The sequence below is a fragment of the Amorphus suaedae genome, from assembly GCF_053629675.1.
The window spans coordinates 1-57,671 of sequence record NZ_JBRJIT010000001.1 but is presented as its reverse complement, the minus strand read 5'-3'; the positions used below and the strand labels follow the sequence as shown (position 1 = coordinate 57,671).

44 protein-coding genes (1 of these 44 running past the window's edge) are annotated in these 57,671 nt (G+C 66.5%); 28 read left to right on the top strand and 16 right to left on the bottom strand.

Annotated features, from left to right (window positions below; translation table 11 throughout):
- The 3 genes from AB7M35_RS00220 to AB7M35_RS00210 form a co-directional block, all read right to left on the bottom strand.
- On the bottom strand, positions 1 to 1,216 hold the 5' portion of the coding sequence (locus AB7M35_RS00220) for an SPOR domain-containing protein (RefSeq protein ID WP_453956243.1). It extends 2,429 nt beyond the left edge of the window; 1,216 of the gene's 3,645 nt are visible here — the first part of the coding sequence; the start codon lies at positions 1,214 to 1,216; the stop codon falls past the left edge of the window.
- Positions 1,217 to 1,282: 66 nt separating this feature from the next.
- Positions 1,283 to 3,043: an arginine--tRNA ligase gene (gene argS, locus AB7M35_RS00215; RefSeq protein WP_453956240.1), complete on the bottom strand. Its 1,761-nt coding sequence runs from the start codon at positions 3,041 to 3,043 to the stop codon at positions 1,283 to 1,285.
- A 141-nt stretch (positions 3,044 to 3,184) separates the two neighbouring features.
- Positions 3,185 to 4,399 (bottom strand): deoxyguanosinetriphosphate triphosphohydrolase, encoded by a 1,215-nt coding sequence (locus AB7M35_RS00210; RefSeq protein ID WP_453956239.1) that lies wholly within the window; start codon positions 4,397 to 4,399, stop codon positions 3,185 to 3,187.
- A 156-nt stretch (positions 4,400 to 4,555) separates the two neighbouring features.
- On the opposite strand from AB7M35_RS00210, the gene erpA reads away from it, so the two are divergent.
- Positions 4,556 to 4,900 carry an iron-sulfur cluster insertion protein ErpA gene (gene erpA / locus AB7M35_RS00205; protein WP_453956236.1) on the top strand — a complete coding sequence of 115 codons (345 nt, stop codon included), beginning with the start codon at positions 4,556 to 4,558 and terminating at the stop codon, positions 4,898 to 4,900.
- A 262-nt stretch (positions 4,901 to 5,162) separates the two neighbouring features.
- Positions 5,163 to 6,134, top strand: coding sequence for a glycosyltransferase family 2 protein (locus AB7M35_RS00200; RefSeq protein WP_453956234.1), 972 nt, complete (start codon positions 5,163 to 5,165; stop codon positions 6,132 to 6,134).
- Positions 6,135 to 6,219: 85 nt separating this feature from the next.
- Here the strand turns inward: AB7M35_RS00200 and AB7M35_RS00195 are convergent, their stop codons facing one another.
- Together AB7M35_RS00195 and AB7M35_RS00190 are read right to left on the bottom strand one after the other, a co-directional pair.
- Positions 6,220 to 6,660, bottom strand: coding sequence for a GtrA family protein (locus tag AB7M35_RS00195; RefSeq protein WP_453956231.1), 441 nt, complete (start codon positions 6,658 to 6,660; stop codon positions 6,220 to 6,222).
- Positions 6,661 to 6,861: 201 nt separating this feature from the next.
- A complete protein-coding gene (locus AB7M35_RS00190; protein WP_453956230.1) occupies positions 6,862 to 8,475 on the bottom strand; it encodes a hypothetical protein in 1,614 nt (537 codons plus the stop codon).
- A 289-nt stretch (positions 8,476 to 8,764) separates the two neighbouring features.
- On the opposite strand from AB7M35_RS00190, the gene rfbF reads away from it, so the two are divergent.
- The 9 genes from rfbF to AB7M35_RS00145 all read left to right on the top strand — a co-directional run bounded on the left by rfbF (position 8,765) and on the right by AB7M35_RS00145 (position 20,694).
- Entirely contained in the window at positions 8,765 to 9,535 is a 771-nt protein-coding gene (gene rfbF / locus AB7M35_RS00185; RefSeq protein WP_453956227.1) for a glucose-1-phosphate cytidylyltransferase, read from the top strand.
- Positions 9,499 to 10,638, top strand: coding sequence for a CDP-glucose 4,6-dehydratase (gene rfbG / locus AB7M35_RS00180; protein ID WP_453956225.1), 1,140 nt, complete (start codon positions 9,499 to 9,501; stop codon positions 10,636 to 10,638). Before rfbF ends, rfbG begins: the two co-directional genes overlap by 37 nt.
- 75 nt (positions 10,639 to 10,713) lie before the next feature.
- Positions 10,714 to 11,946, top strand: a complete 1,233-nt coding sequence (locus tag AB7M35_RS00175) for a class I SAM-dependent methyltransferase (RefSeq protein ID WP_453956222.1) — start codon at positions 10,714 to 10,716, stop codon at positions 11,944 to 11,946.
- A 5-nt stretch (positions 11,947 to 11,951) separates the two neighbouring features.
- Positions 11,952 to 12,878, top strand: coding sequence for a Gfo/Idh/MocA family oxidoreductase (locus tag AB7M35_RS00170; protein ID WP_453956219.1), 927 nt, complete (start codon positions 11,952 to 11,954; stop codon positions 12,876 to 12,878).
- A gap of 52 nt (positions 12,879 to 12,930) precedes the next feature.
- Positions 12,931 to 13,959 (top strand): glycosyltransferase family 2 protein, encoded by a 1,029-nt coding sequence (locus tag AB7M35_RS00165; protein WP_453956216.1) that lies wholly within the window; start codon positions 12,931 to 12,933, stop codon positions 13,957 to 13,959.
- 4 nt (positions 13,960 to 13,963) lie between these two features.
- Complete coding sequence (locus AB7M35_RS00160; protein ID WP_453956213.1) at positions 13,964 to 14,413, top strand: GtrA family protein; 450 nt, start codon at positions 13,964 to 13,966, stop codon at positions 14,411 to 14,413.
- Between the two features lie 197 nt (positions 14,414 to 14,610).
- The gene (locus AB7M35_RS00155; protein WP_453956210.1) at positions 14,611 to 16,719 is read left to right on the top strand and encodes a DUF6311 domain-containing protein; all 2,109 of its coding nucleotides are present in this window, start codon (positions 14,611 to 14,613) and stop codon (positions 16,717 to 16,719) included.
- A 71-nt stretch (positions 16,720 to 16,790) separates the two neighbouring features.
- Entirely contained in the window at positions 16,791 to 18,398 is a 1,608-nt protein-coding gene (locus AB7M35_RS00150) for a hypothetical protein (protein ID WP_453956208.1), read from the top strand.
- A gap of 289 nt (positions 18,399 to 18,687) precedes the next feature.
- Positions 18,688 to 20,694 carry a hypothetical protein gene (locus tag AB7M35_RS00145; protein ID WP_453956205.1) on the top strand — a complete coding sequence of 669 codons (2,007 nt, stop codon included), beginning with the start codon at positions 18,688 to 18,690 and terminating at the stop codon, positions 20,692 to 20,694.
- A 275-nt stretch (positions 20,695 to 20,969) separates the two neighbouring features.
- On the opposite strand, the gene AB7M35_RS00140 is transcribed toward AB7M35_RS00145, so the two are convergent.
- From AB7M35_RS00140 to AB7M35_RS00115, 6 genes are read right to left on the bottom strand one after another with little or no spacing between them, the layout of a single operon-like run.
- A complete protein-coding gene (locus AB7M35_RS00140) occupies positions 20,970 to 22,052 on the bottom strand; it encodes a DegT/DnrJ/EryC1/StrS family aminotransferase (RefSeq protein WP_453956202.1) in 1,083 nt (360 codons plus the stop codon).
- A 54-nt stretch (positions 22,053 to 22,106) separates the two neighbouring features.
- Positions 22,107 to 23,411 carry a glycosyltransferase gene (locus AB7M35_RS00135; protein WP_453956200.1) on the bottom strand — a complete coding sequence of 435 codons (1,305 nt, stop codon included), beginning with the start codon at positions 23,409 to 23,411 and terminating at the stop codon, positions 22,107 to 22,109.
- Positions 23,408 to 24,442 (bottom strand): glycosyltransferase family 4 protein, encoded by a 1,035-nt coding sequence (locus AB7M35_RS00130; protein WP_453956197.1) that lies wholly within the window; start codon positions 24,440 to 24,442, stop codon positions 23,408 to 23,410. Before AB7M35_RS00130 ends, AB7M35_RS00135 begins: the two co-directional genes overlap by 4 nt.
- A complete protein-coding gene (locus tag AB7M35_RS00125) occupies positions 24,439 to 25,476 on the bottom strand; it encodes a glycosyltransferase family 4 protein (RefSeq protein WP_453956194.1) in 1,038 nt (345 codons plus the stop codon). The genes AB7M35_RS00130 and AB7M35_RS00125 overlap by 4 nt, the downstream gene beginning before the upstream one ends.
- A complete protein-coding gene (locus AB7M35_RS00120) occupies positions 25,473 to 26,126 on the bottom strand; it encodes a NeuD/PglB/VioB family sugar acetyltransferase (protein ID WP_453956192.1) in 654 nt (217 codons plus the stop codon). Before AB7M35_RS00120 ends, AB7M35_RS00125 begins: the two co-directional genes overlap by 4 nt.
- Before the next feature lie 4 nt (positions 26,127 to 26,130).
- The gene (locus AB7M35_RS00115; RefSeq protein ID WP_453956190.1) at positions 26,131 to 27,423 is read right to left on the bottom strand and encodes an FkbM family methyltransferase; all 1,293 of its coding nucleotides are present in this window, start codon (positions 27,421 to 27,423) and stop codon (positions 26,131 to 26,133) included.
- Positions 27,424 to 27,890: 467 nt separating this feature from the next.
- Here AB7M35_RS00115 and AB7M35_RS00110 point away from each other — a divergent pair, with 467 nt between their 5' ends.
- A complete protein-coding gene (locus tag AB7M35_RS00110) occupies positions 27,891 to 29,291 on the top strand; it encodes a mannose-1-phosphate guanylyltransferase/mannose-6-phosphate isomerase (protein ID WP_453956187.1) in 1,401 nt (466 codons plus the stop codon).
- On the top strand, positions 29,288 to 30,559 hold the full coding sequence (locus AB7M35_RS00105) for a glycosyltransferase (RefSeq protein ID WP_453956185.1): 1,272 nt from the start codon (positions 29,288 to 29,290) through the stop codon (positions 30,557 to 30,559). Before AB7M35_RS00110 ends, AB7M35_RS00105 begins: the two co-directional genes overlap by 4 nt.
- 43 nt (positions 30,560 to 30,602) lie before the next feature.
- Here the strand turns inward: AB7M35_RS00105 and AB7M35_RS00100 are convergent, their stop codons facing one another.
- Positions 30,603 to 32,399, bottom strand: a complete 1,797-nt coding sequence (locus AB7M35_RS00100; RefSeq protein ID WP_453956182.1) for an ABC transporter ATP-binding protein — start codon at positions 32,397 to 32,399, stop codon at positions 30,603 to 30,605.
- A 499-nt stretch (positions 32,400 to 32,898) separates the two neighbouring features.
- Between AB7M35_RS00100 and gmd the strand changes: the two genes are divergently transcribed.
- The 3 genes from gmd to AB7M35_RS00085 all read left to right on the top strand — a co-directional run bounded on the left by gmd (position 32,899) and on the right by AB7M35_RS00085 (position 38,019).
- Positions 32,899 to 33,933: a GDP-mannose 4,6-dehydratase gene (gene gmd / locus AB7M35_RS00095; RefSeq protein WP_453956179.1), complete on the top strand. Its 1,035-nt coding sequence runs from the start codon at positions 32,899 to 32,901 to the stop codon at positions 33,931 to 33,933.
- Between the two features lie 154 nt (positions 33,934 to 34,087).
- Positions 34,088 to 34,378, top strand: coding sequence for a hypothetical protein (locus tag AB7M35_RS00090; protein WP_453956177.1), 291 nt, complete (start codon positions 34,088 to 34,090; stop codon positions 34,376 to 34,378).
- A complete protein-coding gene (locus AB7M35_RS00085) occupies positions 34,378 to 38,019 on the top strand; it encodes a glycosyltransferase (protein ID WP_453956174.1) in 3,642 nt (1,213 codons plus the stop codon). Before AB7M35_RS00090 ends, AB7M35_RS00085 begins: the two co-directional genes overlap by 1 nt.
- A 19-nt stretch (positions 38,020 to 38,038) precedes the next feature.
- Here AB7M35_RS00085 and AB7M35_RS00080 read toward each other — a convergent pair whose 3' ends face one another.
- On the bottom strand, positions 38,039 to 39,106 hold the full coding sequence (locus AB7M35_RS00080; protein WP_453956171.1) for a hypothetical protein: 1,068 nt from the start codon (positions 39,104 to 39,106) through the stop codon (positions 38,039 to 38,041).
- A 62-nt stretch (positions 39,107 to 39,168) separates the two neighbouring features.
- On the bottom strand, positions 39,169 to 39,858 hold the full coding sequence (locus tag AB7M35_RS00075) for a fused DSP-PTPase phosphatase/NAD kinase-like protein (RefSeq protein ID WP_453956170.1): 690 nt from the start codon (positions 39,856 to 39,858) through the stop codon (positions 39,169 to 39,171).
- Between the two features lie 212 nt (positions 39,859 to 40,070).
- Here AB7M35_RS00075 and AB7M35_RS00070 point away from each other — a divergent pair, with 212 nt between their 5' ends.
- The 6 genes from AB7M35_RS00070 (at position 40,071) to AB7M35_RS00045 (ending at position 48,358) form a co-directional block, all read left to right on the top strand.
- Positions 40,071 to 40,583: a GNAT family N-acetyltransferase gene (locus AB7M35_RS00070; protein WP_453956167.1), complete on the top strand. Its 513-nt coding sequence runs from the start codon at positions 40,071 to 40,073 to the stop codon at positions 40,581 to 40,583.
- Positions 40,584 to 40,728: 145 nt separating this feature from the next.
- Positions 40,729 to 42,204 (top strand): RimK family protein, encoded by a 1,476-nt coding sequence (locus AB7M35_RS00065; protein ID WP_453956164.1) that lies wholly within the window; start codon positions 40,729 to 40,731, stop codon positions 42,202 to 42,204.
- An 830-nt stretch (positions 42,205 to 43,034) separates the two neighbouring features.
- A complete protein-coding gene (gene metK / locus AB7M35_RS00060; RefSeq protein WP_453956162.1) occupies positions 43,035 to 44,213 on the top strand; it encodes a methionine adenosyltransferase in 1,179 nt (392 codons plus the stop codon).
- 467 nt (positions 44,214 to 44,680) lie between these two features.
- Positions 44,681 to 46,375, top strand: a complete 1,695-nt coding sequence (locus AB7M35_RS00055; protein WP_453956160.1) for a glycine/sarcosine N-methyltransferase — start codon at positions 44,681 to 44,683, stop codon at positions 46,373 to 46,375.
- Between the two features lie 215 nt (positions 46,376 to 46,590).
- Positions 46,591 to 47,550: an ABC transporter substrate-binding protein gene (locus tag AB7M35_RS00050; protein WP_453956157.1), complete on the top strand. Its 960-nt coding sequence runs from the start codon at positions 46,591 to 46,593 to the stop codon at positions 47,548 to 47,550.
- Positions 47,551 to 47,686: 136 nt separating this feature from the next.
- Positions 47,687 to 48,358, top strand: a complete 672-nt coding sequence (locus AB7M35_RS00045) for a L,D-transpeptidase (protein ID WP_453956155.1) — start codon at positions 47,687 to 47,689, stop codon at positions 48,356 to 48,358.
- 133 nt (positions 48,359 to 48,491) lie between these two features.
- Here AB7M35_RS00045 and AB7M35_RS00040 read toward each other — a convergent pair whose 3' ends face one another.
- Positions 48,492 to 48,956: a MaoC family dehydratase gene (locus AB7M35_RS00040; protein WP_453956153.1), complete on the bottom strand. Its 465-nt coding sequence runs from the start codon at positions 48,954 to 48,956 to the stop codon at positions 48,492 to 48,494.
- Positions 48,957 to 49,253: 297 nt separating this feature from the next.
- Here AB7M35_RS00040 and AB7M35_RS00035 point away from each other — a divergent pair, with 297 nt between their 5' ends.
- The 4 genes from AB7M35_RS00035 (at position 49,254) to AB7M35_RS00020 (ending at position 54,591) form a co-directional block, all read left to right on the top strand.
- On the top strand, positions 49,254 to 51,155 hold the full coding sequence (locus AB7M35_RS00035; RefSeq protein WP_453956151.1) for a hypothetical protein: 1,902 nt from the start codon (positions 49,254 to 49,256) through the stop codon (positions 51,153 to 51,155).
- A 223-nt stretch (positions 51,156 to 51,378) separates the two neighbouring features.
- On the top strand, positions 51,379 to 52,248 hold the full coding sequence (locus AB7M35_RS00030) for a 3-keto-5-aminohexanoate cleavage protein (protein ID WP_453956148.1): 870 nt from the start codon (positions 51,379 to 51,381) through the stop codon (positions 52,246 to 52,248).
- Positions 52,249 to 52,256: 8 nt separating this feature from the next.
- Positions 52,257 to 52,859, top strand: coding sequence for a glutathione S-transferase family protein (locus AB7M35_RS00025; protein ID WP_453956146.1), 603 nt, complete (start codon positions 52,257 to 52,259; stop codon positions 52,857 to 52,859).
- Between the two features lie 61 nt (positions 52,860 to 52,920).
- A complete protein-coding gene (locus AB7M35_RS00020) occupies positions 52,921 to 54,591 on the top strand; it encodes a sulfatase-like hydrolase/transferase (RefSeq protein ID WP_453956143.1) in 1,671 nt (556 codons plus the stop codon).
- Between the two features lie 16 nt (positions 54,592 to 54,607).
- Here AB7M35_RS00020 and AB7M35_RS00015 read toward each other — a convergent pair whose 3' ends face one another.
- Complete coding sequence (locus AB7M35_RS00015; protein ID WP_453956141.1) at positions 54,608 to 55,225, bottom strand: nuclear transport factor 2 family protein; 618 nt, start codon at positions 55,223 to 55,225, stop codon at positions 54,608 to 54,610.
- A 190-nt stretch (positions 55,226 to 55,415) separates the two neighbouring features.
- Between AB7M35_RS00015 and AB7M35_RS00010 the strand changes: the two genes are divergently transcribed.
- The gene (locus tag AB7M35_RS00010) at positions 55,416 to 57,041 is read left to right on the top strand and encodes a bifunctional 3-(3-hydroxy-phenyl)propionate/3-hydroxycinnamic acid hydroxylase (RefSeq protein WP_453956140.1); all 1,626 of its coding nucleotides are present in this window, start codon (positions 55,416 to 55,418) and stop codon (positions 57,039 to 57,041) included.
- Positions 57,042 to 57,177: 136 nt separating this feature from the next.
- On the top strand, positions 57,178 to 57,671 hold a 494-nt coding region (locus AB7M35_RS00005), incomplete at its 3' end, for an acyl-CoA dehydrogenase family protein (RefSeq protein WP_453956137.1).

Genomic DNA, 57,671 nt, shown 5'->3' with positions numbered 1-57,671 from the left:
CATCGAAGCGATCGTCGGGGATCCCGGCTTCGGCGGCCGGCACGGGGCGGGGCGACCATGCAGTACCCTGCCCGGTCGATCCAGGCGCCGGCTGCGCGCGCACGAAACTCGGCCGCTCCTGTGTCTCCTTCGCGAACGGAGCCGCATCCGGCTCTGCCGGCTGCGACCCGTCGTCTGCCTCGTCGCCGACGGGGCCCGAAGGCAGCGGTGGCGGCGTCCAGCTGGTCACCGGGCGGACGGGAGCAGGCTTCGAGGCCTCACCGACCTCTACCTTCGGCGTCTGGGGCGTACCCGTCTGCGGTCCGCGCGCCAGGCGCGACCTCAGCTGCTCGAGGGCACCGTCGGCCTCCGAGCTGATCGCCGCGTGATCGCGCGCATGCTGCAGGCGGTCGGCATCGAGCCGGTCGAGCGGCTTGGGAACGGTGGCCTGCACCGGCGGCGGCGCAACCGGCGTGGCGCGCGATCGAACCGTGGGTGACGCGGGCGACGCGGGTCGCCATGCCGGAGAAGGCGTGGGAGCCGGCTTGGCCGGCTCCTCGGAGGACGCGGCCGGTCCGGGTTCACCCGCCGTATCATCAGCTTTCGGACCATCTTCGGCGCTCGCCACGGGCGTGCGGGGACCGGGAAATGCAAAGGAGGGCCGCACGCGCGGTGCAGGCGGCGTCTCTTGCGCGGGCGCGCTGTCGGATTCCAGCTCCTGCATCAGGGCCTGCATGAAGGGATCGTCGGCCTCGGCCTCCCCCTCGCCCGCGTCCTCCGGCTCGTCATCCTCGGCGGAGAACATGGCTTCGGAGAAGTCGGTGTCCTGGGACGTCCCGGCGCGCTCGTCCTCCTCCGGATCCGCCTGGTCGTCATCGTCGCGCGTGGCGTCGTATTCGGGCTCGCCGAATTCCTGAGCCGGCGCATCGTCTTCACCCGCGGACGCATCTTCCTCGTCGAGGGCCTCGCCGGCCGCATCTTCTTCGAAGGTCGGAAGGTCGTCGAACGCAGGATGGCGCCGCACCGGCGGCCGGGCGGGCGTCTCACCGGCATCGTCGGACAGCGGGTCGCCTCCACGCGCGGGCGCGGCACGACGCGACGGCCACGACGCCTGGTCGGCATCGCGGTCCATGAAGCGCGTCAGTTCCGCCAACGGATCGGTGCCGGCGGGATGTTCGCCCTCACCGGTCCTGCGCGGGCCGATCGAGCGGCGGACGTTGTTCTTGGAATCCGTCATATATCGAACCGCCGTACACCTTGTGTCACGTCAAGCGTCTCGGTTCGGCGCTGCGTTCGGTTTCCGTCAGCGCATCTCGTCCGGAGCCGACACTCCCAGGACACCCAGTCCCGCCTTCAGAGTCGTCTGCGTTGCCACGACCAGTGCGATCCGAGCCTGAGTGGAACGTGGATCGTCAGAATTAATAAAGCGTAAGTGTGGCAACTCCTTTCCGCGATTCCAGTGTCCGTGCAACGCGCTTGCCAGTTCGTGCAAGTAGAACGCCACCCGGTGCGGCTCGCGGGCCTCTGCAGCAGCTTCGGCGATTCTCGGCCATTCGGCGATCTTCGCGATCAGCGCGGTCTCGCCGGTGTCTTCCAGCACCTCGAACGGCGCCGCCGCCAGCGCCGACGGTTCGATCGACATGTCCGGCAGCTCTTCGCCGAGCTGCCTCAGCACCGACGCGCAGCGCGCATGGGCATACTGAACATAGAAAACCGGGTTATCGCGGCTCTGTTCCGTCACGACCTTGAAATCGAAGTCCAGCGGTGCGTCCGCCTTGCGGAACAACATCATGAAACGGACCGCATCCGGGCCCACCTCGTCGACCACATCGCGCAGCGTCACGAACTCGCCCGCCCGCTTCGACATCGTCACCGGCTTGCCGCCGCGGAACAGCTTCACCAGCTGGGTGAGCTCGATGGTGAGCGAGCCCCGGTTGTCCGTCAGCGCCGCCACCGACGCCTTCATCCGCTTGACGTAGCCGCCATGGTCGGCGCCGAACACGTCGATCATGTCCAGAAAGCCGCGCACGATCTTGTCGTAGTGGTAGGCGATGTCGGAGGCGAAATAGGTGTAGCTGCCGTCCGATTTCAACAGCGCCCGGTCGATGTCGTCGCCGAACTGGGACGAGCGGAACAGCGTCTGCTCGCGATCCTCCCAGTCCTCCACCGCCTGGCCCTTCGGCGGCGGCAGCGTGCCTTCGTAGATCAGGCCCCGCGCCTCCAGCGCCGCGATCGCCTCGGCGACCCGGTCATGGCCCGCGGACGTGAGCGAACGCTCAGAGAAGAACACGTCGTGGCAGATGGACAGGACGGCCAGGTCCTCGCGGATCCGCTCCATCATCCGCGCAACCGCGAATACCCGCACCAGCGGCAGCCACTCCGCCTCGTCCATGTCGAGCAGCGTGCGGCCGTGCTCCGCGACCAGCGCCGCTCCCACCGGCTTCAGGTAATCGCCGGGATAAAGCCCTTCCGGCACCTCGCCGACATTTTCGCCAAGCGCTTCGCGGTAGCGCAGGAAGGTGGACCGGGCGAGCACGTCCACCTGTGCGCCGGCGTCGTTGACGTAGTACTCGCGGGTCACGTCGTATCCGCAGAAATCGAGCAGGTTGGCCATCACGTCGCCGACCACGGCTCCCCGGCAATGGCCCACGTGCAGCGGCCCGGTCGGGTTCGCCGAAACGTACTCGACGTTGATGGCGCGCCCCGTCCCTCGGTCGCTGCGGCCGTAGCGGGCACCGTCTTCCAGCACCCCGCCAAGCACCTTCGACCACACCGACCGCGCCAGCCGGATGTTGACGAAGCCGGGACCGGCGACCTCGGCCGCGTCGACATCCGGATCCTCCGCAAGATGTGCGGCGATCTCGACTGCGAGCTCGCGCGGCTTGCGGCCGACCTGCTTGGACAGCACCAGCGCGGCGTTGGTGGCAAGGTCGCCGTGGCTCGGATCGCGCGGCGGCTCGATGACGATCTTTGAGCTGTCGATGGGCTGGCCATCGGAGCCGGCCACGCCCATGCGGCCGAGGACAGCCGCCACGCGGCCGGCGAAGTCGGTAAAGAGGTTCATGGATTGTCCGGTCAAGCGATCTTGCATCCGCCGCGTGCGCCACGGACCGCGTGGCGCGGCCGAAGTCCCGCGGCTACGTCATAAAATATTGATATTCAACGACTTTTCGCGAAAATTCGACCTGTGAGGTCGGCGCGTGATCTAGCGCAATTCAGGGGTGGCGTCAAACAGGCGGCGGTGTTCGTGAAAGGCGAAGCGGTCGGTCATGCCTGCCATGTAGTCGCACACGCGCCGCCGCAGCTGCTCTGCGTTCCCCGGATCGAGATCGCGCCGCCATTCGTCCGGCATCGCCTCGGGCCGTTCCACGAACACCGTGAAGAGGTCGCTGACCACCCGCCCTGCCCGCTCGCGCACCGCTAGCACCGACGGCGCGCGATAGACCCGCGCCATGAGGAACGCCTTCACCGCCTTCTCCGCTTCCGCCATCGGCGCGGAGAAACCCACCAGCGTGTCGGCGCAGGCGCGGACATCCTCCGGGCTCGCAATGGCATGGGCGGCGATCCGGCGACGGGTCTCGTCGATCACGTCCTCGATCATCCGCGTCAGCACCCGCCGGCCGATCTCGTGGACGACCCGCGAGCGCTCCAGGCCCGGATAGCGCGCGTCGATCTCGGCCAGGAAATCACCAACCATCGGCAGCGGCCTCAGGTCCTCCACGTCGATCAGCCCGGCGCGCAGGCCGTCGTCGATATCGTGGGCGTCGTAGGCGATGTCGTCGGCAATCGCCGCGACCTGGGCCTCCAGCCCCGGCTGGGTCCACGGCTCCAGCGACAGGAAGCCGGGATCGGTGCGGAAGGCATGCGGCAGCGGCCGGCCCTCGTAGCGTCCGATTCCGGCACCGGAGCGATCAGCCAGCGGACCGTTGTGCTTGACCAGCCCCTCCAGCGTCTCCCACGTGAGGTTGAGGCCGTCGAAGGTCGCGTAGCGCCGTTCCAGGCGTGTGACGATTCGGTAGCTCTGGGCGTTGTGGTCGAAGCCGCCGAAGCCCTCCATCATCCGGTCCAGCACGTCCTCGCCCTCGTGGCCGAACGGCGTGTGGCCGAAATCGTGGGCGAGCGCCACCGATTCCGCCAGGTCCTCGTCGAGCCCGAGCACCCGCGAGATAGAACGCGCGATCTGCGCGACCTCCAGCGAATGGGTCAGCCGCGTGCGGTAGTGGTCGCCCTCGAGCGACACGAACACCTGGGTCTTGTGGGTCAGCCGACGAAACGCCGTGGAATGGACGATCCGGTCCCGGTCGCGCTGGAAATCGGAGCGCGTGCGGCTGCCGGGTTCCGCGATCCTGCGGCCGCGCGACCGCTCTGGATCGGCCGCGTAGGCTGCCCGTGGCCGCTCGAAGGCGCTGTCGTCGCTCACCCGGATCCCTCTCCCGGCGCAGCCGGGGGTTTGAAGATGGTCGGGGAAGTCTTAACTATGGGGCAAGCAGACTGACAAGGCAGGGTCCCCTCCAATCGACGCGAAAGCGGGATGGCGGGATCCTTGAGCACCCCCGGGCCTGGAGAGTGAGTGGCGATGGACGCCGACGTTCAAGCCGATGTGCTGGTCACCGATCGCGCCATGCGGCGCATCGCGAAGATCCTGAGCAACGAAGCCGCCAACACCGCCCTTCGGGTCGGCGTGTCAGGCGGCGGCTGTTCGGGCTTCCAGTACACCTACGACCTCGTGCAGGAGCGCGAGCCCGACGACATCGTCATCGAGCGGGAAGGCGGCACCGTGCTGATCGACCCGGTCTCCCTGCAATATCTGTCCGGCTCCCAGATCGACTTCGTCGACGACCTGATCGGCCAGTCCTTCCAGATCAGCAACCCCAACGCCACGGCGTCGTGCGGGTGCGGCACCAGCTTCTCGCTGTTCTAGGCGGAAGGACCGCCGCTTCCGTCCGGGATCTACCCGCGCGAGGATGAACCGGGCACGCCGTGCCGGCACGCTGGTCGGCGTCCGCTTGAGGTATGGCGGCCGGCCCGGCGATCCGCGCTTCGGCTGCCTTGAACCGGTCGCGCGCGAAGGGTAAAGCGAAGGCGGCGGTGCGCTCGGCGGCGTCGACATGCCTGCCGTTCGATCCGTGCCGCCGGTGTCCGTCGGACCTGCCCCTCGCATCCCTCCCAGCGCGTGTTGCTCAATGCCCCAGATCTGCATCGTCATTCCCGCGTACAACGAAGAGCACGCGATCGCCGACACGATCGAGGATTACGCGGAGCACTTCCCCGACGCGGTGATGGTGGTCGTCGACAACAACTCGAAGGACCGCACGGCGGCGATCGTCGAGGAGCATTTTCGCGGCACGCGCCACCTGCTGATGCGGGAAACCGCCCAGGGCAAGGGACGCGCCGTCAAGAAGGCCCTCTCCCGCCTGGTTGCCGACGTCTACATCATGGTCGATGCCGACCACACCTATCCGGCGGTGGACGCCCGGCGCCTGTGCGACGAGCTCCTGCGCGAACGCCTCGACATGGTGGTCGGCGACCGCGTCAGCCACGGCGCCTACGACAAGCAGAACACCCGCTCGTTCCACGGCTTCGGCAACCGCGTCCTCACCCAGCTCATCTCGTTCCTGTCCAACAAGCGCTACAGCGACGTGCTGTCGGGCATGCGGATCATGTCGCGCCCCTTCGTCGACCTCCTCGACGTGCAGAGCCACGGCTTCCAGCTCGAGACAGAGCTCAACGTGATTGCCGCCTATGCGAAGGCGGACGTGCGCGAGATCCCGATCGACTATCGGGCGCGCAAGGAAGATTCCGAATCGAAGCTCGACACCTTCCGCGACGGCGCCCGGATCGTCTGGTTCGCCGTGCTGAACGCCATGGTCTTCTATCCGTTCGTGATCTTCGGCTCGATCGGCGGCCTGTGCCTGTTGATCTCGCTGATCTGGGGCCTGTTCGTCATCTCGACCTTCCTGGAATTCGGCCAGGTGCCCTACATCGCGTCTACGGTCGCCACCGCCACCTTCGGCTTGGTCGGCCTGCAGTCGCTGTCGATCGGGCTGATCCTCGGCATTCTCGGCGGTGACCGCCGCCGCGCCACCATCGCCGAGTTCCTGAAGGGCCGCCGCGCGTGGAACGCCCGGCTGGACGCCCTCGCCCACGACGCCTGAGAGTTGCACGAGGCACGCGAAGGGCAACCGCAGCGCTGAGCAAGGCCTTTCCGACCGGATCGAGCAGGTCTGACCGGGGCCGGCGCTAGCGGCCGTAAAGGCGCGCGTTCATCAGGGCAAACGTCAGGAACGCCGCCGCGCCCGAGCCGAAGAACAGCGCCACCACGGGCGGCAGCGCCACCCCGCCGATGCCCGTCACCAACACCACGTAGATCCCCGAGTTGACCAGGAAGCCGGCCACCTGGAGGCCGACGTAGCCGGCGAGCTCCTTGCTGAGCCGCGGCCGCTCCCGGTCGCCGAACGACCACGAGCGGTTCAGCAGCCAGGTCACCAGCAGCGCGGCGGGAAACGAGATGCAGCGCGCCCCGATCGGCCCGATCGAGGTCACCGCGAGCACGAGGCTCAGCACGCCCGCGTCGACCAGGAATCCCATCCCACCCGTCACCAGGAAGCGGAAGATCCGCCGGAGCCCGCTGATCGATCCGTCGGCCGGACGCTCGGCGGCATCGGGTGGGGAAACGGTCATGCGGGCGAACTCCAGAAACGGGCTTTGCGAATCGAACCCCGCCCGGTCCGGTGCGCGAGAGATCGGATGCCTACCAATGCCGCCAAATCCGTCAAGTCGAGGGCGACGGTTCAGACGGGATACGCGCGCGGGCGCCGCGCGGACCTGCCGACACGGCGCTTTCCCGCATCCGCCGTGCGCCGGCCGGGTGCCTCCACCCGCTCAGCGCCAGTGGCTGGCGAACGGAAGGTCCAGCACGAAGCGTGCCGACACCGGATGCACGCTCGCCGCGTCCAGCGGCGCGGCGTGGGTCATCGCCACCCCGAACGTCACGCTGACGGTCTTCGGATCGACGGGCCGGATGAACAGCAGCCGGATGCCGTCCTTGCGCGGAAACATCCGGAACTCGGCGTAATTCTCCAGCGGCGCGCCGCCATCGACCCGCACCACCGCGCGGTTCTCGAAATAGACGTCCGTCCAGTCCGCCGGCGTGCCGTCGAAATCGATGTACTCCAGCGGCGGACCGTCGGCAAAGGTGAGCACCACGCCCCCCTCGCCCGTCGCCTCGATGGACGCGGCCGGCCGCGGCACCGGGTCGATGTTGACGCTGAACAGGAGCAGCGTCAGGACGATCCCCGTCGCCAGCCCGACCCGCGCCTGCAGCCGCGCCGTGCCGGTATCGGCCACCGCGCGGACGGCGAAATAGACCGCGAACGCCACGATCCACGGCAGCATCCACTTGAAATAGTGGATGTTGTTGTAGCGGAACGTGCCGGTGGGCAGCGCGTCGCCGTAGGAGAAGTAGAGGACGATCTGGAACATCGCCGCGATCGCCGTCAGGCGGAACACCAGCGGCCGGGCGAACAGCGCCGCGGCCGGCAGGAAGCCGAGGCAGAGCGCGTTGATGGGCAATTCCGTCAGCCAGTCGGCGCCGCGCTCGACATAGAGCGGGTGCGATGCGACCACCAGCGAGAACAGCTTCTCGAAGAAGTCGCCGAAATAGAAGCCGCGCGACACCGACAGCGCGAAATAGCCGCCGAGCAGGTCGCCGAAGACGAGCAGGTTGAAGCCGAACATGATGACGGCGCCGGGCACCAGCCCGAGGATGCCGGCCACCGCCGCAAGGGCCGCGTGGCGGCGGCGCAGCGGGTCGCGCGCGAAGAGGTCGATCGCCACCAGCACGCCGTAGCCGAGCGCCACCGGCGCCATCAGCACGATGTCGCCGGGCCGGAGCGGAAGCTGCAGGCCGCAGACGAGGCCGAACAGATAGGCGTTGAGGATGTGGGCGCGGACGCCCCAGCGCCCTTCGCGCCGGGCGCGGTCGTAGCGGTCGAGCAGCAGCAGCGACGCCCCGACGATCACCGCCGAAACGGTGCTCGTCCACGGGATCACCCACTGCAGGCGGACGACGTTGAACACCACCAGGAAGGTGAAGCCCACCACAGCCGCCGGCCAGAAGCCGATGTAGCGGCGCGTGGTGAACACGAACAGCAGGAAGAAGCCCATCGTCGCGGCGAGGTCGACGAAATAGTAGGCGTGGTAGGGAAAGACGGGGACGAAGGCGGCGCCGATCAGCGGGTAGAGCGGCGGATAGTAGTATTCCGATGGCGCGAGGTTCCACTCCAGGATGGCCTTCGCCGAGCGCAGATAGTTGCCCTGGTCGAACCAGCCCCACCAGCCGAGTGGATACTCGGGATTGTTGCCCGGCACCGGCTTCCACGAGATGTAGGTCGTCTGCCACAGCACGAAGATCGCCAGCAGGAAGACGCACAGCACGATCCACTCGGTGGACGTCGTGCCGGAGCGCGGGTCGTGCAGGGCGGGCGTTGAACGCATGAGACAAACCGATGGCTATGCCGGGCCAAGGTACTGTTATGAGCAGCCGGACGGGATGAAAGACCGTACCGGAGCAATTTCTCAGGTAAGGTCCCGGTATCGCGACGATGCGAGTTGTCGCTCGCGTGCGCGAGCAGCTTTATCAAGGCTCGCGCGCAAAGCGAAAGGCTTGGGATTGCATCGCTCGGCAACAAGATGGGATTAGGCACGGCCACCGCCCGTCGGGCTTGACCTTGCAGCCTGATTGCCACACACCCTCGCCGGCGATCAATGGCGCAGAAGGTATCTCATGAAGGTGGTCATTCTGGCCGGCGGCCTAGGTACGCGGCTTGCCGAGGAAACAAGTGTCAGGCCCAAGCCGATGGTCGAAATCGGCGGACGGCCGATCCTCTGGCACGTCATGAAGATCTACAGCAGCTACGGCTTCAATGATTTTGTCGTGTGCCTCGGATACAAGGGCTATGCGATAAAGGAATATTTCGCGAATTACTTCCTGCATATGTCCGATGTCACCTTCCACATGGCCGAAAACCGGATGGAAGTACATCGGGAGTCTGCGGAGCCGTGGAGGGTCACCCTTATCGACACGGGTGACACGACGATGACCGGCGGGCGGGTGAAGCGGATTCTTCCCTACGTCGCCGATGATCCCTTCTTCGCCCTCACCTACGGCGACGGCGTCGGCGACATCGACATCGGCAAGGAAGTGGAGTTTCACAAGGCGCATGGTCGCAAGGCGACCGTGGCCGTGGTTCGTCCGGCCAAGCGATTCGGAGCCGTCTCGATCGAGGGGGACAGGGTCACCAGCTTTCAGGAAAAGCCCGAGGACGACGGCGGCTGGATCAACGGCGGCTTCTTCCTTCTTTCCCCATCGGTCGGCGATCTGATCCAGGGCGACGAAACCATCTGGGAGCGGGAGCCGATGGAGACGCTCGCCCGTGAAGATCAGATGCGCGCTTACGTGCACGACGGCTTCTGGCACCCCATGGACACGCTGCGCGACCGCCAGTTTCTCGAGGAAGAATGGACGTCGGGTCGGGCGAAGTGGAAGCAATGGTGATCGACCCGTCCTTCTGGCGCGGCCGGCGTGTCCTGCTCACCGGACATACCGGCTTCAAGGGCTCGTGGACATCGTTGCTGCTGTCCGAAATGGGCGCCGAAACGTACGGCCTGGCTCTCCCGCCGGACGGAACCGATAGCCTATTCGAGGTGACGGGCGCGGCGGACGGCATGTCGCACTCCGTCGGGGATATCCGTGACCTCGACGTCGTCCGCACCGCAATGGAACGCGCACGCCCGGAAATCGTCCTGCACATGGCTGCCCAGGCGCTCGTGCGACCGTCCTACGAGGATCCGGTCGGCACCTACGCGACCAACGTCATGGGGACCGTGCACGTCCTGGAAGCTGCCCGGCAAGCCCCGGACCTGCAGGCCGTCGTGGTCGTGACCAGCGACAAGTGCTACGAGAATGTCGGCTCGCTGTGGGGATATCGCGAGCCTGACATGATGGGTGGGCACGACCCTTACAGCAACAGCAAGGGTTGCGCCGAGCTGGTCACATCGGCCTACCGCCGCAGCTTTTTCCAGCGGCCGAACACCGCGCACATCGCCAGCGGTCGCGCCGGCAACGTCATCGGCGGAGGAGACTGGTCGACGGACAGGCTGGTGCCCGATGCGATGCGGGCCTTCATAGCCGACACGCCGCTGCGCATCCGCAATCCGGCAGCCGTTCGGCCCTGGCAGCACGTTCTCGATCCCGTGCTCGGCTACCTTCGTCTCGCAGAACATCTCGCAACCGCGGGTGACGCCTTCGCAGAGGGCTGGAATTTCGGACCCGCTGCCGAGAGCGAAGTGCCCGTCCGACATATCGTGGACAATCTTGCGCGCAAGTGGGGTGGTACAGCCAGGTGGGAACAGGACGGAGGCGAACACCCTCACGAGGCCGCCTACCTGAAGCTCGACTGCACCAAGGCCGCCGCCCGGCTCGGATGGCGGCCCCTGCTATCGCTGGAGGACGCGCTGGACATGACCGTTTCCTGGTACGCCGCGTGCAACACGGGCGCTGACATGCGGCGGTTCACGATTGACCAGATCAATGACGTCCTGCGTCAGGCCAACGCGCCCGCTGCACCGACCTCCAGCACCGCCTCACCGTCCGGCTAGACGCCTCACGCCGAGGCCACTATTACCGATGCCTTGCATCGTGCCGCCACCGCCTGCGATTGATCGCTTTGAGGGATGAACGGAATGAACAGCCGACTTCACGAAATCACGCATTGCGAGGTGTGCGGCAGCCAGGAATTGGAACCGGTCCTTGACCTTGGCAAGCACCCGATGTGCGACGACCTGGTTCGCGTCGGCGAAGATCGGACGTGTCGCGAGTACCCGATCGAGATTCATTTCTGCAGCAAGTGCATCACGGCCCATCAGCACTTCCAGGTGCCGAAGCATGAGCTGTTTCCCTCCACCTACCATTATCGCTCCCGCCACACCGCGGACGTGCTGAACGGCATGCGCACGCTGGTCGAGGCCTGCGGCGCGGAACTCGGTTCGCTGCAGGGAAAGAAGGTCCTGGACGTCGGTTGCAACGACGGGAGCCTGCTTTCGATCTTTCGCGAGCATGGCGCGGAAACCTACGGCATCGAGCCGACCGGTGCCGCCGAGGATGCGCGCGCGGCGGGCCATGAGGTCATGAACGAATTCCTGACCGAAGAGGTGGCGGCCGCCTTCGTCGAACGCCACGGCAAGCCGGACATCATCACCTTCACCAACGTCTTCGCCCACATCGAAGATCTGCCGGCCGTCATCCGCTCACTGCTGGCGCTTTCGCACGACGAGACGGCGATCGTGGTGGAGAACCACTATCTGGGCGCGGTGATCGAGCGAAATCAGTTCGACACTTTCTATCATGAGCACCCGCGCACCTACAGCTACACCTCATTCGCCTTCATGGCGGAGTCGCTGAAGCGCAGGATCGCCAAGGTCGAATTCCCGAGCCGCTACGGCGGCAACATCCGCGTCATGATGCGTCCGGGAACCGGACAGCACGACCGCTGGGATGAAGTTCATCCGCGCGAGCAGGGCTTCGGAAACGCCCTGAAGAAGATGGAGAACGACATCCAGGTCTGGAAGGCCGCCAAGCGCAAGCAGATCGAGGCTGCCGTCGCCGAACACGGGCCCATCGCCGCAAAGGCGTTCCCGGGGCGCTCGGCAATTCCGATCAAGCTGCTGGAACTCGACGAGACAATGATCTCGGCGGTCTACGAGAAGCCCGCTTCCGGCAAGATCGGGCACTTCGTCCCCGGCACCCGGATCCCGATCCTGTCCGACGACGATTTCGATGCCGCAACCGCCGAAGGGCCGGTCATCAACATGGCCTGGCACATTGCCGGTGAGATCGAGAGCTACATGCGCGGGCGCGGCTACAGGGGCGAACTCATCGACATCATCTCGAGCGCGGACTTCGCCTGAAGCCAATGAAGGTCGGCATCCTCGGATCGGGCTTCGGCCTCTACGGCTATCTGCCTGCCGTCGCCGGGCTGGCGGACACCGTCGTGCTGCCTCGCCGCTATCAGGCGACCCTCGAGGCTCGGGAGGACGTCGGCCGCTTCGCGAAGGATGTCGACTGGGCGCGGGACGACGAGGAGGTCCTCGGCAGATGTGACGCGCTGATCGTCGGCCGGCGTCCGGCCGATCAGGTCGAGCTCGTCCGACGCGCGTTGTCGACCTATCCGGCCATTGACCGGTTCCTGCTGGAAAAGCCCCTGGCACCCGACCCCCGGCAGGCAAGACAGCTGCTTGTCGACCTGCGGGAGGCCGGAAAGCACACGCGGGTCGGTTTCACCTTCCGCTACACCCCCTGGGCTGAGCGGGTACGGGGCTGGCTCTCAGCCGCGGACCCGGCGAAACCGCTCTCGATAGACTGGCGCTTCAACGCGCACCACTATCGGACCCAGCTGGAGACGTGGAAGCGGCGACCCAGCCAGGGCGGCGGCGTCGTCCGCTTCTACGCCATCCATCTCATCGCCCTGCTTGCCGAACTCGGCTATCGTGACGTCGAGTGGAGCACCATCCGATCGTCCGAAGAGGACGACGACGAACGCTGGCAGGCACGATTGCGCGGTCCCGGCCTCCCCCCCTGCGGCCTGACGGTGGACAGCAAGGCGGCGGAAACCCGCTTTAGCGTCATGGCGGAAAGCAAGCCGGGTTCAGCCGCCTTCGCGGTCTCGCTCGGCGATCCATTCGACGAAGCGCCGGCATCGGCGCTGGACCGGCGTGTCGACGTTCTCACCGGCCTTTGCCGCGAATTCGCCCAAGCCGCCCCACCCAAGCTGCCGGACTGGTATACCCGCTCCGTCGACCTCTGGGCCGCCATTGAAGCCACGACCGTCCGCAACTCATGATCGCCAGGTTTGCGGTCACACTGCACCCGGACAGCATTCAGGATAACTCGCGATGTCGCCGTCGGCCCCCATCTCCTCCTCCGAAGCGAGCTCCCGAAGCATCGGAGGCGCCCCTCCGATCGGTGACGCTGCCGCCCCCAAGAAAACAATCAGCATCATCACTCCGTTCTACAACGAAGAAGACAGCATCGTCGAATGCATCGAAACTGTTCGAAAGATATTCTCTGAACAACTTACTGACTATACATTCGAGCACATATTCTGCGACAACTGCTCGACCGATCGTACCCTCGAAATCCTCAAGGAGTATGCGCGTGACGATCGCCGGATAAAGGTCATCGTCAATTCCCGAAACTTCGGCATTCTGCGCAATACCTACAACGGCGTGCTCGCGGCGAGCGGCGACGCCGTGCTCCTGTTCCTGCCCGTCGACCTGCAGGATCCCCCCGAACTGATCCCGGAGTTCGTCCGGCATTGGGAAGATGGATACGAGATCGTCTACGGGATGCGGGCGGAACGCGAGGAAGGCGTCGTCATCAAGACCGCCCGGCGCATGTACTACCGGCTACTGAGCCGACTGACCTATGTCGACTACCCTCCGGACGCGGGCGACTTCCAGCTGGTCGACCGCAAGGTCCATGAAGCGATGAAGCGCGTCGAGGATGCGCAGCCGTTCATGCGCCTCATGACGTTCGACGTCGGCTTCCGCTCCAAGGGGATCAAGTACACCTGGCGGGCCCGCAAGCACGGCAAATCCCGCAACCGCCTGTCGCACATGTTCGGTCAGGGCCTGAACGGCATCGTCAGCTTCTCCGGAGCCCCGGTGCGCATCGCCCTCCTGTGTGGCTTCGTCATCTCCGTACTGAGCGTGATCTATGCGTTTCTCGTCATGTTCCTGACGCTGTTCGGCTTCGTCGAAGCGATAAGCGGCGTGCCGACCATCATTGCCGCTTTGTTCTTCTTTGGGGGTGTCCAGCTTTTCTTCATCGGCGTGATTGGTGAATACATCATCGCGATCTTCAATCAGGTCCGCCGCAAGCCGATCGTTGTCGAGCGCGAGCGCATCAATTTCGACGACTAGCACCATGAAACAAGCGCAAGGCGTTGCTGCGAGGTGCCATCAGACCGTCCGCGCCCTCATCATCCGGCACCAGCGCCTGGTGCGCTTCCTTTTGGTCGGTGTCGTCAACACGATATTCGGCTATTCCGTCTTCGCTCTCCTTTATTTGCTGACGCACCACCACAATTTTTCGGTCATCGCGGCCACCATCATCGGCATAATCTTCAACTTCTTCACCACTGGACGAATCGTCTTCGGCAACAAGAGCTTGCGCGCACTGCTTCCGTTCATCATGGCGTATGGCGTGGCACTCGCCTTGAACCTCGTCGTCCTGAACCTGTTGCTTGCAGTCGGGATTTCAGCGCTGATCGGACAAGCCATCAGCCTTCCAGTTGTCGTGATCGTATCGTATCTGATCAATGCTCGGTTTGTATTCCGGGATCCGACAGACTACGGCGCATCAAAGCATCCATGAACTCTGATTCGAAAATGAAGCCTTGCGAAGCCACGGACTGACCAGGTCGAAAAGGTCAAGTTGCCCACGCGAGATTGAAAGGAATGCGCCAAGTGTCACGATCGGGTACAACAAGTGACCTTGACCATCGCCCCCCACAGCTTGCTGGCGGCGCAGTGGGCAGTGGGCCATCAATTCTGGTGGCTCATGTTGCTGCAATGGCGGTCGGCGCTGCGGTCTTCTTCTTGCTGCTCGGCCTGCAGACACTCACGGTCCACGCACCGTTTCTGACGGTTCCGATCGGCGACTTCGCGGCCGAACAGTCGAGCTACGTCCTCATCGCCAATGACGCCTGGCGCTTTCCGTTTCTCTCGCTTCCGAACGTCAATATGCCGGAAGGCGCCAACGCGGTGTTCTTCGGAGGCACGCCCCTTCTCGCCCTGATTGCGCGCGTTATCGGCGAGATCACGGGTTCAGCACCGAACCTGATCGGCTTCTGGTATTTTCTCTGCTTCGTTCTCCAGGCGCATTCCTTCTTCTTCCTCATGCGCCAGATCACCCCCAGGCGCCCGCTCGTCCTGGCGGCGCTGTCGGTGGTCGCCGTCCTTGCCTATGCCTTCCTCACCCGGTTCGGACACGTATCCCTGTTCGGCCAGTTCTTCGTGATCTACGCGATGGCGCTCGTCGTCGCCGCGACCAAGCCAGATGCGAACTGGAAGCTGATCCTTGGCTGGATGGCGGCGCTGGCCGTCATGGCGCTTTTGATATTTGCCTATCTGGCCGTCTCGATTGCCCTCCTGTTCGGTGCCGCTCTGGTGACGCTCTGGTGGAACGGGCGGATGCGCTTCGTTTCGGTCATCGGAGCGGGCTTGGCGTTCACCGCCCTGCTCGGGCTCACCGCCTGGAGTTCCGGCTATTTCTGGGCCGCCTCTGTGGCTGAGCCTACGGACATGTCATCCTACTCCGCCCTGGGACTAAATCTCGGCGGCCTCGTCATCCCGCCGCAGAGCGTCCTGTTCCCGAACAATGAGCTGATCCGGATCTGGTGGGAGGGCGACTTCTATCTCGGCTTGGGGGCGCTTGCGCTGTTGGCCATTGTCGTCGTCGCGAGACCCGCGCAGGTTATCCGGGGCATCGGACGGTCCTGGCCGCTGGTCGCAATTCTCCTCGTGCTGATCGCCTACTCACTTTCCAACCGATGGGCCTTCGGCAACGAGGTGCTCTTCCAGTACACCCTGCCCGACTGGGCCCTGCCGATCGTCGGGTTGGCGCGCTCCGGTGGCAGGCTCTTCTGGCCGATCGGCTATCTGATCATCGCCCTCGCCTTTGCCCTATGCATCCACAACTTCGGCAGGATCGGAATTGCGATGACTGTCCTCGCGGCGGGGGCGTACGTCGCGGAGGCCAGCCACACGTGGCGTTTTGTCGAGACCACTGCCCACACGCCGGCGGAGGTCCCGCTCGAATACGCAGGGCTTCAGGAGCTGATGGACTCCTACGAGACGATGCGCCTGTATCCATCCTTCTGGTGCGACCCCGGCGGGGATGGCTCGAACAAGCGAAAGGCCCATTGGCAGTTGCAGATCACCAGCGCGCGTGCGCACCAGAGCAGCAACTCGGCCATCACGGTTCGCAAGATGAAGGATTGCTCGGCCGAAGAGCAGCGGATGCCGTCGGAGGTTCTTCGCGACGGAGAGATTGATATTTTCCTCACTCCCGTCGCGTTCCGTGCGGCGTTCGCGAGCAGCGACGCGGACCTCCGGGCCCGTTGTCGCGAGTTTGAGATCGCTCCTGCGCGGGGCGTGATGTGCGCATCGGACTGGACCGCCGACTCGAAGCTGCCCTTACCTCAGTTGCAGCGGCTCAGCGGCTTTGCCCTTGGCGATGCGGGTCCCGGCGATGTCATCAGCTTCGCGGAGGACGGCAACTGGGAAGCATACGCGGCGAAAGGCTGGTGGCGAACATCAGATGGCCCGTTCACGTGGACTGACGGCGAAAGCGCCACCCTGCGCCTGACGCTGCCCCGGCATCCGGGAGGGATCAGGCTCCAGTTCGAGGTCTATCCCTTCCTTGCGGCGGCGCTCCCGCGCCGGACGGTCAACATCGCGATCGATGGACAGGAACTCGCATCCTGGACGTTCGATACCGGAGGCTGGACACAACGCGACTTGGACGTTCCGGAAAGCCTGACGGGGCAGTCGATCGAGATCTCGCTCCGCCAGGATGTCGTGCGGGCGCCGCGCGACATCGGAGCAGGCCCGGATCCCCGTCTGCTTGGATTGGCGGTCAAGACGATTACGATCGAACCGGGCACGTCACAGCAGTGAGCACGATGCCGGGAAGTCCGCGCGGCTTCCCGCTAAGCCCCCGCGGGTCGGCCGTCGGCGCCTTGGTGTTCTTGGCGATTGTCGTCGCTCTTGCCTGGCGACTGCCGTTGGGAATCGATCTGAGCGACGAAGCCTACTACGTGCTTTTCGTCGACGACTGGTTGAAGGGTGGGTTTGCCACCAGCACGCTGACGACGATCCATCAAACCGCGCTTCTGGCCGCCTATCTGCCGCTGCGAATCTCCACGTGGATCGTGGGCTCCACGGATGGCCTCGTCATCCAGTTGCGCATCCTTTTCCTCGTCGGCTCGATCGTCACCGCGCTTGTCTGGCTCCGCTTTCTTCTCCAGATCATCCCCCCGCTTCAAGCGTGGCTGGGGGCGGCCTTTTTCCTGTCCTTCATCCCGTTCGGCCTTCCCTCGGTGTCCTACAACACGCTGGGCTCCCAGGGGCTTGGGATTGCGTTGGCGGCTCTCGGTCTCGACCTCGTCAGGGAGCGGCTCTCGGGCTGGTGGGGCTTCGTCTCCGCCGTGGGATGGGGGGTGGCCACCACGGCCTATCCGTCGCTTCTCCTCCCGTTGGTCGCCTGTCTCCTGCTGCTTTGGCTGACGCGCTGTCCCAAGCGGGACCTGTTGGCTTACGTCTGCCTGACGGGAGCCGTCCAGATCGTCGGCTGGGCGCTCGTCGCCTATGCGCTCTCGCCCGGCAAGGTCGTGGACAGCTTCGCCTATCTTGCGGCGATCAACGACGTCGGCGGGCTTGGCCGCAAGCTGGACTTCGCGCTCACCGTCCTTGGCGGCCACCCGATTTTCGTCGCCGTATGCTGCCTCGCCGCAGCGGTCGGGCTTCTCCGGGAACGACTGGGAACGCCCCTCGCAAGCCTCGCGATCACGGCGCTCCTCGCGGGTCTCTTCGCGGGTCCGACCGCTCTCTATTGCCGGTCACATGACGTCGTCACCGTCCTCGCGCTTGCTGGCCTCGGGTTGGCACTCAAGCTGCCGCGCGCAACGCAGGTCAGCGACCGCGCGATCGGCTTGATCTACGTGACAAGCCTCTTTGCGGGGGCGATCACGATGGTTTCCGCCTTCAACGGCATCTACAACTTCACCATCGGAGCGGTGGCGGCCGCGATCATGTCGACCTACACCGTCACCCGCTCGACGAGCCGGTTCTCGTGGCCGGCCACGCTGTGCGGCGCAGGTGCGGTCGCCGCGGTCCTGGCCACATCCCTCACCTTCTATTATGGCACTCCGCCTGGTACGGGCCTGCCGGATGTCCGGGTTCACACCGGCGCCTTCGCGGGGCTGCGTGGGCAATCCGATCAGGTGGAAGCGATCCGGTGGATGGAGAACGAAGTCACCCCGCAAATCGGGGCCGACGGACGAATCGCGTTCGTCGGACGCCTCTACGGTCTCATCCTGGCGACGCCGGCCCGCCCCCAGATGATGGCCGTCTTCCCGCTGGATACGACCATGAATCCCAAGGGACTGGCGATCAGCGGCGCCTTCTTCGACCCTCCTGACCACCGACCGAGCCTGGTCGTCATCCAGTCCGACCAATACATCACGCCGCTCAATCCTTTTGGACCGCGCTTCGGTCAGTGGTATGACCTGATCGAGGTCAGTGACCAGCCTCTCGGACACTTCGAGATCTATCGGAGAAAAGAACCGGCCAGTTAGTCTCCGGCCCTTGTCCGATCGCCGCGGAGGGTCCGGTCATCCTTCGTGGTCCCGCAGAAGGTATCGGCCAGCGCGATTTTTCTGGCGCGAAAAGCGCATCTCACATACGTCCTCGACAGCACCGCTCAGCCCGACGCTCACTCATTCAGGTGCCCGTTGCCTCTGCCACGGCAGGCAAAACCAAGCCTGCAGCGCCTCAGATGAGAGTCAGCTCTCTGGCAGCGCCGGGTTCAACATCACCATGCAGCAATTTCAACCATTGAAGCTATACGACTGAGAGAAACATGGCATGAAGTCCCAGCCAGACAGCCAAGGTGAGAGAGATATACTTTCTATCGCACTTCCCTTTGTGCTATGCTTCGTCTTCTTCGCTTACGTAATTTTGGTCTGGATGCTCGCACCGGCAAACCCGACGAGCGTGGACCAGAAGATCGCGGAAGTGTTTCTCGAGTTTAACCGGCCGGCACTTCATCCCGAGCCGCGCGATCACTTCATGTACGTTTCCGTTGCGATCGGCCTTGCATGCCTTGCCATCGCGGCCGCTGCAGCATTTTCTGTCCGAGCGAAAAGCCGCATCAATGTGCAAGCCGTTTGGGCGGCGCTTTTCGTTTCCGGCATAGCATTCGCCGCAATCAACGGATCTGTACTGTCGGCAATTCAGAATGCGGCGGGATCTCCGGCCACAATTCTCTTTTTCGTCCTTATCGTTCTGCTCTGCATCCCAATCCGCCGCACATCCGAGATATCATTCGCGGTCTTCATCCTGGGCGTATTGGCTTTTTGCGCCTACGAGCTGGCATTTCGAATATTCACGACTGATCAGATCACCTACCAGGCGCATTTCTTTTCCCATTACGAGGCAGTTGTCTATTCACTGGTCCAGATATCCGGCGGGCGCACGTGCCTGATCGACATCCAGCCTCAATATGGCTGCTACCCCGAGTTCATATCTCCAATTATTCAAACATTTGGCGCGACTCCGCTTGTCATCACGGTCTCGTTCGGCGCTCTTTTCGTCGTCTCCGCCTCTCTGATATTGGACGCATCGAGACGGATTATTACCTCCCCTGCCGCCTTGGCGGCCCTGGCCGTATGGTTGCTGTTCCTGTCGGCGATGATCTTGTTTTATGGGTCGCCTGATCCCTATTTCGCCTATTACCCTCTCAGGGTTATCTTTCCCGCCATCGCATTCTGGCTGTTCGTCCGCATCGACGCGGATACCATCTCTCCCCTTCGCATATGCGCTTTGGGCGCGTTTTCCGCGGTCGCGATGTTCTGGAACCTGGATTCCGGCGTGGCGGTCACCCTTGGAATGGCGGCGATGGTGTTTCTCGGCGGGTTCACCGGCGGGAAGTGGGCGCGCCCCCTTCAGCGCCTCAGAACGCGGTTGGCGCCCACCCTCCTCTTCTTTGCTGCGGTCGGAGTGGGTCTTCTCCTCGCCGGCTTCTATCTGCTGCTCAAGTCCGGCATCGAACCCACGCTTACTAGTCTCCTGCGCTACCAGCGACTGTTCGCCCTCTCCGGATTTGCGATGATTCCGCTGTCCGGCCCCAGCGAGTATTGGGTGCTGGTGATGACGACGTTCTTGCTGGTGTTCTTCGTTGCGGCTTCGGCAGCGTTCAAAGGAACGGAACGAGACCGCGCCTTGGAGGCGGCGGCGGTCCTGGCGTTCATGGGTGTCGGCCTGATGCTCTATTACTTCGGACGCTCCCACGTTTTCGTCCTGCGGCTCGTCGCATGGCCGAGCTGCGTCCTGGCTTTCTTTCTGGCAAGCCGCGCGCTGAAGACCCCCTCAGCGCTCCAGCGAACACTGGTCGCGGCAACGATAGGCCTCATCGCGGCCGTCCCCTTCTCGTTCGCCGTCCGCAATCGCGCCCAACCCGAGTTCATTTACGGCGAGATGCACCGGCGCGACAGCCCGGATTCGATTATGGCCGACGTCGAGATGATCCGGAGATTTACGACGCCCGGGGAACGCGTTGTGATTCTCGGCCTCAACTCGGCCACCCTGTATGGCGGGACCGGCACCCTCCCCGCTCTGGCGGGCTACAGCCACCCCGAGCGGCTTCTCAAGATAGATATGGAGAGCGAGATCGACGCCATTGTCGAACGCGGTCCGCAGAAGATTTTCGTTCAATTCGGCGATGAGCCGATGTCGAAAGGAGCCTTTGCAGCCAGGCTGATCGAGCCCGCCTGGCTCGAAGGCCAGTACGATCTGCAGTACTCCTCGCCGACCCTGCATTATTCGTATCTGACGCGGAAGCCGCGCCCGCCAGAGACTTCTCAGCCCGACTAGGTGGAATGAACTCCGGGACGACCTTGCCACGACCAACGCCCCGATGCGCGGCTGGGAACGGCCTCTCTGCGGGGTTGGTCGTCGGCGACCGGCCGAGAGCAGCGGCCTGCTAGGGATCCTCGGGAGCCCGCCCGCGCGGAGGAACGGCCATCGACACCCGGCCACCGGCCATGAACCTGAGGCGCTGCCGAACGGGTTGCGTTGGAGGCGCCAGGTCGCCCGGCGGGACTGATGCCCCACCGAGCACGGTCGATCAGCTCAAGCGCATCACTCGATCAGAAGACGATATCGATCAGCTGGCTGCAGACCATCTCGACCTGGTCGTCGGTAAGCTTCGGATAGCTGGGCAAGGAAAGGCCGCGCCGGGCAATGTCGCTGGCAACGGGGAAGCTTCCGTCCATCCGGTACATCGGCATCTCGTGGGCGCAGAAGAACACAGGCCGCGTATCGATGCCCCGCTCCTTCATCTCGCGCATGACGACGTCCCGATCTGTCCCCTCGGGAAGGAGCAGGCTCACCATCCAGTCCGACGCGATCACGCCGTCCTGCCGGGTCTGGAAGACCAGATCATGGTTGCCGAGCTTCTCCCGGTAGAGGGATGCGAGCTCGCGCTTGCGGTGGAAGATCTCGTCGAACCGCTCCATCTGCGCGACGCCGATGGCGGCTGCGATGTTGGTCATCCGATAGTTGAAGCCGATGATGTCGTGCCAGTAGCGCTTGGTGAGCGACTGCCCCTGGCCCTTGGTCTGGCGCAGCAGCGCGGCCACCTTCGGATCCCGCGCAATGACCGCGCCGCCCTCTCCCGTGGTGATCGTCTTGTTGCCGAAGAAGCTGAACGTGCCGACGTCGCCGAACGTCCCCACGTGCTGCCCGTCGATCGTCGTGCCCAGCGCCTCGGCGCAGTCCTCGACGACGAAGAGGTCGTGCTCGCGGGCGATCTCCATGATCGCATTCATGTCGCACGCCGCACCATACAGATGAACCGGCACGATGCCCTTGGTGCGCGGCGTGATCTTGCGTCGGAGGTCTTCGAGGTCGATCAGCCAGTCGTCACGCCGGCTTTCGACGAATACCGGCGTGGCCCCCGTCTGCGCGATCGTGTTGACGGAGGCGATGTAGGTGAACGTCGGAACAAGGACCTCGTCGCCAGGTCCCGCACCGAGACAGTGAAGCGCCAGATGCAGGGCCACCGTCCCATTGCACACGGAGACGGCCTCTTCGGCCCCCGTGAGCTCCGCCAGGTCCGCTTCGAACCGCTCGATGAAGGCGCCCAGCGAGGAGATCCACGTCGTATCCATGCATTCGGATACGTACTGCTTCTCGTTTCCAGACAGGTCCGGCTGATACACCGGAATCATGGTCGTTGCCCCGCCCTCGGCGATTTTCGTTTCAGAAGCCATGTCACCCGACTTTCACGTGCCGCTGGTCAATTCCGCGACCACACTTTCCATTCGGCGCAGGCCCGGTTCGTTCCAGGGAAGCTTGAGCCCCTCCGCCAACGCGCGCACTGCGACCAACGATTCCGAGCGTGTCCTAGCTTGCGGACTTGACCTAAGGAAGGCCAAAAGTGCGTCCGCGTAGGCTGCCGGGCTCATGTGGGTCCTGGCGTAGTCCTGGGCGCGCCTGCCCAGCTTCAGACCCCATTCCGGATCGTCGAGAAAGTGCTCCAGGTGAAGCATGAGGTCGAGGGCCTCGTTGCCGGGCCTGCAGTGCATCAGCATCTCGTCCGGCGGATCCACATAGCAGCCATGGCTCGAAACAGCTGTCGGCCGGCCTGACGCCATCCCGAGGATCAGCGACGCAGAGGCCCCTTCGAACACCGGCGACCGCAGGCAGGAGATGACGTCCACGTCGCGCAGTTGCCAGCGCAGTTCCTCGTCGCTCACCCATCCGGTGTACTCCGGGCGGTCGACGCCCAGCGTGGCCGCCAGCCTTTCCATCCGGCGCCGTTCGCCCTCTTCCGTCGGACCGATGACCCGGATCCGGCAGACATTTCGCAGGACCGGGGACGCGGCGACCGCCAGCAGCAACTGGTCGATCCGCTTGTTGGGGTTCGCGTGCCCGATGCAGGCGATCGTCAGCCGGCCCCACCACTGGGGAACCGGCGGCATGTCCGGATAGGCCGCCCCGAGCGGAATCTTCACGACGGGACCGGCGCAGGCCTGATCGACGCGCTTGCGATAGTGCTCGGCGTGGACGACCGCGCCGGAACACTGACGCGCGATCCACTCCGTCATTGGCCGCATCGCCGCGGCGCGCTCCATCGCCGCCCAGTCCGAAAGCGACTCGTCGTCACCAAGCAGGTCGCTCTCATACGCCCGGCGGATGAGCGCCCTCAGGTCAGCGTCGCCTCTGCCGCCGGGACGGTATGCCCAGCCTGCGGCCAGACCGAGCAGCAAGACATCATGGAAGATCCCGATCGGCCGGAGCTCGTAGAGCCGATCGATGATCGCGCCGTGGAAGGGGTAATTGTTCCCGACATTCACGAGCACGTGGTCGAACTGATCACGGATCTCGCCGTCGGAGATGTCCTGGAGGCTGACCGAGGGGATATCAGAGGCCAACAGACCGAGATCCCGTGCCTCCAGCACTTCGGATCGCAGGATGGTAACCGATTGCCCGCACTCGATGAGGACATCGGCGACGTCCTTCGTCACCTGCGCGATCGCCGACTTCGTGTTCCAGGGAGAGATCCAGGCGATACGGAGGGCGCTCATGACAGCAATGCTTCGATAGTGGCCGGCCAGGTCAGCTTTTCGCGATCGAGTATGGCCCGCGCGTTTGCCCCCATCTCCTTCGCCTTGGCGCCGTCGCTGGCGAGCCGCGACAGCCCCGCCCCCAGCGCCTCGGCCGTCGGGGCGCACACGTAGCCCGACACCCCGTCATGGACGATGTCCAGCACGCCGCCGGAATCGGTAGTCGTGAGCACGGGCTTGCCCGCCTGGAAGGCCTCCATGGTGCAGTATCCGACGGAATCCTCATCGAACGGGAGGTAGGCCACCGCGATCGAGCGGTTCACCCAGTTCGCCAGATCGCCACGCGACAGAAACTGCAGGTCGAGCACCAATCGATCCCCGACACCCAGTTCGGCGGCAAGCGATCTCAGCTTCGCGGCATCATCGGCCGAATCCGGCGGGCCAGCTACCACCAGGCGGACCTTCGGAGCATGCCGAAGCGCCGACACGAGGAGATGTTGCCGCTTCGCGTCATTGATGCGCCCGGTGGCGACGATGTAACCCTCGGGCTCCGCCGCCGCAAAGATGTGCGGGTCGTTCAATGGAGGCCGCAGCACGTTTCCTTCGATCGAGTTGTAGTGCCTCAGGCGCTGCTGTGTCGTCGGGGAGTTGGTGAACAATGCGCGCGCTTCGCCGAGCCCGATGGTGTCGGCCGAACGGATCGCCTCGACGATCTGCCGACCGCGCTCGGAATCGGGAATGTTGCTCTGCCCGGCATCCAGGAGGTCGTAAGCCTGCCGGTACTGATGCAGCAGCCAGACAACCTTGTTCGAATGCATCGCCAGGTAGGCCGGGAACTTGAGCGCAATGACCCGGTCGACGTTCGCCAGGCGGAGACTTCGCGCCACAAGCATTTCGTCGATCAGCCGCTCGGCCGGTTCCCAGGTGAACGGCAGACTGACAGCTTCCGCATTGACGCCAGCCAATCGAAGATTCCGGACCAGATGGTCACGCAACTCTTCGGCTCCGCCTGAAACGAAGGGCACCTTGGTGGTCAAGACGAGAACGTTCATGCCAACAACCGGTCGATGACGTGGTCCCAGTTGATCGCAAGTTCTGCCACGCGCAAGTTTGCTCCTCCGCCAAAACGCTCCGCTGTGGTCCGGTCGAGATAGAGTCTATCGAATGCGCCCGCGATCTCCTCGGGATCCGGAGCCGTGATCAAACCTTCGCGCTCATCCCGCACGAACTCCAGAACGCCTCCGGAATCGGTGCAGGTGATTGTTGCTTTCCGGGCGTGTGCAGCCTCGAGCGTCGGATAACCGTAACTGTCTTCGTCCAGCGGGAGGTAGGCGGACGCCAGGGCGCTTTCCAGGAGCTCGACCTTGCGCTCCTCCGAGATCCAGTCCGCCTCGATGGAAAGCCGGTCCCACACTTCGTGACGCGCGGCAATCTCGCGGATGGTCTGAAGATACTCCGCATCCAGAGTCTCACCGCACAGCCGAAGCCTGACGGGTGTCTTGGTATGGCCGAGCGCCTCGACCAGCAAATGCTGCCTCTTGTGAGGAACGCACCGGCAGATCGACACGATTTCATCGCCATACCCGCCAGCACGGAATTTCTGCGGATCGCGCAGAGGCGGGTAGAGAACTTCCGAGCCCAGGTTGTTGAACCGCCTCAGCCGCGCAGAGACCGTTTCGGAGTTGGTGAAGACGGCATGCGCCTCCTTCAGGGCCACCGTATCGGCTTCAATGACGGCATCCCGGATCGCCCGCCCGGGGATGCTGTCGTCCACGGCCCGGTAGGGAGTGTCCCAAAGGTCGTAGAAAGGCCGGATGTGATGTATGAACCAGACCACCTTGCGACGGTGACGAACCATGTGGGCAGGGGGCCGAAACGTAACGACGAGATCGAAATGCGTGTCCAGTTCGATCATCCGAAACGCCGCAAACTGCGAGATCAGATTGTGGGGATCGTCGGTGTTCGGAATATAGACGATATCGACTTGGTGGCCACGGGCCACGAGTTCGTCCTTGAGCCATTCCACGATGAACCGGTAGCCGCCCTGCACGAGCGGAACCATCGACGAGACGAGTCCAATCTTCATTCTTTCATCGCTCGCAACGGCCGTGCCGGTGCTCCGCCGACGATGAACCCGGCATCAATATCGCAGACCACGGCTGACCCGGCACCCACCACGACATCCATGCCGATCCGTGTTCCAGGCCTGATGCTGCTACCCACTCCGATCAAGGTCCTTGCGCCGATCCGAACGCTACCGGCTATCGCGCATCCGGGCGCGACGTGAGCCGCAGACTGCAGAACGCCATCGTGGTCGATGATGGCGCCTGTGTTGACGATAGAGAAATCTCCGACACTCACATCGGTTCCGACAACAGCACGCGCCATGACGACCGCACCCTCCGCGATCTGCGCGCTCGGCGCTAGAAAGGCCGAGGGGTGGACAACCGGAGGCAGTTGATACCCGTGTCTCTTGGCCTCCCGACCGAGGCGCTCACGGGCAGCATTGTGGCCGACGGCCAGGATGACGGTGTCTATTCCCCTCGCGCGCAGTTCTGGAAGAAGTTCGTCGCTTCCGAGCACCGGGATACCAAGGATCGGCCGGGCGTCCGCGGCAGGATCGAGCAATCCGACGAATTCGCCGAGATCTGCGGCGATCGCCGCCTCCAGGACGACCTTCGCGTGGGGCCCGGCCCCGAGAACAACGATCTGCGGCACGCCCTTCGAGGAGGCCACCTCGTCACTCCATGTTTAGCTGCGGGTAGTCCCCGGCGGGTCGCCGCAGAAGGAGGAGGTTCAGAGTGAAGACACGCGCCAGTTCGCGAACAGAACGAAGCTCGCGAATGGCCCCGGTGAACTCATTGATCTCGTAAGCCGTGAATCCCGGAAGCGTGAACTCACGGAGCCAGTCTTCGATCGCTGTGTCGGACCGCTTCAGGTGAGACGGCCCGAACTCCACGATGACGGCGACATCATCGTTCTCCTCGACGATCCGGGCCATTCCTCTCCATGCTTCAAGCTCGAACCCCTCAACGTCGATCTTGACCAGCTTCACCGGGGAACCGGCCGGCAGGAGCGCGTCCACCGTGCGCACGCGAACCGTCTCCGTCCTGGCATCCTCCGGAATATCGAGAAGTGATGCCTGTCCGCAGATCGTCGGTATGTGCAGCGTCGCCTCGCCATCATCGGCGCCCGCGGCGCATCGCTCGATTGTGACCCGACCGGAAAGACCGTTGAGTGAGACGCTTCGTTCAACCAGCGTCGCTGACCGTGATGACGGCTCCACCGCGATCACGCGTCCTGACTCACCGACCTGTCGGGCCAGCGGGAGCGTAACCAGGCCGATGTTGGCTCCCACGTCGATCACCGTGTCACCATCGGCGACGAGGCTCCGCGCCACGGCGATCATTCCCGCTTCACTGTACTCCGACGCCTCCACGAGCATCGCTACGAGCGCAGGATCTTCCATCGGCACGAGGATGTATCCGGCCTCTGTGCGCACCAGGATGGTATCGTCGAGCGGGACGGCAACGCGTCGCGCGACCCCGTCGACGCGCGCCTGAAGGTGATCCATCCGCTCGTTGATCGAATCGAACCGCCCTGCGTTCGTACGCATGTCGGTCAAGAAGGCCTGAATATCGCGGCCGAGATGGTTTTCCTTGACCTGCTCAAGCCGGATCGCGTCGACCGTCAGCTGAAGTTTTTCAATCCGGCGGACGAGATCTTCGAGAGGGTTCGCTTGTTGTTCGGCCCCCGCAGCGCGGAAGGCCCGAAAGATCTCGATCCGCGGCAGGATCGTGTTCAGCTCATGCACGATGAGCGCACGAGCGTCCTCTCGGCTTCCGACATTCATGAGCGCGTCCGGGTCGTCCCCCGGGGCCATGAACGCGAGTCGATGGTTGATGCTCTCGATAAGCCGTGCCGTGTTCGATTGGTCGACGGCCTTGGCGACACGTCGCCGGAACGGAGAACGAAGCGGGTTACGCATCCAGCTCAGCAGACTGCGCCGACGCTTCGAACTCTGGCTGGCCATGAAGTCTCCAACGTATGATCGCCATGGAAGGGCCTGAGGTCGCCCTTGCTAGGCTTGGCCTTCTCACACTTCCCGCATCGATGCGTTTCAGTCAAACGCGGAAAATCGGCCGGCGAAACACGCGAAACCAGCTCGATTTACGTCCGATTCTCGGTATGCCCCAGCCTGTGGCAACGTCAAGGATGCCGCGAAGGCAGCGCATCACCACCCGATGACGAACATCGGAGGATGGGGTGTAGTCTAGATTTTTTTGGATGCAAAGCCCCTCCCCGGCCGCGGTCGGCAATCAATACCGCAGCTGCCGGCCTGCGTCGGCGGACCGGCCATGTGTTCTGCCTTGGGCCCGTCAGTATAACGACCGGCTCAATCGAGCAGGGCGGATGCCGGCCGACGCGCAATACCGTTGACACGTGCGGCGAATGGAAAGAGTAGAGGGGCCAAATCGCGCAAGGCGGGAGAATTTGCAAATGGTGGTTCCGGTCATTCTGTCCGGCGGATCGGGTACGCGGCTCTGGCCGCTTTCGCGGGCAGACCTGCCGAAGCAGCTGGCGCCGCTGTTCGGCGAGGAATCGCTGTTCCAGCACACCGTCCGCCGCGTCGCCGGCTCGCCGCTCTACGAAACGCCGGTGGTGCTCGCCTCCGCCGACGGCCGCTTCCTGATCCGCGAACAGCTGCAGGAGCTGGGCATCGAGGGCAAGATCGTCCTCGAGCCGGCCCGCCGCGACACGCTCGCCGCCATCGCCGCGGCCGCGGCCGTCGCCCACCGCGACAATCCCGACGCGATCCTGCTGATCATGCCGTCGGACCACCTGATCACCGACGTCGACGCCTTCGCGGCCTCCGCCGAGATCGCCGCGAACGTCGCCCGCGGGGGCGGCATCGTCACGCTCGGCGTGAAGCCCACCTACCCGGCCTCCGGCTACGGCTACATCGCGCCCGGCGCCGAGGGTCCCGAGGGATCCTTCAAGATCGCCCGCTTTCTGGAGAAGCCCTCCGCCGACGCCGCCGCGACGCTGATCGACGAAGGCTGCCTGTGGAACGCCGGCATGTTCTGCTTCCGCGCCGCCGCCCTCCTCGACGAGGTGAAGCGGCTGGAGCCGGCCACCCACGCCGCCATCCTGGCCGCCGTGGACGAGGCCGAGGACGACCTCGGCTTCATGCTTCTCGGCCCCTCCTTCGAGAAGGCGCGGGCCATCTCCTTCGACTACGCCGTCATGGAGCGGACCGAGTCGTCGTTCGTGGTGCCGGTGGCGTTCTCCTGGTCCGACGTGGGCGACTGGAAGGCGTTCTGGGAGGCGACCGACCAGGGCACCGACGGCGTCACCACCGAGGGCGACGTGGTCGTCCTCGATTCCAAGGATTCCATCATCCGCTCCGGCGGCCGCCTGATCTGCGCCGTCGGCGTGGAGAACCTCGCCATCATCGAGACGCCGGACGCGGTGCTGGTGGCCGACATGCGCCAGGCCCAGAAGGTCAAGCAGCTCGTCGGCCTGCTCGCCTCGCAAGGGCGCTCGGAGGCCGCGGAGCACGCCCGCGTCTACCGTCCCTGGGGCTGGTACCAGACCATGGACATCGGCGACCGCTTCCGGGTGAAGCGCATCGCCGTGAAGCCCGGCGCCAAGCTGTCGCTGCAGAAGCACTTCCACCGCGCCGAGCACTGGGTGGTCGTCCGCGGCACCGCCGAGATCACCGTCGGCGACGAGACGAAGATCCTGCGCGAGAACGAGAGCATCTTCATCCCGATGGGCGAGGTGCACCGCCTCGCCAACCCGGGCAAGATCGGCGTCGAGATCATCGAGGTGCAGACCGGCGCCTATCTGGAAGAGGACGACATCGTCCGCATCCAGGACGATTTCGGGCGGCAATGACGCCGCTCTTCGTCGACGTTACAGAAGTCTCTGCCCTCGGCCGCAAGGCCGAGGAACTCACCGGTGTCCAGCGGACCTGCCTGGAGTTCGCCTACGAGCTCGTCACGGCGGGCCGCGCCACCGCGGTGGTGCTGAATCCCCTCACCGGCCGGTTTCGCAGCGTTGCCCCCTGGGCGTTCGAGCTGGAGCACCTCTACGCCACCGACACCGTCAGGGAGCGGCTCGGACTGCTTCCGAAGGTCCGCAGCCTCGGCAAGTACCGCGGCCTCAAGCGGGCGCTCTACGAGGCCGAACAGGCGGTCGCCGGCGCCGCCCGGGCGCTGCGCCCCGGCCGCCCCGGCACCGCCGTCGGCGACACCGTCGATCTCGACGGGGGCGTCCTGCTCACCGCCGCCAATTTCGAGATCGCCCGCCGGGTGGGCCTGCGCGCCCGGGCGCTGCACCCGACCGTCTCGATCGTCGCCGTCCTCTACGACACCATTCCGCTCGTCGGCGACGCCGCCGGGGTCGCGGCGGGCTTCGGGCGCGCCTACCAGGACTCCTACCGGGCGCTCGGCGCCGCCGGCGCGCGCTTCATCGCCATCTCCGACCACACCCGCACCGACGCGCTCGCCGCGATCGCCCGGGGCGACCTCGCCCCGTCGGTTGCGCCCGAGGCGGCGATCCTGCTGGCCCACGAGTTTCGCGCGCCACCGCCGGGCTCGAAGCCCGCGCCGCTGCCGGACGCCCCCTATTTCCTCTCCGTCGGCAGCCCCATGGGCCGCAAGAACGGCAAGCTGCTGTGCGAGGCCTATCGTCGCCTGGCGGCGCGCGGCGCGGCCGAACGGATGCCCGCGCTCGTCTTCTCCGGGCGCGTCGGCACCGATGCCGCGGCCCTCCTGGCGCGGCTCGGCGGCTACGGCGACATCGCCCGCCACGTGCGGCTGGTGGACCAGCCGGACCACGCGACGCTGCAGGCGCTCTACGGCGGCGCCGAGGCGCTTCTGTTTCCGAGTGTCTACGAAGGATTCGGCTTGCCGGTCGGCGAGGCGATGTGGCTCGGCACGCCGGTCATCGCCTCCAGCGCCACCTCGATCCCCGAGGTGGGCGGCGATCTCGCCGACTATTTCGACCCGGCAGATCCGGACGCCCTGGCGGCGCTGCTCCTGAAAGCCGCAACCGAGCCCGGCTGGCTCGCCGCCCGGCGCCACGCGCTCGCCGAGGCCCGTCCGCACCTGCGCAGCTGGCGGCAGGTGGCCGGCGACTACGCCGACCAGGCGATCGGCTGACCCCACCTCGCTTCTACGGCATCTCGTGGGGGTGCGGCACGGCCTACTCGGCCGCCTCCCCCATCTCGAACTGCAGCGTGACGATGCGCTTGTAGTACTCGTTGCGCTTCACGAGCTCCTCGTGGGTGCCGAGGTCGGTGACGTGCCCGCTGTCGACCAGCGCGATCCTGTCGGCCTCCTTCACCGTCGACAGGCGGTGCGCGATGACGATGATCGTCTTCTTCTTCGCCTGCGAGCGGACGTAGTCCTTGATCAGCTGCTCGTTGTCGGCGTCCAGCGCCGACGTCACCTCGTCGAGGAGCAGGATCGGCGCGTCGCGGATGATGGCGCGCGCCATGTTGAGCCGCTGCGCCTGACCGCCCGAGATCAGCGTGCCGAGTTCGCCGGCATCGGTGTTGTAGCCCTGCGGCAGCCCCTGGATGAACGAGTGGAGCCCGACCACCTCGCACGCCTCCTCGACGCGCGACTGCGGCACCGCCGGGTTCTTCAGGGTCAGGTTGTCCTTGAGCGAGCCCGAGAAGATGAAGTTCGACTGGCCGACGAAGGCGATCGCGTCGCGCAGGCTGGCGGTGTCGAGCTGGCCGACATCGTGGCCGAACACGCGCAGCGTCCCGGCGTGCGGCAGGTAGAACTTCATCAGCAGCTTGAACAGCGTCGACTTGCCGGCCCCCGACGGCCCGACCAGGGCGACCATCTCGCCCTGATGGATGTCGAGGTTGAGCCCGTCGAGGACCAGCCCGCCGTCGCCGTAGCGGAAGTTGACGTTCTCGAAGGCGATCGCCGGTACGGCCGAGGAGGTGTCCTCCGGAATGATCTTGCCGGTTTCCGGGGCCAGGTGAATGGGGCCGCTGTCCTCGAAGTCGTGGTCGTTCAGGAGCTGGTAGACCATCTCGACGGCCATCAGGGCGGTGCGGATCTGCACCCGCATCTGGCTCAGGCGGCGGGCCGGGTCGGCGGCGAGCAGAAGCGCCGTCAGGAACGACATGAAGGTGCCGGGTGAATAGGCCCCCATGGTCAGGCGCCAGCCGGCATAGAGGATCGCCAGGCCCACCGCGATACCGCCCACGGTGTCGAGCAGCGGAAGCGGCGCCGCGTTGAGGGCGGCGATCCGGTTCTTCTGCTCGCGCAGGCCCTCGATGATCTTGTCACTCTCCTCAAGCAGCGGCTTCTCGAGGCGGAACGCCTTGATGACCGTGATCCCCTGCACCGTCTCGCGGACCTGGCGGTTGAGGAACTGGTAGCCGGCGAGTTCGGCGCCCACCAGGCCCCTGATCTGCTTCAGAAGCCGGCTGACGCCGAAGAACACGATCGGGGCCACCAGGAACGAGCAGATCGTCAGGTACGGATCCTGCACGAGCATGACGCCCAAGAGCGCGACCAGCGTCGCGACGTCGCGCAGCCCGTTCACCAGCACCTGGTTGAGAATCGAATTGAAGCCGGACGCGCCCTGGTTGAACCGCATCAGGAGGTCGTCGGAGCTGTAACGCGAGAAGAACGAGATCCGCTGCTTCATCACATGGTCGAACATCCGCTTCTGGATGTCGGCCACGAGGGAGTTGGAAATCTGGTTGGACAGGACGCTCTGCCCGTAGAGCGACGCGCCGCGGACCACGAAGACGGTCACGATCGCGAAGAACAGCGGCAGGATCAGCGGGGCGCTCTGCTTGACGAAGACGGTCTCGACGACGTCCTTCACCATCCAGGCGATGCCGGCCGTGGTGCCGGACACCAGGGCGATCAGGATGAAGATGATGACGTACTTCTTCCAGAAGACGCGGAAATAGTGCTTGAAGATGCCGGCGAACAGGCTGGCGTCGCCGGTCGTCGGAATCTTCAGCATCCGTCCGAGCCAGTGCGGCAACCGGCCCCGAGTGTCAGTTGAAAACATGCGAGAAACCTTCGTATCCGCAGAGCGAAAATGGCAATCGACGCACGCGCCACCTCTCGGAGGTGTTCCTGCAGCTCAATCGCGGCCCAACTGCGTCGGCCACCCGTCAAGCGCTGACGTAATATGCGATCTGACTGCGAAGGGTCGCAATCATGGTCCCGTCTCGGGCGGTCGGCTCCGTTGCCATGCGCGATCGTGCGGCCAGTCTGGCCTGCCGTCTCGCGCCGACAGCCGAGATCGACTAGAACGTCCGGCTACGAGCGTCAAGCGCCGCCCCCGGCACGCGCTTGAAATCGGCGGCCCCGCGGCCGGGCGACCTTGACAAGAAAGCCTCTATGGCTTGTGAAAGCGTCCATCGTATCCTCCGGTACGCACTTCCCTCGACCGCACGGTCGGAAACGGCATTTTGTCTCTCGCGCGCGTCGACGCAGTTCCAGAAGAAGGTTTCACGGTGACAAAGACGGCATTCATTACGGGCGTTTCCGGCCAGGACGGCGCCTATTTGTCCAAGCTTCTTCTGGAAAAGGGCTACCGCGTCGTCGGCGGCATCAGGCGCACGTCGACCGGCATCATTCACCGGCTGGCCGAGCTCGGGATCGACAAGGACGTCGAGCTCGTCACCTTCGACCTCAGCGAATTCCAGAACATCCTGCGCCTGCTGGACAAGGTGAAGCCGGACGAGTTCTACAACCTCGCCGCCCAGAGCTTCGTCGGATCATCCTGGGAGCTGCCGCTCTATACCGCCGACGTCGACGCCGTCAGTGTCTGCCGCATCCTGGAAGGCATCCGCGACATCGTGCCCGAGTGCCGCTTCTACCAGGCCTCGACCTCTGAGATGTTCGGCCATGTGCGCGAGATCCCCCAGAGCGAGACGACGCCCTTCTATCCCCGCAGCCCGTACGGCGTCGCCAAGCTCTACGGCCACTGGATCACGGTTAACTACCGCGAATCGTTCGGCCTGCATGCCTCCTCGGGCATTCTCTTCAACCACGAGAGCCCGCTGCGCGGCGTCGAGTTCGTGACGCGCAAGATCACCCTCGCCCTCGCCCGCATCGCCCAGGGGCAGCAGGACAAGCTCTACCTCGGCAACATGGACGCCAAGCGCGACTGGGGCTACGCCGCCGAGTACGTCGAGGGCATGTGGCGGATGCTGCAGCAGGAAACCGCCGACGACTACGTGCTGGCGACCGGCAACACCTACACCGTCCGCTCCTTCGTGGAAGGCGCCGGCAAGGCGCTCGGCTTCGATTTCGTGTGGGAAGGCGAGGCCGAGAAGGAAGTCGGCATCGACCGCAAGACCGGCAGGACGCTCGTCGAGGTCGATCCGAAGTTCTACCGTCCGGCCGAGGTCGAGATCCTGATCGGTGATCCGACAAAGGCGAAGAACGCGCTCGGCTGGGTCCCCGCGACGGACATCGCCGGGCTGACCGAGCTGATGGTGAAGGCCGATTTCGATCGCGTGAAGACAGGCCGCCTGTTCTTCTAGCGGTCCTGGCAATCTCGCCCTGCTTGGTCACTTCGGATGCGTCGCGGATCAGATCCGCTGTTCCCGCCGCGTCCGGGCCCGCCGGAACCCCTTGCCGGCCCCGTAGGCGGAGGGGACCCCGGATGTGTCACTCGCCATGGAAGCTGGATCGCCGTTGAAGATCATGAGCAAGAGGCCGCGCCCCACCACCGGTAGCTTCGGTCGGCGCCTTGCCGAGCTGCGGAAACTGGACAGGCGGCAGCGGAAATATCTCTCCGCCAAACTCCTCCTGAAGATTTCGCCGATCCTGCCCAGCCCCATCGTCAAGAAGATGAAGCGGCGGATGGCGAAGTACTCGCCATTCCCCCTCGCCGCCCCGCAGGGCCTGCGCCGGCCATACCGATCCCCGCGGATCCGGCAGATCGAGGCCGACCTGAAGCGCGCCGCCGGACGGGTGACGAACTGATGCACATCGTCATCGACCTCCAGGGCGCCCAGTGCGAAAGCCGCTTTCGCGGCATCGGACGCTATTCGCTGTCGATCGCCCAGGCCATCGCACGAAACCGGGGCGACCACCGCGTCACCATCGCGCTCAATTCTGCCTTTCCAGACTCGATCGACCCGTTGAAGGCCGCCTTTGAGGACATCCTTCCCGCCGACGCCATCCGGGTCTGGCAGGGGATCGAGGGCGTCCACAGCCGCGAGCTGCACAACGCCTGGCGCCGCCGCGCCGCCGAGTGCATCGGCGAGGCGTTCTTCGCCAGCCTCAAGCCTGACGTCGTGCTGGTGTCGAGCCTGTTCGAAGGCTTCGCCGACGACGCGGTGACCGGCGTCCCCGCCGCGGCGCCCGGCTACGCCCGTGCGGTGATCCTCTACGATCTCATCCCGCTGATCTTCCGCGAGGCCTATCTCACCAACGGGCTCGTCTCGGGCTGGTACAACCGCAAGCTCGAGCATCTGTGCCGGGCGGACATCCTGCTCTCCATCTCGGCCTCGAGCGCCCGCGAGGCGGTCGAGCACCTCCGCTTCCCCGAGGCCGCCATCGTCAACATCTCCGGCGCCGCGGATCCGAAGTTCCGCAGGCTCGAGATGGCCGATGGCGAGGCCGACCGTGTGCGCGAGACCTACCGGATCTCGCGGCCGTTCGCCCTGTGCGCGCCGGGCGGCTTCGACATCCACAAGAACGTCGAGGGCCTCATCAACGCCTGGGCGCGTCTGCCGGCGCACCTGCGCAAGAGCCACCAGCTTGTCATCGCCAGCCGGATCCAGCGCGCGACCGAGCGGCGGCTGGAAAAGCTCCGCCAGAAGGCTGGCCTCGGCTCCGACGACATCGTCTTCACCGGCTACGTTCCCGACGCCGACCTGATCCGGCTCTACAACCTCACCGACCTCTGCGTCTTCCCGTCCCGGCACGAGGGCTTCGGTCTGCCGGCCCTGGAAGCCATGTCGTGCGGCGCGCCGACCATCGGGTCGGACCGCTCGGCGGTCCCGGAGGTCATCGGCCGCGACGACGCGATGTTCGATCCGGAGAACCCGGCCGCCGTCGCCGACCGCATCGCCGAGGTCCTGGGCAACCGAGAGCGCCGTGCCGACCTCGCCCGCCACGCGCGGGAGCGCGCGCCCCGCTTCTCGTGGGACACCTCCGCCCGGCTGGCGATCGAGGGCCTTGAGCGGCTCGTGCCCTCGCACACCGCGTCCTCGGCCGCGCGGCCCGCCACGGGTCCCCACCGTCTTGCGCTGGTCGCCCAGTCGGCCAGCCTGCGGGCGGGGGCGGCCCACCGCCTGCTGGGGCTGCTGCCCGAACTGGCCTGGCGCTACGAGATCGACATCGTGTCCGTCTCCGGCCCCTGCTGCCCCGCCGACCTTCCAGCCGGTGCGCGCGACTGCGTGGACGTCGCAACCTTCCGCGCCGGCGCCGGCAGCTACGACCGGGTGCTCTACTGCCTCGGCGGCGCGGGCGCCCCCGATGTCGCCGCCCTCGCCCGCGAGATCCCGGGCGTCGTTCTGGTTGCCGACACCGGGCTTGCCTCGCGTCTCGACCGGGCGAGCGACCCGGCCGAGCGCATCGCGCTGCTCCACGCCTGCACCGGCTACGTGGACGTCGGCGATCCGGCCATGCCGGCTGGCCGCGCGACGACGGACGCCCTCCTCGCCGCCGATATCGCCGGCAGGGCCGTCGGCCTGCTCGCCGGCAGCGACGCTGTGCGCGCCGCGGCGGCCGCTGCCGGCATCCCCGACGCGACCCGCTGGGACGTCGTGCCGTTCAGCCATGCGCCCGCCGATCCCCCGTCCGTGTCCCGCGCCGATGCGCGCGCCAGGCTGGGGCTTGGCGACGACGCCTTCGTGGTCGCGATCGCCTGCGATCCCCCGTCCGACGGCGCGTTCCTCGATGCGCTCTCCGCCCTCGGGGACGCTCAGGAGCCAGCGCCGACCGTGGTCCTGCTCGACGCCCGCACGCCGTCCGACCGCGACCGGCTGGCCCTCAAGATCGCAAGCTCCGGGATCGCCGCCGCCCCGTCCGCCATCCTGGATCCGGCGCACGGGCCGAGCCTCTCGCTGGCGGCGGCCGCCGCCGACGGCGCGCTCGCCTTCGGGGCAAACGCCGAGACGGGCGCCTCCGGCATCGCCCTCGATCTCGAAGACGCCGGCTTGCCGGTCGCGGTCGTCCATGGCGCGTCGTCGCCGGCCGAGGCGCTCGCCGCGCTGCGCGCCGACCGCCGCAACACCCGCACCGCCGAGCGGACCGATCCCGACCCCTGCGCGACGGCAGCGGCCCTCTCCGACGCGCTGGAGACGATCTACGCGAGCGCGCGCCCCGGCCTCGCCTCGGCGACCCGCGCCATCGCCGCCCTCGACGGCGTTCCGCAGGAGCTCGACGACTGGTTCCGCGCGGCCGAGGCGCTTTCCCGCTCGTTCCCCGCCACCCGCGCGCCGCGCCAGCTGCTGGTCGACGTGTCGGAACTGGCCCAGCGGGACGCCCGCAGCGGCGTCCAGCGGGTGGTGCGCAACATCCTCCGCCACTGGCTCGAGAACCCGCCGGCCGGCTACCGCGTCGAGCCCGTCTACGCGACCAACGACCACGGCTATCGCTACGCCACCCGCTTCACCCTCGATTTTCTCGGCCACAAGGTCGGCGACGTCGAGGATCCGGACATCGACTTCGCTCCGGGCGACGTCTTCTTCATGCTCGACCTGCAGCATCACGTCGCCCAGATCCATCGCGGCTTCTACCAGACCGCCCGGCATCACGGCGTGAAGGTCTGCTTCCTGGTCCACGACCTGCTGCCCATCCTGCTGGACGGAATCTTCCCGCCCCAGATGGGCAAGCTGCACGAGCAGTGGCTGTCGGTCGTGGCCGAAAGCGACGGCGCCTTCTGCGTCTCGCGCGCCGTCGCCCACGAGCTCGCCGACTGGATGCGCCAGACCGACCGGGTGCCGGTGCACCCCTTCCACATCGGCTGGTTCCACCACGGCTCCGACTTCACCGGCTCTCGCTCGTGGCAGGGACTTCCCGCCGAGGCGATGGAGGTCCTGCGGACGCTGGAGAGCCGGCCGACCTTCCTCACCGTCGGCACGGTGGAGCCCCGCAAGGCGCACGCGCAGATCCTCGACGCCTTCGAGGAACTCTGGGCCGCCGGCAGCGACGTCAACCTGGCGATCGTCGGCAAGGAGGGATGGCTGGTCGACAGCCTGGTCGCCCGCCTGCGCAAGCATGCCGAGCGCGGCAAACGGCTGTTCTGGCTCGAAGGCGTCAGCGACGAGTATCTGGAGAAGGTCTACGGCGCCAGCGACTGCCTGATCGCCGCTTCCCTCGGCGAGGGCTTCGGCCTGCCGCTGATCGAGGCCGCCCACTACAAGCTGCCGATCCTTGCCCGCGACATCCCCGTCTTTCGCGAGGTTGCCGGCGAGCACGCGTTCTTCTTCACCGGCGCGACCGGCAAGGACCTGGCGGCGGCGGTCACCGAGTGGCTCGCCCTCTACCGCGCGGGCCGCCACCCGACGTCCGACGACATGCCGCGGCTGACCTGGGCGGAGACGGCCGAGCGGCTCGCCCGGTCGATCGTCGAGGACGATTATCTGATCGAGCTGCGCGCGCCGAAGCCCTGACCCGACGCTCGGGGCACGCTCAGGCGAGCGCGCCCGTCGGCCACTCGTAGGCTTCGGAATAGGACTGGTCGAACACCGTCTCGATCAGGTAGCGCGCGACCCGCCAGTTCGGCGTGCGCGCATGGGCGAGCCGCCAGCCGATCTCCGCGCGCCGCCGGCGCTCCGCGTCGTCGCGCCACAGCCGCGCCATCCCCTCGACGAGGTCCTCGCGGCCGTCAAACGGGCTCACGCCCTCCTCCAGGATGTCCTCGAACGCCGCCGGGCGGTGGGTGAAGGTCGCCACGCCGATGCCCAGCAGCTGGCCGATCCGGTCCGACGAATAGTAGCGCAGCGACGGCACCCGGTCGTCGATCGGCAGGCACGGCGACATCGCGGCGCCGGCGAGCGCGTCGTAAAATTCCAGGCTGCGCAGCTGCACCCCGGTCGCCGCCCGGCCGCCGACCTGGAAGCGGAAGCCGTCGGGGACGTGCGCCGTCAGGTAGTCGAGCTGCGCGGCGCGACCCAGCCGCCCCGTGCCCAGGAACAGCCCGTCCAGCGCCAGCCGGTCGGCCGGCGTCTCGAAGACCCGCGCCGTCTCCACCGCGCTGTCCACCATGGTCGCCGGCAGGTAGGCGATCGATCCGGCGCGTTTGCTGATCGGGGCGAGCGCAGCCGCGTCGCCGGTGGTGATGAAGCCCATGTCGGCCAGCGCCGCCTGCTCGGCGAACGAGGCCACCGGCCCGGTGTTCACCTGCGGATCGTCGACGCAGAAGCGGGCGATCCGCACCCCCGGCGCGCGCTCGCGCACGGCGGCGAAGATTTCGGGCCCGGTCATGTCGGCGTGGCCCATGACCACCAGGTCGGGCTGGAAGTGGGAAACGGTCTCCAGGAAGCGCCGGTGCATCCGCCCCGCCCCCCAGCGCTTGCCGGGCAGCGGCGCCAGCTCGCGCGCGGTGTCGCGGTCGGAGAAGCCCAGCACCAGATGCCCGAGCCGGATGAAGCCGCGATAGAGCTTCTGGTCGACGTTGTAGAAGAAGGTCTGCCGCCGCCGCCGGTCGAAGTTGGCGAACATCAGGATGCGCAGCGGCCGCCCCGGCCCCGCGCTCACGCGGCCGTCCCCGGCACGCGGCGCCCGTCCGGTGTGCTTTCGCTCGGTGCCGCGCCCATGGCTCACTCCCTGCGCAGGAACCGGTCGACGAGCACATCGCCCCAGTAGCTGGACTTGAACTTCGAGATCAGCGCGGCGCGGTCGTAGCCGGTCTCGATCCACTCCATGAACGGAATGCCCTTCGCCTCGCCCTCGGTCTTGTAGAGCTTCAGGAAGGCGTCGAGCACGCCGGTCTTGGAGAACTGCATGTGGCCGTAGCGCCAGTGCAGCTGCCGGATCGCTTCGTCCGCGGTGCCGTTCTGGCGCAACAGCACGTAGAGGGCCGAGCCCATGCCCGCCCGGTCCGCGCCGGACTTGCAGTGAAGCAGCGCCGGGTACTCGATGGAGTTGAAAATCTTGTTGGCGTAGCGCACCGCGTCGTGGGTCGGCGGCTCGCGCGAGAACAAAGGAAGGTTTACGAGGTTGAGTCCCTTGCGCTCGCACGTCTCGGCCACCAGCGGCCAGGCACCGAAGTTCGACGAGTGGCGCAGCGAGATGATGGTCCGGACGCCGTTGCGGCGGGCCCAGCGGATATCGGAAGGGACGGGTTGCGACGAGCGCCACAGCTCGTCGCTCACCTTGTGGCGGTTGCGATAGATGAGACGGATGGCCCCGTGATCCTTGAAGAGCGTGCTTCCCCACGCCGCAAGCCGCTCGGAGGACGAGCGCAGCGGACGCTCCCAACGTCCGAGTTCCTGATCGTCGTTCGCCATGAACCCTGTCGTCTGTCGCAATTTCGGGCTGCCGCGAACCGGCGCGCCTCGACGGGGATTGAATATCCCAGCGCTTGGGACACTGCAATTTTCCGTGCCCGCAATATGGCGCTTTGGCGTGCAACTACCAGATCATCGTCAACACCCTGCTGCAATCGTCCCGCATTCGGCATGCATGAGCCCGCAGTTCCGCCCCGACAGGCCCCTTTGACATGACCGCATCCGCCAAGGCTTCCCTTGCCGGTTCGGTGGCGCGCGACGCGCCGCCCGCCGCCATCGCCATCCGGCGTGCGGTCGCGGCCGACGTTGCGGGACTGGTCAATCTGGAGAACGCCGTCTTCCAGAGCGACCGGCTGTCGCGGCGCAGCCTGCGCACGCTGATCGCCCGCCCGTCGGCATCCGTTCTCGTGGCGGAGGCGGAAGGCCGGCTGGTCGGCGCCCTGGTGGTCCTCTACCGGCGCTCCACCCGCCTCGCGCGCCTCTACTCGCTCTCCGTCGATCCGGCCATGCGCGGCGCGGGGCTCGGGGGCCGGCTCCTGGCGGCGGCGGAGGACGACGCCCGCGATCGCGGCGCCAGCGCCATGCGGCTGGAGGTCAGGAGCGACAATTCCGGTGCGATCGCCCTCTATCGGCGGCACGGCTATCGCCATATTGGAAATCGTGAATCCTATTACGCCGACGGCGGCGACGCGCTGCGATTCGGCAAGACGCTGCTTGCCCCATGAGCGACGCCGGCCCCGTCCACGCCAGGTTTTCGTTACGGGTTCGCGCCACGTGGAGCGCGGCCCCCTGCTCTCACTTTCTGACGCCGATCGACGCGCGCCCGGTCCCTGATCGACCGGCGCGCATGTCGGTCCAAGGAGCGATCCGTTGAGCGACTGGGTCCTACTCGTCGACCAGTACCGTGACTTCGACCAGGCCGACACCATCCACAAGGTTCTGACGGTGCGCGACTACATCGCGCGGCCGCAGATCTTCGAGGGACGGCGCCCGATCCTGGTCAACCTGTCCCGCAGCTTCGCCTACCAGAGCAACGGCTACTACGCCTCGCTGCTGGCCGAGGCCCGCGGCCACCGCGTGCTGCCGACCGTCCACACGATGATCGAGCTGTCGCGCAAGGCGCTCTACCGCGCCGGGCTTCCCGAGCTGGAGGACGCGCTCAACCACGACCTGCGCCGCATGGGCGAGCCGCCGGAGCGGCCGATGCGGCTGCTGGTCGGCTTCGGCCTGCCCGACCGGCCCGGCTTCGAGCGCTTCGCCGCGCTGCTGTTCGACTGGTACCGGGCGCCGCTGCTCGAGGTGTCGTTCGCCGACGGCCCGTGGGCCGCCATCACCCGGCTGCGCACCCTGCCGCTGCAGGGCCTGCCAGCCGCCGACCGGCCGTTCCTGCTCGATTGCCTGGAGCGCCACACCCGGCGGCGCTGGCGCAATCCGAAGGCCCGGCGGCCTGCCCGCTACACCCTGGCCGTCCTGCACAACCCGCGCGAGGCGCTGCCGCCCACCAGCCGCAAGTCGATCGAGCAGCTTGCCGCCGTCGCCGATCGGATGGGCATCGCCGTGGAGCCGATCCAGAAGTCCGACCTCACCCGGCTCGCCGAGTTCGATGCGCTGTTCATCCGCGAGACGACGTCCATCGACAACCACACCTACCGCTTCGCCCGCCGCGCCGAACAGGAAGGCATGCCGGTCATCGACGACACGATGTCGATGATCCGCTGCACCAACAAGATCTACCTGAAGGAGCTGCTGGAGGCGCAGAAGGTGCCGATCCCGGCGAGCCGGGTCATCGCCTCGCGGACCGATGCGCTCAACACGGCCGAGGCGCTGGGACTGCCGCTGGTCCTCAAGGTGCCGGACGGCTCGTTCAGCCGCGGCGTCCACAAGGTGAAGACCATCGATGAGCTGACCAAGCTCACCGCCGAGCTCCTGGAGGAATCCGATCTGCTGCTCGCCCAGGAGTACATGCCGACCGCCTTCGACTGGCGCGTCGGCGTGCTCGGCGGCAAGGCGCTCTTCGCCTGCCAGTACATGATGGCCAAGAACCACTGGCAGATCATCAAGCACGAGGACGGCAAGGCCTCGCGCCAGGGCGGCTTCAAGACGTTCTCCGTCGAGGACGCGCCGGCCGACGTGATCGACGTGGCGATGCGCGCCACCGCCGCCGTCGGCGACGGCCTCTACGGCGTCGACATCAAGGTCGGCCCCGCCGGCCCCGTGGTCATCGAGATCAACGACAACCCCAATCTCGACACCGACGTCGAGGGCCACGTGATCAAGGACGGCCTCTGGCGTGCCGTGCTGGAGTGGTTCCTGGAGCGCCTCGAGGCCAAGCACTCCCCGGCCTGACGCGCGCACTTCGGCTCCCGGCGGCGCATTTCGCCCGCCGGCCCGCCGATTCGGGGGCGCGCGGTGCTGCGCGCCATTTGCACGGCAGGATCGGCCCGTTGCGGCCGCCGCCCGGCAGGGGGCAGCCGACGCGCGGTCCCGCGCGTCAGGCTACCGGCCGCCATGGTTGGGCCGAACGCCCCCGCACCTTTTCGTCCGAGATGTCTGGCAACGTCCGGAAACGCGCCGCGCTGAGCCGAGGCCGCGTCCGGCCTTGGCTGCATGATGCCAGTCATGTCGATGTGGGATGTCCCGGTCCCCCGCCGCCCTCGTCGGGCGGCCCTGTGGCAAAGGCACGTCTAGGCGCACGAAGCGCCACGCTGCGTGAGCTGAGCGGGACCAAGTGGAACAGATTAACATAAGAAAACTTGAATTGCTAGGTTCTTATATTCCGAGATTTCCTTATGGTGCACATCAACGTGCACCCGGTTTCGCCATCGTGGATCCGGCGCCGGCCTCGTACTGTGTGCACCCGCTCAAAGGTGCGGAGGCAGGTGCAAGGCACGTGCACGTTCAATAATCGGTACAGCCGTGTCACGTTGATTTCGGGATCTAGGGGGCCGCATCGATCATTACGTGAGATCGGATGTGCGCTGTGGTTCGATTGCTTGCCGATCAGGCAGATCAACCTGACGCACCCTCTCCGCCCAATCATGATTCGGCTGACGGGGAGCGGGGCGTGTCCTATCGGGCGCGCAGGCCGCTTCTGACCAATTGATATCTATCGTTTGTCCACGGCCCGGCGGTCACTGTCCGGGCGCGGCGATCGAAGCGAAAAAAGGGAACCATCTATGTCGCGCAACTACATCTTCACGTCGGAATCCGTTGGCGCCGGTCATCCGGACAAGGTCGCCGACAACATCTCCGACGCGGTGCTCGACGCCTGCCTCGCCGCCGACCCCAACTCCCGCGTCGCCTGCGAGACGCTGGTCAACACCGGCCTCGTCGTGCTGTCGGGCGAAATCACCACGAAGGCGCAGCTCGACTACGCCGACATCGCCCGCGAGACGATCCTCGACATCGGCTACGACAATCCGGCCTACGGTTTCGACGGCAAGTCCTGCGCCGTCCTCGTCGCCCTCGACAAGCAGTCCCCGGACATTGCCCAGGGCGTCGACGAGGGCGCCGGCCTCGACCTGGAACAGGGCGCCGGCGACCAGGGGCTGATGTTCGGCTTCGCCTGCCGCGAGACCGAGCAGCTCATGCCGCTGCCGATCCAGCTCGCCCATCGCCTGACGGCGAAGCAGGCCGAAGTCCGCAAGTCCGGCAAGCTGCCGTGGCTGCGTCCGGACGTGAAGAGCCAGGTGTCGGTCGCCTACGAGAACGACCGTCCGGCGCACGTGGACACCATCGTGCTGTCGACCCAGCATGACGAGGAGGTCTCCTACGAGGATCTCAAGGCGGCGGTGATCGAGGAAGTCGTGATGCCGGAGGTGAAGAACCTCGGCGTCAACCGCGACATCAAGTTCCACATCAACCCGACCGGCCGCTTCGTCATCGGCGGCCCGGTCGGCGACTGCGGCCTCACCGGCCGCAAGATCATCGTCGACACCTACGGCGGCATGGGCCGGCACGGCGGCGGCGCCTTCTCCGGCAAGGACCCGTCCAAGGTCGACCGCTCGGCCGCCTACGCGGCGCGCTACGTGGCGAAGAACATCGTCGCTGCCGGCCTGGCCGACACCTGCGAGGTCCAGATCGCCTACGCCATCGGCGTCGCCCGCCCGGTGTCCATCAACGTGAACACCTTCGGCACCGGCGCGATCGGCGAGGACCGCATCGCCAAGCTGGTGGCCGAGCACTTCGATCTCCGCCCGAAAGGGATCGTGCTGATGCTCGACCTCCTGCGTCCGATCTACCGTCCGACGGCCGCCAACGGCCACTTCGGCCGGACCGGAGACAGCTTCACCTGGGAGAAGACCGACAAGGCCGAGGCGCTCGCCGCCGACGCCGGCGTCAAGGTCGCCTCCTGATCACGCAGCTTGCGTGACGCGCCGGCCGGGTCCCCGACGGTCCCGGCCGGCGCCGCCGACGATATCGAATTCACGAATCAGGCGGACGCCCACGGGCGCCCGTCCGCGCGTCACCGGCAGAGCCTTTTCCGATCAGGCGGACCGTCTGATCGTCCCGGAAATGGCTCCCGGCTCAATAGCTGGAGCAGATCCTCTTCGTTCAGGCCGTGTCGGTCCGTACGGCAACTGCTCGAGCCGAGCGCGCATATCGAGATGTCACAAGCGACCGCGGCGTGTTCCGCCGGGGTCGCGTGCGGGTTCACCTCCCTGGTCCCGCACGATGCTGACCGCACCTGCCGCACCGCCTGGTCTTTGGACCGACGGGACGGCAGCAAGACTTGGTCTCCGGCCGTCGCTCGGGGGGTGGGGCGATCGAACGATCGCCGCAGGATGCGACAAGCGAGGCTGGCAAACCGAAGGATTACGATATGCAGCAGAAAGCCGACCTCAATCGCGAACTCACGCTCCGGGAGCAGGAGTACGGGGAGACACCCACGGACGTACGCGAGACCGATCAGTACCGCGCCGAATACGTCCAGTCCTTCGTGGAGAAGTGGGACGAACTCATCGACTGGGACGCCCGCGCGGAGAGCGAGGGGCGCTTCTTCGTGGACGTCCTGCGCTCGCGCGGCGCCCACACCGTCCTCGACGTGGCCGCCGGCACCGGCTTCCATTCCGTCCGCCTGATCGAGGCGGGCTTCGACGTGACCACGAGCGACGGCAGCGCGGCGATGCTCGCCCGCGCCTTCGAGAACGGCAAGGAGCGCCAGCTCATCCTCAAGACGGTCCAGTCCGACTGGCGCTGGCTGTCCAAGGACATCAACGGCAAGTTCGACGCCATCATCTGCCTCGGCAACTCGTTCAACCACCTGTTCGACGAGAGCGACCGCCGCCGCGCGCTGGCCGAGTTCTACGCCTGCCTGAAGCACGATGGCGTGCTGATCATCGATCAGCGCAACTACGACGCCATCCTGGACAAGGGCTTCAGCACCAAGCACAAATATTACTACTGCGGCGAGAAGGTCGTGGCCGAGCCGGAATACATCGATGACGGCCTCGCCCGCTTCCGCTACTCGTTCCCGGACGGGTCGGAATACAATCTGAACATGTTCCCGCTGCGCAAGAACTACATGCGCAAGCTGCTCCAGGAAGCCGGGTTCCAGACGATCCGGACCTACGGCGACTTCCAGGAGACCTACCAGGAATACGATCCGGACTTCTTCGTCCACGTCTGCGAGAAGACGTTCGTCGAGGGCGACACCGTCGAGGATCCGACCCTGGCTGACGCGGCCCAGCAGGCCGCCGACACCGCCGAGGCCTACTACGACGACAAGGCGGCCGACGAGTTCTACTTCAACATCTGGGGCGGCGAGGACATCCACGTCGGGCTCTACGAGACCACCCGGGACATCAAGGAAGCCAGCCACCAGACCGTCAAGCAGATGTGCGAGACGGCCGGCCGGATCGACCCTGCCACACGGGTCCTCGACATCGGCGCCGGCTACGGCGGCTCGGCCCGGGTGCTCGCCCGCACCTACGGCTGTCCGGTCGTCGCGCTGAACATCTCGGAGATCCAGAACGAGCGGAACCGCCAGCTCACCGCCGAGCAGAAACTCGACCACCTGGTGAGCGTCCGCCACGGCTCGTTCGAGGACATCAAGGAGCCGGACGAGAGCTTCGACCTCGTCTGGGCCCAGGATGCGATCCTGCACTCCGGCAACAAGCCGAAGGTGTTCGAGGAGGTGTTCCGGGTGCTGAAGCCCGGTGGCCGCTTCATCTTCACCGATCCGATGCAGGCCGACGTGGTGGAGAACCCCGAGCTTCTGAAGCCGGTGCTCGACCGCATCCACCTCGACAACATGGGCTCCTTCGCGCTCTACCGGCGGCTCGCCCGCGAGGCCGGCTTCACCGAGGGCGAGCACCTCGACCTCACGGGCAACCTGCGCACCCACTACGCGCGCGTCGCCGAGGACGTGAAGGCCGACTTCGACAACCTCGCCACCCTGTCGTCGAAGGCCTACCTGGAGCGGATGCTCACCGGGCTGGACAACTGGGTGACGGCGGCCGACGCCGGCAACCTCGCCTGGGGCATCCTCTTGTTCCAGAAGCCCGAACGGATCTGATCCGCCTCTCGGCGGACAGCCCCTCGACACGATTGGAAAGGCGCGCTTCGGCGCGCCTTTTCTGTTTGCGTCCTGCGAACACGTTTCGTTGAGCGCCCCCGCAAACCGCTCCCCGTACGCGCGCCCGACGGGCATACTCTTGGCCACAAGAGCGCAGGCAACGCGCACCAGGGCACGCGCGCTCGTGGGGGGCACGCGCCAGCGGGAGGACCAGCATGCGCCGGCACACGCTTCGAACCGTCCTGGCGGCGGCCATGGTCGCGACGGCCACCCTGCCCGCCCGCGCCGCCGATCTGGTCGTCGGCGTCGGCGACTGGCCGTCGGCGATCGCCACCGCGCACCTCGTGAAGACCCTCGTCGAGCAGAAGCTCGGCCGCACCGTCGTGCTCCGCCCCGGCGACACCGCCGCGCTGTGGGAGGCCGCCGGCGCCGGCGAGATCGACATCCTGCCGGAGGTGTGGCTGCCGAACGACCGCGCCCAGGTGATCGCCCACGTCGACACCTCCCACGCCGTCACCCTGCTGCCGCGCGCCGTGCCCGCCCGCCAGGGCCTGTGCACCACCCGCGACGCGGCCGAGCGCTACGACATCCACGCGATGGCCGACCTCTCCACCAGGCGCGTCGCGGCGCTGCTCGACACCGATTCCGACGGCAAGGGCGAGATCTGGATCGGCGCGGAGGGTTGGAACTCCACCCGCGTGGAACAGGTCCGCGCCAAAAGCTTCGGCTACGACGCCACCATGACCCTCATCGAGGCCGACGAGCCGGTGGCGATGGCCGGCGTCGACGTCGCCGTGGCGCTCGGCGAGCCCATCGTCTTCTTCTGCTACGAACCCCACCACATGTTCGCGCTGCACGACCTGGTGATGCTCGACGAGCCCGGCCACGACCCGACCAAGTGGGTCATCCGCGCGCCCGACGACGACCCGGACTGGCTGAAGAACTCCACCGCGTCCACCGCCTGGCCGGTCTCCTTCATCCACATGGCGCACCGCACCGGGCTCGCCGACGAGGCGCCGGAGGTCACCGCGGTGCTTGCCCGCATGGACCTCGGCTCCGACACCATCGAGGCGATGACCTACGCGCTGATCGTCGAACGCGCCGACCCGGACGACTTCGCCGCCGGCTGGATCGCCGCCCATCCGGATCGGGTGAAATCCTGGCTCGGAAAGTAGAGAAGAAACGAAAAAAACAGACTTCGGTGGCATATTGATTGCGATGGGCACGGAACCCGATGCGGTCCGACTGCATTCATCCTTCGCGCCGGCCGATCGTCTGGGGGCGCCGGAACACAACTGAGGAACAGCCGACATGATCGGACGACGCATACTTGCCGCACTCGGGATTCTCGCCATCGGCGCCGGGATGACCGGCGTCGCGCAGGCACAGGCCACGTCCCGGATCTACGATCCGTCCAGCAAGCAGTGGATCTCCTACGACGCGGAGAAGGTGGAGCGCGACGCCACGGCGCGCGGCCGGACCACGCCGGAGCAGTTCCGCCGCACGCTGGTGCCCTTCCGCACGTCCGAGCCGGCCGGCACCATCATCATCGATACCGACCGCAAGTTCCTGTTCTACGTGCTGCCCGACTTCCAGGCGATCCGCTACGGCGTCGGCGTCGGCCGCGAAGGTTTCGGCTGGTCCGGCGAGGTGACGGTCGGCCGCAAGGCCGAATGGCCCACCTGGACGCCGCCGGCCGAGATGATCGAGCGCGATCCGGCATCGGCGCAGTACGCCGGCGGGATGCCTGGCGGCCCGGAAAATCCGCTCGGCGCCCGCGCCCTCTATCTCTACCAGGGCAACCAGGATTCCCTCTACCGGGTTCACGGCACCAACGAGCCCTGGTCGATCGGCATGAACGTGTCGTCCGGCTGCATCCGGATGCTCAACGAGGACGTGGAGGATCTCTATTCCCGCGCCCCGGTCGGCACCAAGGTGATCGTGCTCAAGCAGGGTGCCGCGCTCTACGACCCGACGAGTTGACGCCGCGCGCCGTCAGCCTTTGCACTCGATACCGGAAGGGGTGGCAGTCGCCGCCCCTTTTCGCGTCCGGCGCCTTCTTCTCCTCGGGTGACATCGCGGATCGCCACGAAGCGGCGCCAAACTCTGACGCCGCTCAGTCCGGCGTCGCGCCGCGCTTCCAGACGATCAGCCGCGCCGTCAGCACCTGCACCACCTCGCCGCGCTGGTTGCGCGTCTCGCTGCGCAGCACCACGGTGCCCCGCTCCGGCCGCGAGCGCGACGGGCGGATCTCGACGATCTCGCTCACGACGGTCAGCACGTCCCCCGGCCGCGTCGGCTGCGGCCACGCGATCTCGCCACCCGCCCCGATGACGCCGTCGGCGAACGGCGCGCCGCCGGCCAGCAAGAGCCGCATGGTGATCGACGCCGTATGCCACCCGCTCGCCGCCAGCCCCCGGAAGAACGTCTCCCCCGCCGCCGCTTCGTCCAGATGGAACGGCTGCGGATCGAACTGGCGCGCATACGCCTTGATCTCCTCCACGCTGACCAGGTGGCTGGCGCTGGTGAACGTCTGCCCGACGGCGAGGTCGTCGAGATGAAGCGGGATGACCTCGGACATGGGCGACTCCGACTGGAGGGACCGGAACGCTTCAGCTTAGGTCATTTGGGGCCGCGAGGACCATATCGACACGAGCTCTGCCCCTGCCCATTCCGGGTCCATGCCCCCGGCCGGTAGAGCGCCCAACGGATTTCTGCCGATCCCGCCCAGAAGCACGCGATCTACACGAAAGGCTTGCTCGGCTCTATATTTTCTACTTTAAATTTTATCGTGCGTATCCCTCGTGCGGTTCTCGCGGCCGGGCAGGCCAGAGCACCGCGCTTTCCCCTCCAGCGCCGTTCGCAGGGTGCAAGCGCCATGGCGAAACCGTCGACGTCCCCCTCACCCGGCGAAGACCGGCCAAAAGGCCCCACCCGGCGCACGGCCGCATCCTATGCGACGACCGATTTCAACGCGCCGACGCTGGAGTGCGACCTCGTCATGAAAGGGGGCGTCACATCCGGCGTGGTGTACCCTTTCGCCATCGCCGAGCTTGCGAAAGCCTACCGGTTCCGCAGCATCGGAGGGACGTCGGCCGGCGCGATCGCGGCGGTCTTCACGGCCGCCGCCGAATACAACCGCCGAGAGAAGACGCAGGCCGGCCAGGAAGCCGCCTCCGGTGAAGGCTTCAAGCGCCTCTGTCATGTGGCGGAAGAGCTGGGCAGCGGCCTGAAGGACCTGTTCCAGCCAACACCGACGCTGGCACCCCTTTTCGAGATCATGATGACGTACGTGGGGGACCGGGCAGCCAGGATCGGGGCCGGGCCGGCAATCCTCCTCCGGCTTCCGTCGCTGTTCCCTCTCCGCTTCGCCGCCGGCCTTCTGGTCTTCTTGGCGATCGGCGTGCTGGCGCTGTCCGCCCGCGATGTCTGGCTCGGCGTCCTTGGCTTCGTGCTCGGCCTTCTGGCGACCGCCGTGCTGGTGATCCGTGCGCTCTATCGGATCGTCGCCCGGGACCTGCGCGCCCACGACTTCGGCATCTGCTCGGGGACGACGATGAAGGGGGCAAAGACGCTCGCCTTCTCCGACTGGATCGCCCACAAGATCGACGTCATCGCCGGCAACGTGGACGCCAACGGCGAGCCGAACGAGCCGCTCACGGTTGGCCAGCTCCGCGGCACCACCCCGGGCGCCGAGATTCGCGTCGCGACGATGACCACGGATCTCTCGTCGGCGCGGCCCTACCAGCTCCCGCTGACCAGCGACATCCACTATTTCAGCCCCAAGGAGTTCCGAAAGCTCTTTCCCGCCCGCCTGGTGAACTACCTCTGCTCCAAAGGCGAACGCTACCAGGGGCCGCCCTGCGACCGGTCGATCCCCGACGATCTGCGCAAGCTTCCCGTCGGCGACGATTTCCCGGTCTTCCTGGTCGCCCGCATGAGCCTCAGCTTCCCGGGCCTCATCCAGGCCATTCCGCTCTATCGCGAGGACAGCACGAGAGCGCGCGGCGACACCGCACCGATCCGACGCTGCCTGTTTTCAGACGGGGGCATTTCCTCGAACTTTCCCATCCACTTCTTCGACGGGATGCTGCCGCGTCGGCCGACCTTCGGCATCGCGCTGGGCAGCCTGGACAAGGACCACCAGCATCAGCGCATCCATCGGTCGACGTCCGGCCGCGCCAGCACCGATCTCCCCGTGGCGGCGATCGGGAGCGTCGGCAATCTCCTGTCCTCGATCCTCAACACCGCCAAGGACTGGCAGGACACGCTCCAGTCGCTGCTGCCGGGCTATGCCGAACGCATCGTCACCATCCGCCTGGATGACGAACGGGAAGGCGGGCTCAACATCGACATGGACCCGGAGCTCGTCGGGGAGCTCGCCGAATACGGCGCGCGCGCCGGCGAAAACCTCCGCGACGAGTTCGCCTTCTCCCAGCACCGCTACGATCGCGCCATCACCATGCTGTCGGCCCTGGAGGACAGCCTCGACGGGCTGGGTGTGGCCTACGATCACGCGCCGCCCGACGCCGACGATACCTGGATGCGCTACGACGGCATCCTGCAGCGCTTCCGGACCGCCAACTACCCCAACCCGGATGGCTGGAGGCAGGACCCGCTGAACAAGCTGGCGAGCGATCTGGCCGCCCTCGGCCAGGATGCGCACGAGCGCTACGAGCGCGATCCGTCGCGCGCCATCCGCGGCGGCAATCTCCCACCCCGCGACTACCGCCTCCGCCTTGTCGCTGTCCCCGATCTGGCGCCGCCCAGAAAAGGCTGACCTTTCGGCCGGGAAATCCCGGAAGCCGCCCGACCGGTTTCCAGCCCAGCGACACGGGGCGGGGTTTCGGACGTCCCGGCGGTATCGCGTCCACCGGCCGGCGAAGGCGGCGGACCGGCCGCCCCTGTCCGTTGCGTGGACACGTTCCGGAGGTCCGTTTCGCGTCGCGCGTCCGCTTGCGACATGGAGCAAACGGACACGATGGCAACCGAGGCGGAATCCGATGCGACCGGTCTTTCTCACCTGCGCGGTCGTCGGCAACTTCACGACGCGCGAGCAGAACCCCAACCTTCCGATCACCCCCGCCGAGATCGCCCGCGACTGTCTCGCGGCGGCCGACGCGGGCGCGGCGATCGTCCACATCCACGTCCGGGACCCGCAGACCGAGCGGCCCTCCATGGAGGTGGCGCTCTACCGGGAGGTCGTCGACCGCATCCGCGAGAAGAACGCCGACCTGGTGATCAACCTGACGACGGGAAACGGCGGACGCTACCAGCCGTCCGAGGCCGATCCCGCCGTTGCCGGGCCGAAGACCAACCTGTTGAAGCCCGACAGGCGGGTGGAGCACATCCTGGAGATCCGGCCCGACATCGCCACCCTCGACCTCAACACCATGGTGTTCGGCCAGGAGGTGGTGATCAACACCGTCGCGTCGATCCGGCGGATGGCGGAGCTCATCCAGGGCGCGGGCGTGCGCCCGGAGATCGAACTGTTCGACAGCGGCGACATCGCCATCCTGAACGACCTCGTCGCCGACGACGTCTTCGAGAAGGCCCCGCTCTGCTCGATCGTCATGGGGGTCAAGTACGGCTTCCGCCCCCTCCCCGAGACGCTGCTCTATGCCCGCGACCTGCTTCCGAAGCGCGCGATCTGGACGGGATTCGCCACCGGCCCCTGGGCCTTTCCGATGGTGGCGCAGTCGCTGCTGGCCGGCGGCAACGTGCGGATCGGACTGGAGGACGCCGTCTGGCTGGCGCGCGGCGTGAAGGCGCCTTCGAACGCCGCCATGGTGGAAAAGGCGGTGCGCATCCTCGACGAACTCGGTGCGACGGTCCTCGGGCCGGACGAGGTCCGGGCCAACCTCGGTCTGTGAGCGATCCGATGCTGACCTTCTTTCATTCGCCGGGCAGCTGCTCGGACGGAATTCTGGTTCTCCTGCACGAGGTCGGGGCGGATTTCACCACCGAGATCGTCAACGTCCGCGACGGCCAGCAGCATCACCCCGACTACCGGGCGCGCAACCCCAAGGGCAAGGTGCCCGCCCTTCTCCTGGAGGACGGCAGCGTCCTCACGGAGTTTCCCGCGATCGCCTACTGGCTGGCGACGACCCACCCGCAGGCCGGGCTCTGGCCCGACGATCCGACCGCCCGCGCGCGGACCCTGGAGGCGCTCGACTTCATCGTCGCCTCGGTGCACATGCGCGGCTTCACCTTCGCCAAGGTGCCGGGCAAGTTCCATTCCGATCCCGGCGTCCGTGCCGACCTGCGCGCCTACGGGCTCGGCGAGGTGGAAAAGGGCCTGCGCATTCTCTCCGACCTGCTGGCGGACAAGCCCTACCTCGCCGGCCGCTTCGGCATTACCGACGCCGCCCTCTTCTACGTCTCCGGCTGGGCGGAGGCCGAGCCGATCGAGATGCCCGACAATCTCGCGGCTCACCTGGCGCGCATGCGGGCGCGGCCCTCCATCATCGCGGCCTTCCCCTGAGGCCTTCTTCGGTCGGGCGGCCAGGCCCGACCGACCCGCACCGATCCAGAACGAGGCGCGCATGCCGGCCAGGAACATTCTGTTCGTGATGTTTGACCAGCTCCGCTGGGACTATCTGAGCTGCTACGGCCACCCGAGCCTCCAGACACCCAACATCGACCGACTGGCGGCAAGGGGCGTGCGCTTCACCCGCGCCTATGTCCAGTCGCCGATCTGCGGGCCCTCGCGGATGTCGACCTATACCGGCCGCTACGTGCACAGCCACGGCGCGTCCTGGAACGGCATCCCGCTCAAGGTCGGCGAGATGACCATGGGCGACCATCTGCGCGCCGTCGGCATGGACTGCTGGCTCGTGGGCAAGACCCACATGAACGCCGACGCGGAAGGAATGCGGCGCCTGGGCCTCGATCCCGACAGCATCATCGGCGCGCGCGTGGCCGAGTGCGGGTTCGACGTCTTCGAGCGCGACGACGGCATGGTCTCGGCCGGCCCGGACGGCGTCTATGTCGATCCGGCCGAGCACCCCTACACGCGCTACCTGCACGATCGGGGCTACGACGGCGACAATCCCTGGCACGACCACGCCAACTCCGGCGTCGACGACGCCGGCAACGTCCTGTCGGGCTGGTTCCTGAAGAACAGCTCCGAGGCAGCCAACGTCGCCGAGCCGGACAGCGAGACGCCCTACCTGACGCGCCGCGGCATCGCCTTCATCGAGAGCGCGCAGGCGCCCTGGCTCTGCCACCTCTCCTACATCAAGCCGCACTGGCCCTACATCGTGCCGGCGCCCTATCACGCGATGTTCGGCCCCGCCGACATCAAGCCCGCCGTGCGGACCCGGCAGGAGTTCGACACCGCCCATCCGGTGTTGAAGGCGTTCATGACCTCCCCGGTTGGCAAGGCCTTCAGCCGCGACGAGGTGCGCGAGGCCGTGATCCCCGCCTACATGGGCCTGATCAAGCAGTGCGACGACCAGATGGGCGTCCTCTTCGACTGGCTGGAGACGACCGGCCGCATGGCGGACACGCTGATCGTGCTCACCTCCGATCACGGCGACTTCCTCGGCGACCACTGGATGGGGGAGAAGACCTTCTTCCACGACGCCTCGGTGAAGGTGCCGCTGATCGTCTACGATCCCTCTCCCGAAGCCGATGCCACCCGCGGCACCGTCTGCGACGCGCTGGTGGAGAGCATCGATCTCCTGCCGACGTTCCTGGAGGTCGCGGGCGGCGACCCGGGCGCGGCCGCGCACATCCTGGAGGGCCGGTCGCTGCTCCCGCATCTGCGGGGCGATGCGGATAAGGCCGACGCGCGCCCGTTCGTCGTCTGCGAATACGACTACGCGGCGACGCCGATGGCCGAGCGGCTGGGCGTGGGCGTCCGCGATGCGGTGATCTTCATGGTGGCCGACACACGCTACAAGCTGATCCACTGCGAAGGCGGCTTCCGCCCCATCCTGTTCGATCTTCAGGCCGATCCGGATGAGCTCGTCGATCTCGCCGAGGACGAGACCTACGCCGACATCGTCGCGGAGATGTACGGAAAGCTCCACCGGTGGACGCGCCGCGTCTCGCAGCGCACGACGCGCAGCGAGGCGCAGCTCGTGGAGATGCGGACGTCGATCCGCCGGCGCGGCGTGGTGCTCGGGGCCTACGACGAGAACGACGCGCCCCTGGAGCTGACGATCCACTATCGCGGCCGCACGGCGAAGATCCACCGGCCCGACGGCTAGAAACCGGGCGCGCGCGTCAGGAGGCCGACCCTGCCTCGGCTTCCGCGAGCCACGCTTCGGCCTCTTCCAGCAGCCCGAGGGTCTGTTCGGAGCCGTCGATGGCGATCCCGGACACCAGCGTCCGACCGCCCTGGCGCAGCCGATACCCGAGATAGCGATAGGGCTCGGGGATGTCGTCCGCATCGATCCCGCGCATCACCTGCTCGAACTCCGACGAGGGAAGCACCGGATCGAACCGGTCCTTTTCGTAGATCGCGACCCGCGAGACGATCTGCCACCCGGCGCCCCCGCGGCGGATCCGGTCGAGAAAGCGCGCATGGCTGGTGTTGTCGACGCGCACTCCCGCGATGTCCGCACGCCCCAGGATCTGGATGTTGGTCTCCGCCACCGCGCGGTCTCCGTTGAGCCGGACGAGAGGCAGGCCGATCAGGTGCTTGCTGCGCGGCGACAGCGGCTTGTAGGCCGCCTTGCAGCGCTCGATGAAATCCGCGTGGGACCCGTCGAACCAGGTCACCGAGATGCGGCCGTCCGGGGCGAATGTCGAAGCGAGCCGCTCCCATCGGCCCTGGTCGCGGTAGATTCCCCATGCCTGGATCAACTGCCCGATCCTCACGATGTCGTCCGTCTCGCTCATCTCGTCCCATCCGATCCGCGGGGCTGTCGCTGTGCGCCCCGACCGGACGGTAGGACAGGCGGCGGCCGATCGGTTGCCCCCGACGGCAGGTGTCCACGATGTGAACGCTTGGACGGCCTGCGTGGACAGCCCGCACGGCCGACGGCTCTAGTTGCCCGCGAGATCAACACCCCGGAGGGACGAGGGCAGAATGGGACACTATCCGGCTGAAGTCGCAGCGATCGTCGTGGGCGCCGGGCCCACCGGTCTGACCACGGCCAACCTCCTCGTCGCCTACGGTGTCGACTGCCTGGTGCTGGAGCGCGAGGACGAGCCGCTCGATCTGCCGCGCGCCATCGTGCTCGACGACGAGGGCGTGCGCACCCTGCAGGTCTTCGGCGTCGACAAGACCTATGTCGCGAGCACGATGCCCGGCAACGGGTCGCGCTATTTCGCCGACGACGGTTCCTGCTTCGCCGAGACCGGCGCGGGCCCCCAGACCTACGGTTTCGCCAAGCGCAACTTCATCTACCAGCCCGAGCTGGAGGCGGCGCTGCGGCGGCGGCTCGACGACCGGGCGCCGGGGCTGATCCGGTTTTCCTCCGAAGCCATCGGGATCGAGGACGCGGCCGATCATGCGATCGTCCAGGTGCGCGACGCGGATGGCCGCGTCCACCGGATCCGGACGCAATGGGTGCTCGCCTGCGACGGCGGCCGCAGTCCGATCCGCGAGTCCCTCGGCATCGAGATGGTCGGCAGCACCTACGCCCAGGACTGGATCGTGATCGACACCGTCAACGATCCCGACACCAGTTCGTTCTCCAAGTTCTTCTGCAGCAGCACGCGGCCGGCGGTCAGCGTTCCCGCCCCCCATGGCGGGAGGCGTTACGAGTTCATGGTGCTGCCGGGCGAATCCCGCGAGGAGGTGCTGACACCCGACTTCCTCGCCACCCTGCTGCGCCCCTACCGGACCTATGACGAGGCCGATGTCCTGCGGAAGACGGTCTACACCTTCCATGCGCGCATCGCCGAGCGCTTCCGGACGGGCCGGACGCTGCTGTTGGGCGACGCCGCCCATCTCACCCCGCCGTTCGCCGGCCAGGGCATGAACGCCGGACTGCGGGACGCCCACAACGTCGCCTGGAAGATCGCGGCGACGGTGCGCGGCGGCGCCGACGCGGCGCTGCTCGACAGCTACGACGCCGAGCGCCGCAAGCCGGCGTGGGACATGATTCAGCTCGCGGTGACCATGGGCAATTTCGTGATGCCCATCGAGGCGGAACAGCTGAAGTTCCGCGAACTGCTGATGAAGGCGCTGGATCCCTTCCCGGCGATCCGCGACTACCTCATCCAGATGCGTTTCAAGCCCAGGCCGCGCTATCAGGCGGGTGTTTTCCTGGACTTGGACGCGCCGGCGTTCGAGGCGTCGCTGGTCGGGGAGATGATCCCCCAGCCGATCCTTTCCGATGCCGGCGGCACCCCCCTCGACGACCGGCTCGGACCCGGCTTCTCGCTTGTTTCCCAGAGCGAGGCGGCGCGCGCGGCCATCGAGGCGTTCGAGCCGCGGGAGTTGATGGGCCTGCCGCTGGCCAGGGTCCACCTCGGCACGACGGATGATCCGGGCCGGCTCGGCGACTGGGCCCGCTCCTATCCGATCGCGCGGCCGCTCCTCACCCACCGCGACCAGATCATGCTGGTGCGGCCCGACCGCTACTGCGCGGCGGCGATGGCGCCGACCATGCTTGCCCCGACGATGGCGCGCTACCGCGACCTCCTTCTCCACGGCGGATCGGCGTCCCCGGCCGGCACCGGCGCACCGGTCGCGCAGAAGGCCTGACGCGGCTCCCCTGCCCGATCGGACGGGCCGGCAGGGTCTCGGGATCTCTGTCCGCCCTTCCGGATGCGAAACGCCCTTCCGAACGTCCGCCGCGGCAACGCCGGTTCGCGGACCCCTAGCTCACCAGGAAGCCGCGATGCCCCTCGACCCGGACACCCTGGACCAGCTTCTCGACACCGTCGGCGGCTTCGTGCGCGAGCGCCTCGTGCCGCTCGAGGCGGCGGTCGCCGAGGCCGACGCGATCCCCGAGGCGGTCAAGCGCGAGATCCGCGAGATGGGCCTGTTCGGCCTGTCGATCCCGGAGGCCTACGGCGGCCTCGGCCTCACCATGGAGGAGGAGGTCCGCGTCGCCTTCGAGCTCGGCCACACCTCGCCGGCCTTCCGCTCGCTGATCGGCACCAACAACGGCATCGGCTCCCAGGGCATCGTCATGGACGGCACCGAGGCGCAGAAGCAGGCCTACCTGCCGCGGCTCGCCACCGGCGAGCTGATCAGCTCGTTCGCGCTGACCGAGCCCGAGGCCGGCTCCGACGCGGCCGCGCTGCGGACCACCGCGCGGGCCGACGGCGACGGCTTCGTCCTCAACGGCACCAAGCGCTACATCACCAACGCGCCGCACGCGGGCCTGTT

What these genes read in the sequence shown, in the direction of transcription:
- argS (WP_453956240.1), bottom strand. Translation starts at nt 3,043, where the DNA reads ATGAACCTCTTTACCGACTTCGCCGGCCGCGTGGCGGCTGTCCTCGGC.
- erpA (WP_453956236.1), top strand. Translation starts at nt 4,556, where the DNA reads ATGGACGCCGACGTTCAAGCCGATGTGCTGGTCACCGATCGCGCCATG.
- AB7M35_RS00200 (WP_453956234.1), top strand. Translation starts at nt 5,163, where the DNA reads ATGCCCCAGATCTGCATCGTCATTCCCGCGTACAACGAAGAGCACGCG.
- AB7M35_RS00195 (WP_453956231.1), bottom strand. Translation starts at nt 6,660, where the DNA reads ATGACCGTTTCCCCACCCGATGCCGCCGAGCGTCCGGCCGACGGATCG.
- AB7M35_RS00190 (WP_453956230.1), bottom strand. Translation starts at nt 8,475, where the DNA reads ATGCGTTCAACGCCCGCCCTGCACGACCCGCGCTCCGGCACGACGTCC.
- rfbF (WP_453956227.1), top strand. Translation starts at nt 8,765, where the DNA reads ATGAAGGTGGTCATTCTGGCCGGCGGCCTAGGTACGCGGCTTGCCGAG.
- rfbG (WP_453956225.1), top strand. Translation starts at nt 9,499, where the DNA reads ATGGACGTCGGGTCGGGCGAAGTGGAAGCAATGGTGATCGACCCGTCC.
- AB7M35_RS00175 (WP_453956222.1), top strand. Translation starts at nt 10,714, where the DNA reads ATGAACGGAATGAACAGCCGACTTCACGAAATCACGCATTGCGAGGTG.
- AB7M35_RS00170 (WP_453956219.1), top strand. Translation starts at nt 11,952, where the DNA reads ATGAAGGTCGGCATCCTCGGATCGGGCTTCGGCCTCTACGGCTATCTG.
- AB7M35_RS00165 (WP_453956216.1), top strand. Translation starts at nt 12,931, where the DNA reads ATGTCGCCGTCGGCCCCCATCTCCTCCTCCGAAGCGAGCTCCCGAAGC.
- AB7M35_RS00160 (WP_453956213.1), top strand. Translation starts at nt 13,964, where the DNA reads ATGAAACAAGCGCAAGGCGTTGCTGCGAGGTGCCATCAGACCGTCCGC.
- AB7M35_RS00155 (WP_453956210.1), top strand. Translation starts at nt 14,611, where the DNA reads ATGGCGGTCGGCGCTGCGGTCTTCTTCTTGCTGCTCGGCCTGCAGACA.
- AB7M35_RS00145 (WP_453956205.1), top strand. Translation starts at nt 18,688, where the DNA reads ATGAAGTCCCAGCCAGACAGCCAAGGTGAGAGAGATATACTTTCTATC.
- AB7M35_RS00140 (WP_453956202.1), bottom strand. Translation starts at nt 22,052, where the DNA reads ATGATTCCGGTGTATCAGCCGGACCTGTCTGGAAACGAGAAGCAGTAC.
- AB7M35_RS00135 (WP_453956200.1), bottom strand. Translation starts at nt 23,411, where the DNA reads ATGAGCGCCCTCCGTATCGCCTGGATCTCTCCCTGGAACACGAAGTCG.
- AB7M35_RS00130 (WP_453956197.1), bottom strand. Translation starts at nt 24,442, where the DNA reads ATGAACGTTCTCGTCTTGACCACCAAGGTGCCCTTCGTTTCAGGCGGA.
- AB7M35_RS00125 (WP_453956194.1), bottom strand. Translation starts at nt 25,476, where the DNA reads ATGAAGATTGGACTCGTCTCGTCGATGGTTCCGCTCGTGCAGGGCGGC.
- AB7M35_RS00115 (WP_453956190.1), bottom strand. Translation starts at nt 27,423, where the DNA reads ATGGCCAGCCAGAGTTCGAAGCGTCGGCGCAGTCTGCTGAGCTGGATG.
- AB7M35_RS00110 (WP_453956187.1), top strand. Translation starts at nt 27,891, where the DNA reads ATGGTGGTTCCGGTCATTCTGTCCGGCGGATCGGGTACGCGGCTCTGG.
- AB7M35_RS00105 (WP_453956185.1), top strand. Translation starts at nt 29,288, where the DNA reads ATGACGCCGCTCTTCGTCGACGTTACAGAAGTCTCTGCCCTCGGCCGC.
- AB7M35_RS00100 (WP_453956182.1), bottom strand. Translation starts at nt 32,399, where the DNA reads ATGCTGAAGATTCCGACGACCGGCGACGCCAGCCTGTTCGCCGGCATC.
- AB7M35_RS00085 (WP_453956174.1), top strand. Translation starts at nt 34,378, where the DNA reads ATGCACATCGTCATCGACCTCCAGGGCGCCCAGTGCGAAAGCCGCTTT.
- AB7M35_RS00075 (WP_453956170.1), bottom strand. Translation starts at nt 39,858, where the DNA reads ATGGCGAACGACGATCAGGAACTCGGACGTTGGGAGCGTCCGCTGCGC.
- AB7M35_RS00070 (WP_453956167.1), top strand. Translation starts at nt 40,071, where the DNA reads ATGACCGCATCCGCCAAGGCTTCCCTTGCCGGTTCGGTGGCGCGCGAC.
- metK (WP_453956162.1), top strand. Translation starts at nt 43,035, where the DNA reads ATGTCGCGCAACTACATCTTCACGTCGGAATCCGTTGGCGCCGGTCAT.
- AB7M35_RS00055 (WP_453956160.1), top strand. Translation starts at nt 44,681, where the DNA reads ATGCAGCAGAAAGCCGACCTCAATCGCGAACTCACGCTCCGGGAGCAG.
- AB7M35_RS00050 (WP_453956157.1), top strand. Translation starts at nt 46,591, where the DNA reads ATGCGCCGGCACACGCTTCGAACCGTCCTGGCGGCGGCCATGGTCGCG.
- AB7M35_RS00045 (WP_453956155.1), top strand. Translation starts at nt 47,687, where the DNA reads ATGATCGGACGACGCATACTTGCCGCACTCGGGATTCTCGCCATCGGC.
- AB7M35_RS00040 (WP_453956153.1), bottom strand. Translation starts at nt 48,956, where the DNA reads ATGTCCGAGGTCATCCCGCTTCATCTCGACGACCTCGCCGTCGGGCAG.
- AB7M35_RS00035 (WP_453956151.1), top strand. Translation starts at nt 49,254, where the DNA reads ATGGCGAAACCGTCGACGTCCCCCTCACCCGGCGAAGACCGGCCAAAA.
- AB7M35_RS00030 (WP_453956148.1), top strand. Translation starts at nt 51,379, where the DNA reads ATGCGACCGGTCTTTCTCACCTGCGCGGTCGTCGGCAACTTCACGACG.
- AB7M35_RS00025 (WP_453956146.1), top strand. Translation starts at nt 52,257, where the DNA reads ATGCTGACCTTCTTTCATTCGCCGGGCAGCTGCTCGGACGGAATTCTG.
- AB7M35_RS00020 (WP_453956143.1), top strand. Translation starts at nt 52,921, where the DNA reads ATGCCGGCCAGGAACATTCTGTTCGTGATGTTTGACCAGCTCCGCTGG.
- AB7M35_RS00015 (WP_453956141.1), bottom strand. Translation starts at nt 55,225, where the DNA reads ATGAGCGAGACGGACGACATCGTGAGGATCGGGCAGTTGATCCAGGCA.
- AB7M35_RS00010 (WP_453956140.1), top strand. Translation starts at nt 55,416, where the DNA reads ATGGGACACTATCCGGCTGAAGTCGCAGCGATCGTCGTGGGCGCCGGG.